Genomic DNA, 57,671 nt, shown 5'->3' on the forward strand with positions numbered 1-57,671 from the left:
GGGGGGGTGAGCGGGAAATGAACGATGGTGGGTGGATAGACTGCCCCACTTTCCTTTTCCTTCCGCCCATGACCGGCACACGTGCCTGGCGCGCGGCGCGGCCGTGCCGCTCGGGGCGCCGGCCGCGCCGCGCCTGTTCACACGGATCGGCCTCGGCCTAGTCGCAGCACGCACACGCGCAGCTGCATTCGGCGCCGTCTTCCGCGGCGTCCTCGATGCCGCTGGTCTCGCAGCAGCCCGAGCCGATCATGTCGTCCGCCATGACCCCTCCTCTCCGTTGGTTTGATAATTCCAAGATTATCGAATCAGATCACCCGGCCGCCGTCAAGGAACGGACGGGCGAGCGGGCTCAGCAGCAGGACGTGTGCGGCTTGGTCACCGACGACTCCGCCTCGGCCATGGGCTCCACGCGCAGATCCAGCTGTCCGAGGATCCGCTCCAGGTCCCGGGTGACCTGGTCACGGCTCTCCCCGGCCAGGATGATTCGCCCGAAGGCGCCACCGCGAGCGTGGTTGACGTCGAGGACCGCCTCGCCCGGCCTGACGTCGATCTCGACGAGGGGATCCACCGGCGACTCCAGCCCCTCGACCGCGCGCAGCGCCTCCTCGCGGTACCACAGCCTCCCCTCCTGTTCGAAGACGATGCTGTGGTAGCGCCCGACGGGCGCCTTCGGCGTCTCCGGCTCCGGCCGGCGGCCCAGGGCGGCCTCCACGGCCACCAGGGTCGGCTCGTAGCCGGTGGTCGCGGCGATCAGCGCGACCCCCTGCCCGCCGGAGACCCGGGGGTTGACCTCCACCACCCTCGGCCCTTCGTCGGTCAGCATGAACTGCAGCAGGGCCACCCAGTCGTCCAGCCCCAGCGCGGCGAGAACGCGGTCGGTGAGGCCGGCGAGGCGCGTGAGCTCTTGCTCCGGAAGCGTGTTGGGGAACCAGCCGCCCAGCTTCACGAACTTCGGCGGTGGTCCCACTTCGCCCTCGAACACGTAGAGAACGTCGGTCTCTCCCCCGACGCGGCGGGCGAACACGCCGATCTCCGGACCGGAGAGATACTCCTCCACCAGCGCGCTGTCACGGCCGCCGTCCAGGATGGCGCCGACGGCGGCGGCGACCTCCTCGGAGGTGGCGCAGTACATCAGGCCCGCCGCGCTGGACGCGTCCCGCGGCTTGACCACGACCGGCAGGCCGATCTCCTTCGCCGCGGTCGTGGCCTCCTCCACGCTGCCGGCCACTTCGTGCCGGGTGACGGCGATGCCGGCCTCCGACAGACACCTGTGCGTGGCCGCCTTGTCGTTGCAGTTCCGCGCCGCCTCGTAGGTGATCCCGGTCGACAGCCCGAGGCGGTCGCGCAGCAGGCCGGCCAGCGGGACCAGCCGGTCCACCTGGCTGACCACCGCGGTGAACGGCCGGAGCGCGTGCACGCGCCCGATCTGCTCGGCCACGCCCTCCCAGTCGTCGAAGTCCACCTCGAACGGGATGTCCACCGCGGCGAACAGTTCGAGCGGGATGAACTCGTCGGCGAAGCCGACCTCGTAGCCGGTGCGTTCCTTCAGCATCGTGACGGTGCGCTGACCGCCGAGCACCAGCACGCGCGCCGGCCCGGCTGCGTGTGGTCCTGTTCCTTCTGACACGTGGTCACCGTTCCTCGTCTGGGGCAGAGATGGGATCTCAGATCTCAGGTGCCGCCGCGGCCGACTCGCAGGCGGAGCCGGTCCAGCGCGTCCCGGTACGCGGGCGCGAGGCCGCTCTCGTCGTCGGCGTAGACGACCACCCGCCCGTACACGCCGCCCTCCGCGTGGTCGACGGGAAAGACCGTCTGACCCGGCTCGACGTCCATGGAGATCACCGGCGCGGGCGCCTCGCCGGCTTCGGAGAGCGCGCCGACGTCGTACTCGACGGCGCCGGCCTCGTCGAAGACGAGGCACCGGTACATGGCGTACCGGGCGACCGGCGCCCGCCGGGTCACCGGCCGGCCGATGGTCACCTCGACGGCCGCCCGCACGAGGTCGACGCCCGAGACGGCCTCGGTCACCTCGCACAGCCGTCCGCCCGGCGGGCGCAGGCTCACGTTGACGACGACCGGGCCTTCGGGACCGAGCCGCACCTGGGTGTGCGCCACTCCGTCGTCCAGGCCCAGCACGCGCAGGGCTTCGGCGACGTGGCCGCCCAGCCGCGCCTCCTCCTCGGGGCCGAGCCCGCTGGGGTGGTCGTACCCGATCTCCAGCGGCCTGGCGCCGGGCGCCGTGTGCTGGGCGAGGATGCCGGCCACCTCGGTGACGCCGCCGGCGGCCACGGTCTGCACCGCGTACTCCGGGCCGTCGACGTACCGTTCGACCAGCAGCCGCGGGTTCGTCGCCGACCACAGCGCGAGCACCGCCGATGGCACCTCGCCAGGGCCGCGGCACACGCGGGTCCCCCTGCCCCCGGCTCCGGAGACCTTCTTGACCAGGACCGGGTAGCCCAGGCGCGCAGCGGCGGACTCGACCTCGCCGGGGTCGGCGACGACCTGGTAGGCGGGGACGGCGAGGCCGCCCCCTTCGAGTGCCAGCCGCAGGCGGAGCTTGCTGTCGCAGCTCAGCACGGCCGGCATCGCCGGTCCCGCGACGTCGAGACGGGCGGCGAGATAGGCGGCCAGGGGCAGCCGGGAGTCGTAGACGCTCAGCACGCCGGTGAAGGGGCGCACGTCGTGCAGCCCGCGGAGCGCGGCTTCGGCGGCCGCCCAGTCGTCGAGGTCGAGGTCCAGCGGCAGGTCCGCGACGCAGGCCAGGTCGAGCGGAGTGGGATCGCCCAGCAGCGCCGTGCGGACGTCCATCTCCGCCAGCACGCTCACCACCCGGCGGCCCTCGACGCAGACGACGCCCGGCCGGCCGTCGTCGATCGCCCCGCGCATCAGCAGCACCTGCTCACGACTTCGAGCCCGTCGGGCGAGGCCTGGGCGCCCAGCTCGAGCCGCCTGCACCACGCGTACAGCAGCGCGGCCTGCCGCCGGTCCGCCGCCTTCATCGCGAGCAACAGGGGGGTGCCCACGGCGCCGTACCGGTGCTTGACGGGCGCGTTGCCCCGGCCCAGGTCCAGCACCCGCGTGCCGCTCCCGATCGCCGCCTCGATGGTGTGCGCGAGCATGGGCCGGTAGGGCCGGAACGTGGCGTACCGCGCCGTGTCCAGCCCCGCGATCCACATCGACCACTCGTCGCCGAACTGCCATCCGCCGAAGGCGGCGACGACACCCTCCTCGTCCGCGGCGACGACCGTCCTCTCGTACGGCCGGAGGCGCCGCTTGAGCGCGCGCAGGTACTCCTCCGGGAACACCTCGGTGGGCGTCCCGTGCGCGAGGAGCAGATCGTGGCTGAGCCGCACCAGCGTGTCGGCGTCCGGCGCGCTCTCGGCGATGGTCAGGCCGGCGGCCTGCCGGCGTTGCTCCTTCCACAGCTTGCGCCGGTGCCGGCCGGGGAAGGCGCGCCAGTACTCCTCGGCGCCCGGGTGGGCGGTGTCGAGCCGGTACGCCGTGGAGACGTGCGCCGTCGCGTACCCCTGACCCATCAGCCTGCCCGCGAAAGCGTCGGCCGGAAGGTTCGCGATCCCCCACGCCCACGCGCCGAGCAGCGCCGCCGCCCGTTCCAGGCCGTCGACCAGCGCCCACGCCGCGGCGTCATGGCCGGGCAGGGCCAGCGGGCCGCCGCGCAGGGCGGCGAGACTGTGCGCCAGGAGGACGGGCCCGGAGTCCCGCAGGCCGGCCTGCGCGCCCATCGAGTACGCGTAGTCCAGCCGGGGGCAGTGGTGGACCAGGTAGGCCGGGCAGACGCCGACCAGCTCATCCCCGTGGTAGGCCAGCAGGTGGGCGGGCTCGAACACCCCGGGCGGCGCCTCCTCGAAGGCCGCCAGCCACTCGTGGCTGTAGAAGATCGTGCCGCCGCTCCTGCGCGCGACGTCGTTCCAGACCTCCCGGTCGACGTCGGCCGCCGCGCGGGCGAGCGTGATCCGGTATCCGCCGGCCGTCTCGGCGATGTCGCGGACGTGCGGCGGCGCGGTCGTCCGGCCCGTCACGGCGGCCTCAGCAGCAGGACTTGAATTCACGGCTGTCCGTTCGCGACGTGGCCAGGTCGTCCGTGGGCGTCACCCGCAGATCCAGGTGTTCCCGTATGCGGCGGGCGCCGTCGGCGACCTCGGCCCCGGTGTCGCCGAAGACGACGATCCGGCCGTACACGCCGCCCCCGGGATGGTCCTTCGGCAGGACGGGCTCGCCGGGCGAGACCTCGACCTCCACGATCGGCGGCACCGGGCCCGGGAAGGCCGATGGGTCGAGGTCCGTCCGGTACGTCACCAGCCCGGCCTCGTCGAAGACGATGCTGCTGTAGAGGGCGTGCGCGGCCCGGGGCCGGCCGGTGGTCACCGGGAGGCCGAGCGCGAGCCGGGTGGCCGCCACGGTCATGTCCACCCCGGACACCGCGGTCGTCATCTCGACCAGCCTGCCGCCGGGGCGGCGCGCGTTGACCTCGACGACGCGGAAGCCTTCCGGGCCGAGGCGCACCTGGGTGTGGCTGATCCAGTCGGTCACGCCGAGCGCGGCCAGGGCGGAGGTGACGACGTCGGCGAGGGCCGCCTCGCCGGCGGCGTCCAGGCCGCTCGGATGCTCGTAGCCGAGCTCCACGAAGACCGGCGGCTCGGTCATGTGCTGGCGGAAGACGCTCAGCAGGCGGGTGCGGCCGGCCTCCGTCAAGGTCTGCACGGCGTACTCCGGCCCGTCCACGTACTCCTCGACCAGGACCCCGGCCCGCGTCCCCGGCCCGGGGTCGGCCAGGATGCCGGCCGCCGCCTCGCGCACCTGCTCCGTGGTGAGACAGCGGCGCACGCCGAAGGCGCCGGCCCCGTCCCTCGGCTTCACCACCACGGGAAGACCGATCCTCTCCGCGACGCGCACGGCGTCCTCCGCGGCGGCGGCGAGGCCGAAACCCGGTACGGGCAGGCCCGCGTCGCGCAGGCGTTCGCGCGTGCGCAGCTTGTCCCGGCAGTTCCACGCCGCCTCGGCGCTGAGCCCGCGCCGCTCGGCGAGCAACTGCTCGGCGAGGTGCGCCATCAGCGGGATCCGCGGCTCCACGTGGGTCAGGACGGCCGCGGGCGCGGCGCCGCCGAGCCGGGCCTTGACGGTGTCGCGCACCTCGTCCCAGTCGTCGACGTCCACGTCGACCGGCACGTCGGCCCAGAAGACGCACTGCATCGGCACCTGGCGGTCCAGGTACAGGATGCGGTAGCCGAGGTCGTGCACGATGGTGAACTCTCGTTCGGCACGGCCGCCGATGAGCACGACGGTGTCCGCCGGAGGATTGCCGCCTTGTGTCATCGGCGCTCCGTTCCCTTCGAGCGAGTGGCGTGTCAGCAGGGCGAACACGGCCGTCAGCAGCAGGTGTTGGCCTTCTTGGCCGGCGCGGCCGCGGCGGCCGGGGCGGGACGCCGCGCCGCGTCCAGTTTCAGGACCTCCACGATGCCGGCGACCTGCGCGATCTCCTCGTTGCCCAGGCCGAGCTGCTTGGCGGTCGCGAGGAAGGAGCGCACGGTCTCCTCCCGGCCCAGCAACAGCGCGGCGGCCAGGGCCACGGCCGCCTTGGCCTTCGGCTCCAGCGCGCCACCGTCGAAGACGGTGTTGAAGAAACTCTGGTATCCGGCGGAGAAGCTCTCGTGGCCGTCCTTGATGTGCGGGGCCAGCTGCATGAGCTGGACCGAGATGCTGGGTGCGGCGGTTGCCATGGTGACTCCTCAGGTATTGACGGAAGTGCTCACTGATCGGGTGCGACGGTCGCCTCCCCGGCGTCCCCGGTCTCCCCCGCGTCCCCGTTCTCCTTGGCGTTCCCGGCTTCGTCGAGCGCCAGGAGCGCGACCGTGACCAGCAGCAGCCGGCCCGCCATGCGCAGGGCGGCGGGGTCGACATGCTCGGGGGAGTCCAGAGGCGAGTGGTAGTGCGCCGCGCCGAGCCCGAGTCCCGCGGCCGGCAGCCCGGCCGAGGCGTACCGCCGGTTGTCGGACGCGACGGGCCCGGCGGCGAGCGGGACGCCGAGCATGCGCCCCGCCCGGTCGAGGGCTTCGCGTATCCCTCGGGAACGCGGACCGAGCTCGACCGCCACGGCGCCGTTGAACTTCGCCGCCATGTCGAGGTTGACCACGTCCGGGCGGGAGCCGGAGGCCACCATGCGTTCCGCGTGGTGCTGGGAGCCGACGGCGCCGACCTCCTCGGCGTCGAGGAGGGCGAAGACGATGGGCCGGGGGGCCAGGAAGCCCTGCGCGGTGATGGTGTGCGCGACGCGGAGAAGCACCGCCGTTCCGCTCGCGTTGTCGCCGGCGCAGGGGAAGTGCCGCCCCGGGTCGGCGCCCACGCCGTCATAGTGCGCGGTGACCAGCACCGGCCGGTCGCGGCGGGCCGGATCGGCGCCCGGCAGGGCGGCGGTCACGTTGACGCCGGTGACGGCCTCGCGCCGCAGGGGGACGAGGGCGCGCACCGTACGGCCCTCGAGCGCGGGCAGGTGCTCCTCGCGGACGGCGATGACGGGCACGTCCACGGGCGCGCCCCCCACGATCCGCTTGGTGAGGAAGCCGGAGGACGCCGGCCGTTGCGGGGTGAGCAGGCCGAGCCCGCCCGCCGCGCGGACGGCGGCGGCCAGATCGGTGAAGGCCCGGCCCTGCGGCACCCGGTCCAGGAGGCACCAGGCGCCGGGACGCGGAGTGCCGTCCCACCGGGCGACCGGGCCTTCGACGGCCGTCTCCATGGCAGCCGATCGGGGGTGCTCGGCGTAGTCCCACCGGTGTTCGAACGTCCGGGACGGCCGCGGGCCCCGCACGGTGAACATGGGCGGCGAGGTGAGCCTGAAGACCTCCGGCACCGGGAAGGCCTGCGTCTCCGGTCGCAGTCCCGCGTCGCGCAGGCGGTCGGCGACCAGTGCCGTGGCGCGGTCGCGGCCGGGGGTGCCCACGGCGCGTCCGGTGAGGGGCTCCGCGCACAGCGACCGCAGGAGCTCTATGGCCTTCGTCTCGTCGAAGGCTCCGGCCAACGCACTGAGCCGTTCCTCCACACCGGGGTGGGCGGTCCTGGACATCCGATGACGAGCCTTTCTCGCTATCACGGGCGTTCGCCGATCGGGCGGCGCCCGGCCTTCGCCTTACTCTCCGCAGCAGCCGCTGCTCGTCTCGCTCGGCTCGCCGCAGCAACCACTGGCACTGTCCTCCAGGCCGAGGTCGACGCGCTCGGCCTCCACCGGGCCCGCGGCGGGCTCGCCGCAGCATCCGGTCGCGCCGGCGTCCACGTCCAGCTCGGGATCGGTGACGAACCCGCCGACGACGCGGTCTTCGGTGTCCTGCTGGCGGTCCATGGCTCACATCCCCTTCCGGGATTCCGACGCTAATTCGATAATTATAAGATCATCGAATCATGTGGGTGTCAATGGCCGATCCGGAGAACTCGATGCGGGTCGCCGGAGACACGGCTCCGGCGACCCACGACATCAGGCGATGGCCAGGTAGACGCCCGCCGCGACGGCGGCGCCCACCGGTGGCGTCAGCAGCCATGCGATCAGCAGGTCGCGCACGGTCTTCTTGTTCAGCCGGGACAGGTCGTTGGCGGCGATGCCGGAGATGGCGCCGGCCGAGACCTGTGTCGTGGACATCGGCAGCCCGAGCGTCGCGCCGAGCCCGACGAGAACCGCGGTGGTGAAGTTCGCGCTGAAGCCCTCCACGTGCGGGATCTTGATGACGGAGTAGGCGAGACGGTCGGCGATGCGCGAGCCGCCCACCAGGCCGCCGACCGCCATGGCCACCGTGACCAGCATGAGCAACGTCGTCGGAGTCATCCCTCCCACCAGCGCGAAGGAGCCGATCGCGACGATCTTCGGCGCGTCGTTCATCCCACGCGCGAAGCTCGCGAGGCCACTGGTCATCCAGTGGCCGACGGTGACCGCCTTCTGCGCCTTGGTGGCCTCCGCCCGCACGTCCACCGACGTGGCGAGCCCGCCGCCCTCCGGCACCCGCTCGGCCGCCCGCGCCCGCTCGGCCGCCCGCGCCTTCTTGGCCGCCGAGGCGGCCACGACCCTGCGGGTGATCAGGCCGAGCACGGCCGAGATCGCGTACGCCACCAGGATGCTGAGCAGCAGCGGCACGACGACCTTGCCCAGCAGGCCGTTCCACTGCACGGCGTCGGCGGCGAACAGGCTGCCCGCGCCGAGAAGCGCCCCCACCAGGGCGTGGGTGGTGGAGACGGGCAGTTTGAGCACCGTGGCGAGGATGACCCAGAAGACCGTGCCGACCAGCACCGCCACCGCGAAGGCCGGTGTCGGGGCGGCGGACACGATGCCCTTGGAGAACAGCTCGGTCATCTTCGACGCCAGGGTCAGCGACACCAGGCACCCCACGGCGGTCGCCACGGTCCCCCATAAGATCGCCGTGCGGATCCGGGTCACTCCCGCGCCGGCGAGCGTGGCGACGCCCTTCGGCACGTCGTTCGCGCCATTGGCGGCGGCGAGGGCGATAACGAGTATCAGAACGAGTACTTCCATTCGGCAACGGCCTCCTACGGTGTTGTGGCCCTGGCGGATGTCTCGGCGTGCCGCGTCGCGGCGGTGACGAAGGCTTCGATGAGCGGGTGGATCAAGCCGGGCGACGAAGAGAGCTCCGGCTGGAAGAGCGTGCCGATGAAGAAGGGGTGGTCGGCGATCTCGATGGCCCGTGGCGCCTTCTCGGCGTCCCACCCGCTGATCACCAGGGAGCTCCGCTCGATGAGATCGACGTAGTCGGGGTTGAGACCGTATTTGCAGTGGAACGTCTCGACGGTCTGCTCGGCGTAGGCGTACACCGACGCGAGCCTGCTGCCGTCGGAGAGGTGGAGGGGAGCCGTCTCCCCCGCCAGCGAGCAGCACAGCGCGGTGATCAGCGGGGTCTCCGCCTCCGGGTCGTACTGGACGTCGTCGGCCTGCGGAAGCCCCAGGACGTTGCGCGCGTACTCGATGAGCGCGTGCTGGAAACCGCCGCACGTCCCCAGATAGGGGATGCCCGTCTCCCGCGCGAGGCGGATGGCGAGCAGGACCCCGTCCTTCGAGGCGTACGGCGACCCGGGGATCACCCACAGCCCGGAGTAGCCGCCGAGGCTGTCCTCGCCCGTGATGGTCCCGGTGGGCACCCAGTCGACGTCGGCGGCCAGTGATGGGACGAACGCGTCCAGGCGCGCGTGGGCGGGGGTCTTGGAACTGCGATCGCCGATCAGGGCGATACGCGGGCGCTCGGTCATCAGAAGATCTCCTCATCATCCCCGGCGAGTCGGCCGATCCACATGTCTGCGCGTCGTCCGGTCACAGCAGTGGCCTGCCGGTCATCGCCGCCCCGGGCGGGCGTCCCAGAAGGGCCAGGATGGTCGGCGCGACGTCCGCGAGGGTGCCGCCGTCCCGCAGACGGCCCGGGTTCGGCGCCTCGGGCGCGGGCACCAGGACCAGCGGGACCGGATTGGTGGTGTGGCCGCCGTACGGGCGCTGTCGCCCGTCGGCGTCGGGACGCGTCATCTGCTCGGCGTTGCCGTGGTCCCCGACGAGGAGCACCCACCGCCCGGCCGCGCGCGCCGCCGGCACCAGCCGGGCCACGGCCGCGTCGGTGTGCTCGGCGGCCAGCACGGTGGCGTCGGCGTCGCCGGTGTGGCCGACGACGTCGATGTTGGCGAGGTTCGCCACGACCAGCGCCACGTCGGCGCGGGCGGCGGCCTCGCTCAGTGCGTCGACCACCGCGGGGAGGTTCATCTCCGGACGGGACCGGTAGTCGGGGGGACCCTCGCCGCTGATCCGGACGTGCTCCTCGACGGAACGCGCCCGGTCGTCGCGGCCGTTCAGGTAGTAGGTGACGTGCTCGAACTTCTCGCGCTCCGCGACGCGGACCGAGCGCAGCCCGTGCCGTTCCAGTTCGTCGGCCAGCCCGCCCGAGGCGTCCGCGCGGTCCACGAGCGGCGGAATGGACGCCCGGGTGTCGTACCGCGCGAGGCTGAGCAGGGTGACGTCCCGCGCGGCCAGGTGGGCCGCCAGGTGGTCGGCGAGCTGCTGGATGCGGTCGCTGCGGAAGTTGGTGAACAGCACCGCGTCGCCCTCGCCGACGGCGCCGGCGGGCGCGCCGTGCTCGTCGACCACGACGCTCGGCACGACCCACTCGTCGCTCTTCTGGCCGGCGAGCGCGTCGCGGGGATGGGTGACCCGTACTCCGATCCCGTCCATCACCGCCTGGGCGGCCGCCGTGGTGAGGTTCAGGTCGCCGCTCTTGTCGAGGGCGTAACCGCGGCCGACCACGCTGGCGACGCGGCCGGCGCCCGTCTCGGCCGTGAACTTGTCGACCTGGTCCAGGTAGGCCGCCGCCGTCCCGTCCCCCACGTCCCGGCCGTCCGTGATCACGTGGATCCACACGTCGGGCACGCCATGGAAGGCCGCCACCCTCAGGAACTCCTTCAGATGGCCGATGTGCGCGTGGATCTGCCCGTCCGAGCAGAGGCCCACGAGGTGCAGGGCCCGCCCGGTCCGGGCGAGCCGCTCGCACGCCGCGACGAGCAGCGGGTTGGCGGCGAGGGCGCCGCTCTCGATCTGCTGTTGCACGAGGAGGCTGTCGTACGGCAACGGCCGGCCGGCGCCGATCACCATGTGACCGATCTCGGAGTTGCCGACGGTGCCCGGCAGCAGGCCGACCGCCTCACCGGACGCCGCGACGAGGGTCGAGGGATACTCGGTCCTCAGCGCGTCGAGGTGGGGCGTCGCCGCCCGGCTGAGGGCGTTGGCCGGTCCTGGGCCGGCGTGCCCCCAGCCGTCCAGCACCAGGAGCATGCCCGGGGTCGCCTGGCTCACAGGGTCGACGCTCCGTCCGGGTGCAGCGTGTCCAGCGTCTCCCAGAACGTCGGATACGACTTGGCCACGCAGCCGGGATCCTTGATCACCACGCCCTCGGCGCGCAGGCCCGCGATGGCGAAGCACATGGCGATCCGGTGATCGTCATAGGTGTCGATGACGGCGCCGGCGGGGGTCCCGCCGGTGATGGTCATCGCGTCCGGGAACTCCTCCACCGTGATGCCCATCTTGCGGAGTTCGGTGGTCACCGCCGCGATGCGGTCGCACTCCTTGACCCGCAGGCTGGCGATGTTGCTGATGTGGGTCCGGCCCTCGGCGAAGGCCGCGACCACCGCGAGCGTCGGCACCACGTCCGGCATGCTCTCCATGTCGATGTCGATGCCGTGCAGCTCTCCGCCTCGAAGGGTGATGCCGCCGCCGTCGAAGGACGCCTCGCACCCCATGCGGGCCAGCGCGTCCACCAGGCCGACGTCGCCCTGGTGGGAGTCGCGGCCGATGCCCGGAATGGTGACCCGTCCGCCGAGGATCGCGGCGGCGGCCAGGAAGTACGACATGCCGGAGGCGTCCGGTTCGACGGTCACGGACCCGCCGCGGAAGGCCTGGCCGGCGGGGACGGTGAACCGGGTGTGGCCGTCGCGCTTGATCTGCACGCCCATCTCGGCGAGCGCCGCGATCGTCATCTCGACGTAGGGCTTGGAGATGAGGTCGTCGACGATCGTGACCTCCACGTCGTTACGGGCGAGCACCGAGTTGATCAGCAGGCTGGAGGTGAACTGACTGCTCACCGCGCCGCTGATCCGCGTGGCGCCGCCGCGGAAGTCGCCGCCGGTCACCCTGATCGGCGGCGACCCGTTCCCGCGCACGCTGACCGCCTCGACGCCCAGCGCCGGCAGGGCGGCGAGCAGGTCACCCATGGGCCGTTCCTGCATTCGCTTGTTGCCGGTGATCGTCGTCACGCCCGGGGCGTGGCCCGCCATGGAGATCATGAAGCGCAGCGGGGTGCCGGCGCCGCCCATGAAGATCTCCTCGTCCGGAGCGCGCATCGCCTGGCCGGTCGGCGTGACGTGAATCGTCTCGTTCTGCTCATCGATGTCCACGCGGACATGACCGAACGCCTCGACGCCGCGGGAGAGGTACACCGTGTCGTCGGAGATCAGCGCGTTCTCCAGCGTGGTCTCCTGGCCGGACAACGACGCGATGGCGAGGTACCTGTTGGTGTAGCTCTTGGAGCCGAGGACCTTGACGTCGGCGTCCATCTTGCCCAGCGGCCGGACGGTGACTTCGGCTGCCTTACGTCGCGGATCAGGGGTGGCTGAGGCCATTGTCTCTCTCCTTGAACCATGGGCGTCGGTCATACTGGCCGTCCCGGGAAATCCGTTCCCGGAGCGGGTTCACCTGTCAGAAACCGTCATTCTTCGAGCATCCAGCCACGTAATGTCGGTGAGCTGCGCAGAGCCCTTTCACATATGCGTATCGCGGCCGCGCGCGCCTGCGCCGGATTCGCACTGCTGTGAAAGAAGGTCAGCTCGATTCGGTCGGGGGTCGCGGAGGAATGCAGGTGCTCCAGGTCATCCGCGGGTGTGGCCGCGGTCCACAGAATGTCGGTGACGAGCTGCGCCGCCAGCCTTCGCCGGACGGCGGCGTCGGTGGCCATCAACGTCACCGATGCCATGTACATGACATTTCCGGGGTGTCGTCACGACGGCATCCGCCCGGCGGCGAAGACCACGCGCGCTCTCCGTACAGGGACCATCACTCGCCCGTTTCCGCCGCCCGGGGTGACCTCACAAGCGGCCATCCCGCATTCCCGCAGCTCACCTCGGCACCGTCGCACGCCCCTACTTTCATGTTCGGCACCGATGCAGGAAAGTGGTCCGGCCAGGCAGCTAGTTGCCGGGCAACTTGGTGCCACCGTCCGGCAAGAAAAGGGCCCAGATCACACGGGGCGGCACGGCGGACACCCCCCATAGCGGGCATGTCCGCCGCGCCTATAAATACCGGCCGCAAATCCCTAATCATCGACGTCGCCGGCACCGGCCAGAAAAGAGGGACGTCACCCTGCGTCACGCACCGAGTTCGGATCGCGGATGTGCGAGGAACGGGTTTCTGAGAGGCGTCGGCGAAGGCCCTGGTCGGTTAACCCGAGCCGATGCCGAACTCGACAGAACTTGATATGGACAGCCTCATCTTCGTGTTATTTAATGACCTCGCCGTGCACAGGTGTTATGGGGGCTGCCGTGCTTGAGCAATGGGGCTTGGACGTTCACGCCGATAGCATCTACCGTCTCGTGTTGACGCGGAAACAGTGGGGCATCGCGCAGATCGCCGCCCACCTCGGCATCTCCGAGACCGAAGTCCACGCCACCATCGACCGGCTGGTGGAGCTCTCGCTCCTGCGCCGGTCGTCCGGAGCGCTACGGGCGGGAAGCCCGAGCGTCGCCTTTCACGATCTGCTGCAGCGGCAGCGAGCCGATCTGTTGCGCCGCCAGGAGGAGTTCGTCGCCACGGAGCACGCCGTCGATCGGCTGATCCAGGAGTACAGCGAGCTGTGCGCGGCCGGCGCGCGTCACGAATGCGACTGCCTTGAGAGCGTCGAGGCGGTGCGTGCCCGCATCGAGACGCTCGCGCACTGGGCGACCTCCGAGTGCCTGTCGTTCATGCCGGGCGGCGCCCAGTCTGCGGAAAGCCTGGAGGCCAGCAGGCCGCTGGACCACGAGATGCTCGAACGCGGCGTGTCCGTCCGCACGATCTACCAGGACAGCGCGTGCAACGACGCGGCGACGCTCGGCTACGCGCGCTGGATGACCGGCCTGGGAGGCGAGGTCCGCAGCACCCCGATCTTGCCGATCCGCATGGTGATGTTCGACCACGATGTCGCGTTGCTGCCTCTCGACCCGACGGCGAGCAGAAAGGGAGCCGTGGAGGTCTGCGGCAAGGGGATCATCACCGCGCTTCTCGCCCTTTTCGAGGAGGTCTGGAAGCACGCCGCGCCCTTGGGCGCCGGGCGGCGATGCTGCGACGGGACCATCACCACGCAGGAGCGCGAGTTGCTCAGACTGCTGGCGCAGGGGCTCACCGACGAGGCGACGAGCAAGAAGCTGGGCATCGGGCTCCGCACACACCGCAGAATGGTGGCCGACCTGATGGACCGGCTCGGGGCGCGCAGCCGCTTCGAGGCCGGCGTCAAGGCGGTGGAGAAGGGCTGGCTGGCGCCCGCGAGCTGAGAGCGATATGCCAGCAACGTCCAGCATTGGCCACCATCGTCCACATGTATCCATTGCCGCTGGTCTAGAGAACTGTCAAAATAGGCATGTGTCGAAACAAGGGGGCGTTCCAGCGGAGATCTGCTGTCCGCCACTTGCCGCGGCGCCGGTCGACGCCGAGCAGGCGGCGGAGGTCGCGGCCGCGTTCAAGGCACTGTCGGACCCGGTACGCGTGCGGCTGCTGTCGCTGATCGCCTCGCACCCCGGCGGCGAGGCCTACGTGAACACGCTCACCGCGGCTTTCGACCTGACCGGCCCCACGATCTCCCATCACCTCAGAGTGCTGCGCCAGGCGGGGCTGCTCGGCTGCGAACGGCGGGGCACCTGGGTGTTCTACTGGGTGATCCCCGCCGCGCTGGAACGGCTGAGCGAAGTGCTGACCGTGCCCGCCGACGTCGCGCCCCGGCGGGTGGGGGCGCCCCTAAGCGGAGACGCCTGCGAGGTCGGCCGCGGCTAGCAGGGCCGAGAGCTGGTGCAGCCGCTCGCGTATCGGCCGGTAGTACACCCACGTGCCGCGACGCTCGTGGTCGACCAGGCCGGCCTCGCGGAGGAGCTTCAGGTGATACGAGATCGTCGGCGCGGCGACGTCGAACAGGTCGGTCATGTCGCAGACGCAGACCTCGCCGTCGGGGTGCGCGGCGATCAGCGACAGCAGCCGCAGCCGGATCGGGTCACCGAGGGCCTTGAACATCTTCGCCATGCTGACGGCGTGCGCGGGATCCAGCGGCACCGACTCCAGCGGAGCACAGCATCCCTTGGCAGGGGAGTCGGCTGCAGGCATGGTCACTCCCGTGTTCGACATGCCTCTATTTTGACACTCGTCTAAGTTCGCTGCAACAGCCGGCGTCGGGGGCGTACCGCGCACAGGGGTCTCGCCGCCCTCGCGGGGGTGCGCCTCGACGACCACGAGGGGGCGATCAGACTACGGCGCCTACCGGGCGAGGCCGACCAGTTCGTAACCGGCCTCGTCCACCGCGGCCTCCAGCGCCGGGTTCTCCACCGGCCGCTCGCTCGTCACCGTGACGGTCGCGGCCTGCAGATCGACCTGGACGTCCGTGACCCCGGGGATCTTCGCGACCTCCGCCGTGACGGCGGAGACGCAGTGCCCGCAGGTCATCCCATTCACGCGATAAGTAGCAGTCGCCATTGCCGGCTTCCCTTCAAGGTTGGAGAGAGTGGGTGCGATGACCGGACTCCCAGGGACGCCGGCCGGACGCGAAGGCCGGGCTCCGACCAGCGGTCGCGCGGCTCCCGCCGATTTGACAGAGGGTCTTCACTCCGGTCATTGACATCCCGTATGCTTAGATGATCATATAATTAAGTAAACCTCGAATCAAGCGCGGTGCGTGGCTCGGGCCACCTTTCGACCGCGCTTCCGGGCATCCGGCCACCTCCGACGGGGCGACGAAGGGATCACCGATGACGGCAGAGGCGTACGTCGACCTGCACGCGAAGATCTACGACGAGTTCTGGAGCTTCTATCCCAGCCGGATCGGCCGGGCGCTGCTGCGCCTCCACCAGACGACGATGCCCGACGCCCCGCGCCGCGTCCTCGACGTCGGCTGCGGCACCGGCATCGTCGCCGCGCGCTTCTACCAGGAGGGGTACCAGGTCACCGGCCTTGACATTTCCAAGGCCATGCTGGAACGGGCCCGGCGGCGCTTCCACGCGGCCGGCGACCGGGCCACGTTCATCCACGGGGACGCGACCGACTTCACCATCCCCGAACCGGTGCCGTTCGCCTTCTCGACCTACGACATCCCGAACCACCTCAGGACCCTGGATCAGGTCGCCTCGTATCTGCGTGCCGTCCACCGTGCCGTCGAACCCGGAGGCATGTTCGCGTTCGACCTCACGACGGCCAAGGGGCTCGAAGCGATGAACCGCATCTGGATCAAGGATGAGAAGTCGGCGATGTTCCTGTTCCGGGGGGCGATGAACCAGGAGGAGGGCTTCGGCTTCTTCCGGATCTCCGGCATGGTGCGCGCCGAGGACGGCCGCTACGACCGGTTCGAGTCCACCATCGTCAACACCGCGCACGCGGTGGCCGACGTGCGGAGACTCGTGGACGAAACCGGCTGGGCGGACTGCCGCGTCGGCACCCCCGACCACCCGCTCCTCCCGGCGGAGCACCCGGAGGACGAGGAGCGCGTCCTGTTCGTCGCCCGCAAGCCCGGCTGACGTCCCGCACCGCGCCGCAAGAGCACCATCCCGGCGCACACGTGAGGGCGGCGCACACGTGACGGTGTACGCGTGACGGCGGGGTACGCGCGCGGTCGGCCACCGACCGGGCGGCCTCAGCGACCCCCGCTCCGGCCAGGGTCCACGCGGAGGCCGGCGAGCCGTGTCGCCACCTCCGCGACGGTGTCACGCGCGGTCCGGCCGACGCCGATCAGCGTGGCCGACGCCGGGCCGGTCCAGTTCCCATATCCCAGCAGATGGAGACGAGGCTCTTCTTCGGCCCGCGTGCCGGCGGTCGCGATCACCCCGTCATGCGTGCGCAGCCTCAGCGGCGCCAGATGCCGCAGCTCGGGCCGGAAGCCGGTGCACCACAGGATGACGTCGCACGCCGACTCGGCGCCGTCCGCCCAGGCGATCCCGTCCGCGGTGATCCGGCCGAACATGGGCTGGGCCTTGAGCACTCCGCGCTCGCGCGCCTCGCGGACGGGCGGCACGGCCACGATGTCCCCCAAACCGCCTCCTCCCCCGGCATCGGCCTCACCCCGCACCCGCCGCGTCGCCATGTCGAACAGCGCCTTGCCGTCCACCTCGTCCGGCAGCAGCCGAGGCGTCCGCCGGGCGACCCAGATCGTCTCCGCGACGGTGGACACCTCGGCGAGAATCTGGGCCGCCGAGTTCCCTCCGCCGACGATGACCACGCGCCGTCCCGCGAACTCGCCGGGCCCGTCGTAGTCGGCGGCGTGCAGCTGCCGCCCGGCGAAGTCGCCCGCCCCGGGGTAGTACGGCACGTACGGCCGCCACCAGGTGCCGGTGGCGCTGATGACCACCTGCGCGATCCACTGCCCGGCGTCGGTGTCGACGAGTAGCCCGCGGTCGGCTCGCCGTACGGCCTCCACCGTCACGGGCCGCCGGACGGGAAGCCCGTAACGATCCTCGTAATCGGCGAGATAACGGACCACGTGCGCCGCGGTCGGATACCCGCCGTCGGAGGTCGACGGCATCATCCGGCCTGGTAGGGAGCTGTACCGCGCGGGCGAGAAGAGCCGTAACGACGGCCACGCGTGCCGCCAGGCGCCTCCCGCCCGCTCCTGGGCGTCCAGGATGACGAAGTCGGCTCCCGCGCGCCGCAGGTAGTACCCGGCGGCCAGCCCCGCCTGCCCGCCGCCCACCACGAGAACCTCGACCTCGGCAGGACTGTCGGATCGACGCTCACTGGCGGGCAGGGGCATGCACGACTCCTGATCAGAGGGATCTCTAACCTACAGCTCACGCCAAGGACACCGGCCACGAGCAGGCTCGCCGGAGGGCGTAGGCCGCACGCGGTCCCCGTTCAGCTGTACCAGCCCGGTTCAGGCGTGCGCGGGACTGTCCTTCCAGGAATGACGGGGGTCGCTCATCATCGGCGATCACCTTTCGGAGGGTCTGCGGCGACCGGGCGGGATGGCGCCCCGTCTCACTGTTCGGCGGGGACGCCCGCGCGGGTGGTGGTGCGACTGCTGAGGGAGCTCACGGCGGCAAGGGGTTTCCTCGCCGCCGTCGTGGTGCCCGGACAGGACCGGCCGGCCGAACCAGCCGTCGCCTTGGCTCGGCACCACATCCTGGCCGGGCACCGGCGGAAGCCAGGTGAGCGGTCCTGGGCAGACACCCAGTGCAACACGCGCGGCGGGCGCGGGCCGGCGAGGTCGAGGACGACGCCGACGTCGTCCTCGGACAGAACGATCATCAGAGCTCCAGGCCAGGGGTATCGGGTGGGCATTGGCCCGGAGAACCCGCGAGAGAGCGGGCTCGGAGAACGGCCGGCAGGTGGGCCGGATGGCGCACCCCGCACGCGGCGCTCGTGGGTGCGGCGGCCCCCTCGCTCACCGCCCTGCTGTCGTCAGATGGTTGGCGCTGCACAGCACGCCGGGAGCGAGGAGGGCGGACGGGTCGTCCAGCACCGCGGAGGTTCGCACGAAGAAGGTGTGTGATCGTCCGGCCGGCAGTGAGACCAGCATGTCGTCCGCCACCGCGTCGGAGGCGACCTTGTCGGCCAGCAGGGCGATATCGCGGGTGAAGGACGCGGCCCGCACCCCGACCCGATAGCCGCCGGGCGTCCTCTCGACGGTCGTGGTGAGCGACGCGGGCTCGTACGCCAGGTCTCGGTCCTCCGCGAACAGGTGACAGACCTGGACAGCGCCGACGGCCATCACCAGCACCTCCCGCTTGGCGTCGGCCGGTTCGAGCAGGTCTCCGGGCAGTTCGACGGACGCCACCGACCGGGGTGGCACAGCGAGGGACAGATCGGCAGTGGCCAACACGTTTCCGGCGAACGTCTGCCGGGTCGCGGCCACCGTCCCCGTCCAGATCTCGTCGTGGTCGTTGACGGCGATCAGAACGGTCCGGCCGTCCCTTGGCTGGACGGTGAGCAGCCGGGGTGCGAAAGCGTGCGCAAGGGCGTAGTAGAGGGGTTTGGGCCGTTCGTCGCCGTCCACGGCCGCCCAGGATGTGACCGGCCAGCAGTCGTTGAGCTGCCACACCAGTGCCCCGGCCGTGCGCGGCCACCAGGAGCGGAAGTGCTCGATGCCGAAGGCGACGGCGCGGGCCTGGTTGAGCTGTGCCGCCCAGTGCCAGTCCTCGAAGGAGGCGGGCACGGACAGGTGCGGTTCCATCCCACGGTCGAGCTTGAGGTTCCCGTTATCGGCCTTCTGGTGGAGCAGGAATCCCGGGGAGGCCGGCGTCATCGGCTCGTCGTGGATCCACCTGGTCAGCGTGCGCCAGGTGGGCGGCCCCTGGAAGCCGAACTCGGCGCAGAACCGCGGGACGCGGTCGCGGTAGTGCGTGTAGTCGACCGAGTTCCAGACGGCCCATTCGTGCCTGGTGCCGTGGTCGTCGCCATTCGGCGGCAGACCGGCGGGGCTGTAAGGGCTGCCGGGCGTGTAGGGCCTGGTGGGGTCGAGTTCGGCCACGATCCCTGGCAGTAGTTCGGTGTAGTAACCGAGCCCCCATGTGCGGCCCTGCAGCGTGTCGCGCCAGCCGGGCCACTCCGCGAAGGCCTCCAGATTCTCGTTGTTGCCGTTCCACAGTGCCAGCGAAGGATGGGAGACCAGGCGGGTGACGTTTTCGCGCGCCTCGGCCTCGACCTCGCTCCGCAGCGGCTCCTCCTCCGCGTAGAAGGCGCAGGCGAAGGGGAAGTCCTGCCACACGAGCACGCCCCGCTCGTCGCAGACGTCGTAGAAGTCGTCACTCTCGTAGATGCCGCCGCCCCAGACGCGCAGCATGTTCATGTTCGCGGCCACGGCCTGATCGACCCTGCGGATGATCCGCTCACGGTCGACGCGGGTGAGGAAGTGGTCGTCGGGAATCCAGTTGGCGCCCTTGGCGAAGACGGGCCTGCCGTTGACGACGAAGGTGAACCCGCTGCCGATGTGGTCGGGCTCGGTCTCAAGAGCGATCGTGCGGAAGCCGACGCGGCGCCGCACGACGTCGACCGGCCGGTCTTCATGGAGGAGCGTGACCGTCAGGTCGTACAACGGCTGGTCACCGTAGCCGGTCGGCCACCACAATCGGACCTGTGGTGCCAGCACGGTGACCGTGGCCGCGCCACCGGATACGGGCACCTGCTCGGAGCGGTCCGCCACGTCGACCGTGATGCTGTAGTGGCCGTCGCCGGCATGGTCGCCGGCATGGTCGCCGGCATGGTCGAGTTGCACATGTACCTCGACGCGGCCGGCGCCGTCCGGGTCGACGGTCACCAGCGGGCGTACGTGGGAGAGCCGGGCAGTGCGCCAGCGCTCCAGCCGCACCGGCTTCCAGATGCCGGCGGTCTGCAGGTCGGGGCCCCAGTCCCAGCCGAATGAGCAGGCCATCTTCCGGATGGCGTTGTAGGGATGGGGGTACGCGCGCTTGCGCGGACCCAGTGTCTCCTCCACCTGCTCGGCATGGTTCAGGGCGGAGTGGATCGCCACCACGAGTTCGTTCGCGCCGTCCCGCAGGATCTCGCCCACATCGAAGCGGTATCCGCGATGCATGTTGGCGGTGCGGCCGAGATGCCTGCCGTTGAGACCTACCGTCGCGACCGTGTCGATGCCGTCGAACACCAGGTCCACCCGCTCCCCGGGCCGCGCGGCACGGGAGTGGAAGGTCGTCGTGTACGTCCAGTCGGCGCGGTGCATCCAGACCAGTTCGGCTTCGTTCCGGTCCAGGTACGGGTCGGGGATGAGGCCTGCCGCCATGAGGTCGAGGTGCGAGCCGCCTGGCACGCGCGCCGGGATGTCGCGGCCGGCGACGGCATCCGGGACGGCCTCACCGGCTGCCCGCAGGCGCCACTCTTCCTGCAACATCTCGCGGATCATTCGCCCTCTTCTCCCATATGCCAGCACAATGATCTCAGGAGTATTTCTTAGGTAAGTTACTGAAGTTAGTCAAGTGCCCTTCAGGCAGAACATGCCGCCGGAACGCCGAGATCGTGAGTCCGGGAGGCCGGTGGCGGCGACCATGCGGACGCGGCCGATCGCGCCCGCGGCCCTGATGGCGTCCAGGACGGCGGGCTTGCCGCTCGCGTGCGGCTTCCACTCTCGCCCGCGCGCCCACCGCCCCGTCCGGCCGTGGATCCGAACGTTCCAGCTCGGTGCGACCGCCAGGAGCCGCGCATCCGGCCCTGCCACCCGCTCTGAAACTTCCACGGCCATTGACTTACTTAAGTGGACGAATAAACAATGCTCAACATCGTTTGAGAGGACCATCTGCTATGTCGATGAAGACCCCATGCGCGGTCGCCCGCGTAGCCGCTGGGCTCGCCGCATGCATAGTCGTCGCCGGTTGTTCCTCGTCCGGAAGTGCACCGGGACAGGCGTCCGGAGCCGCGGGCTCGTCGGGAGCCTCGAAGCCTCTGGTCGTGTACACCGGCGCGACAGGCGACATCCAGCCCATCTTCAACCCCTACCTGCCAGGGGCCCTCGGCGGCGGGGGCATGATCTTCGAGTCGTTGTTCTTCTACAACATCGTCCGCAGCGAGGCGCCCAGGCCCCGGCTCGGCGAGAGCTTCTCCTGGAACGACGACGGCACGAAGCTGTCGATCACGCTGCGCAGCGGCGTCAAATGGTCCGACGGCCGGCCCTTCACCGCCAAGGACGTCGTGTTCACGCTGAACATGATCGCGAAGTACAAGGCCCTGAACGGCACGGGCTACCGGGGCAAGGCGGCCGCCACCGACGACACCCACGTGGTGATCAAGTTCGAGGAGCCGTCCTTCGTGGACGGCCCGCAGATACTCGGCCGGATCTGGATCGTGCCCGAGCATAGGTGGAAGGACATCCCCGACCCCACCAAGGAGCAGCTGCGGGAGCCCGTCGGCACCGGGCCCTACCTGGTCGACGATCTCAAGCCCCAGGCGTTCACGCTGAAGGCGAACCCCGGCTACTGGGGCGGCGAACCCGCCGTGCAGAAAATCCGCTTCCCCTCGCTGTCGGGCAACCAGGCCGGCGCCACCGCCCTCAAGTCCGGCCAGATCGACTGGCAGACCGGACCGGTGCCGGACATCGCGAACGTGGAGCAGAGCTACCCCGGGTACAAGCTGATCATCACCCCGCTGAACCAGATGGTGCTGGACACCTGCGCCAACGCCGACCTGGGGTGCAAGGGCCCGCAGACCGACCCCGCCGTCCGCCAGGCGATGTACTACGCCGTCAACCGGACCCAGTTGAACGCACTGGCCTTCGAGAACACCAGCGCCGAAATTTCGCCGAGCATGGCACTGGTGCAGCGGGACCAGGCCGTCATGTCCGGCCGGCTGCAGAACAGGGTCGCGCCGATGCGGCCGGATCCGGCGAGGGCGCAACAGATTCTCGAAAGCGCGGGCTACGCGAAGGGCGCCGACGGGGTCTACGCCAAGGACGGCAAGCCCGTGAAGCTGACGCTCAAGACGGTCGCCGGATGGACCGACTACATCACCGCGGCCGACACCCTGAGTCAGCAACTGGCGAAGGCCGGCATCAAGGTCACCGCGCAACAGCTGTCGTACAACGAATGGGCCGGCGCGCGGCAGCGCGGCGACTTCCAGCTGATGCTCGACTCGCTGTACCAGGGCCCGGCCGCCGACCCGTTCTACGTCTACAGCTACTTCTACAGCACCGACACCACCGACAAGGTCGGCGGGACGGCCGGCAACAATGTCAGCCGCTTCTCCGATCCCGACGTGGACAAGGCCCTCGCCGAACTCAAGAAGATCGACGTATCGGACACCGCGGCGCGGCAGCCGTACTTCGACATGATCCAGACCCGCATCGAGCAGTCGATGCCCTATGTCCCGCTGCTCACCCAGGGGACGATCAACATCTACAACGCCAGGAAGTTCACCGGCTGGCCGGCCAAGGAGGACCTGTACGCCTTCCCGGCGGCCTGGCAGGCCCCGGACGCCTCGGAGATCTATCTGCGGCTCAAGCCCACGGGCAAGTGAGCCGATGCGGTACTACCTCCGCAAGTTCGGTTTCTACCTGGCCGCCCTGTGGGCGGCGGTCACGCTGAACTTCTTCATCCCCCGGATGATGCCGGGCGACCCCGTGAGCATCCTGATGGCGAAGCTGCAGCAGCGGGGCGGCTCGGTCGGCCCCGAGGCTCGCAGAGCCTACGAGCTGCTGCTCGGCACCGACACCGGTGAGCCGTTGGCCAAGCAGTACCTGTCCTATCTCGGCAACATGCTGCGCGGCGACTTCGGAATCTCGGTCAGCGCCTACCCGGTGCCCGTCTCGGAGGTCATCGCGACCTCCCTGCCCTGGACGATCGTGCTGGTGGGCATCGCGACCGTGCTGTCGGTCCTGGTCGGCGCCGGGCTGGGCATGGTGGCGGGATGGCGGCGGGGCACCTGGCTCGACGCGCTGGTGCCCGCCACCACGGTGCTGGCGGCGGTGCCGTACTTCTGGCTGGCGCTCGTCCTCGTCGCCGTTCTCGGGTCAGCGCTGGGCTGGTTCCCGCTCATCGGCGGCTACGACGTCGACTTCACCCCCGGATGGAACCTCGACTTCCTCGGCTCGGCCGTCCATTACGGCGTGCTGCCCGCGCTGACGATCGTGATCTCTTCGGTGGGCGGCTGGCTGCTCGGAATGCGCAACATGATGGTGTCCACGTTGTCCGAGGACCATGTGCTCACCGCCACCGCGAAAGGGCTGCCGAACAGGCGCGTGATGATCTGGTACGCCGCCCGCAACGCGGCACTGCCGTCGATCGCCGGGTTCGCCATCTCCCTCGGATTCGTGGTGGCCGGTTCCATCGTGACCGAACAGGTGTTCTCCTACCCCGGCATCGGCTCGAAGCTGCTGGAGGCCGTGCAGAACAACGACTACGCGCTCATGCAGGGCATCTTCCTGGTCACGACCGTGGCGGTGCTCGGAGCCAACCTTGTGGTCGACCTGCTCTACAGCGTCATCGACCCACGAACCCGCGCGGGAGCGAACGCATGACCGATCTCGGTCCGGATTCCCCGGCGCCCCGGCGCACCGTGCTGCCCCGGTCGTCGCCCAAGCTGGTCACCGGGCTCGCCCTGATCACCGCGATCATCCTCGTCGGCGTCGTCGGCCCGATCTTCGCCGGCGAGCCGGACGCGATCAACGACATCGGACTGACTTCGCCCGGCGGAGGCCACATCCTCGGCACCACGCAGATGGGCCAGGATGTGCTGACCCAGATCGCGTACGCGACCAGGGGATCGCTCTACATCGGCCTGCTCGTCGGCGTGATGGCCACGGGCCTGTCGGCGCTGTTCGGCATCATGGGCGGCTATGCCGGCGGCGTGGTGGACGAGGCGTTCTCACTGTTCACCAACGTGATGCTGGTGATCCCCGGCCTCCCGCTGGTCATCGTCATCTCCGCGTTCGTGCCGCCCGAGCAGCGGGGGCTGTGGACCATCGCGGTGGTGCTCGCGATCACCGGCTGGGCCGGGGCGGCCCGGGTGCTTCGCGCGCAGACGCTGACGCTGCGCAACCGGGAGTACGTCCTGGCCGCCCGCGTGGCGGGGGAGCCGGCGTGGCGGATCATCACCGTCGAGATTCTGCCGAACCTCCTGCCGCTGCTGGCCTCTCAGTTCGTGTTCTCGGTGATCGCGGCGATCCTTTCCGAGGCGGGCCTGTCGTTCCTCGGGCTCGGCGCCTCGAATTCCTCCACCCTCGGCACGATGCTCTACTACGCCCAGAACGGCTTCGCGCTGCAACGCGGCGCGTGGTGGTGGTTCGTACCGCCAGGCCTGATCATCGCCCTGTTCGGCTGCGGTCTCGCACTGATCAACTTCAGCATCGACGAGATCATCGACCCGAAGCTGCGCGCCGTACCGCGCCGGATCCGGTACCGGCGGCGTGACCCGGCGCCGGTGGAACGGCCCTCGCACGACACCGCGGTGAGCGTGCGGAACCTTTCGGTGACCTACGGGAACACGGTGGCGGTCAAGGACGTGTCGCTGGAGGTACGGCGGTGCGAGATTCTGGGCCTGGCGGGTGAGTCGGGCAGCGGGAAGACGACGCTCGCGTACGCGATCAACCGCCTGCACCGGCCGCCGGCGGAGATCACCGCCGGGTCGGTCACCTTCCACGACCGCGACGGCGAGGACGTGGACGTGCTCGCCCTGCCGCCCGGCGAACTGCGGGCCTTCCGGTGGTCCCAGCTGTCGGTGGTGTTCCAGGGAGCGATGAACTCGCTGAACCCTGTCATGACGATCCGAGCGCAGCTGGAGGACGTACTCACCACGCACCGCCCCCACCTGTCGCGGAGCGATCGCCGGGCCCGCTGTGCCAGGGCGCTGGAACTGGTGGGGGTGGACCCGGTACGGCTGCGCTCCTACCCTCACGAGCTGTCCGGAGGCATGCGACAGCGCGTCATGATCGCGATGGCCATGCTGCTCGACCCGCAGGTCATGATCATGGACGAGCCGACCAGCGCCCTGGACGTGGTAGTGCAACGAGGCATCCTCCGCGAGATCCTGCGCCTGCGCGACGAACTGGGCTTCGCCATCGTGCTCATCACCCACGACCTGCCCCTCCTCCTGGAGGTCAGCGACCGCATCGCCGTGATGCTGGGCGGGGAGATCGTCGAGTGCGCGGCGACCGAGGAGATCCTCGCCGGACCCCGCCATCCCTACACCCGGCGCCTGCTCGAATCGTTTCCCAGCCTCACAGGAGAGCGCGGCGCGTTCGTCCGCTCCGGTGAGGCCACCGGAGGTGCACGGTGACCACGCTCGACGTGACGGACCTCGTCAAGGATTTCCGCATCCGAGGTGGCCTGCGCGGACGACGGCTGCGGGCCGTGGACCACGTCTCGTTCACGCTCACACCCGGCCGTACGGTCGCCCTGGTCGGGGAGTCGGGTTCGGGCAAGTCCACGATCGCCAGGATCATCGCCCGGCTCGAACGGCCCACCGCCGGACAGGTCGTCATCAAGGACGAGGACGGCGGCCGAGTGCCCGACCGGGCCTATCGCGACCATGTGCAGATGGTCTTCCAGGACCCGTTCTCCTCACTGAACCCCTTCCACACCATCGAGCACCATCTGATCCGCCCGCTGCTGCTGCACGGGCAGGCCCGTACCGGCGCCGATGCCCGCAAGAAGGTCGCCGACCTGCTGGAACGGGTCAACCTGCCCGCACGCGACATCGCCCACCGCCGCCCGCACGAGCTGTCCGGCGGCCAGCGGCAGCGAGTCGCCATCGCTCGCGCGCTCGCGCCGGGGGCGAAGGTGATCGTGGCCGACGAGCCCGTGTCCATGCTGGACGTCTCCATCAGGCTGGGCGTGCTGAACCTGCTGGCGCGCCTGCAACGCGAGGAGAACCTGGCCGTCCTCTACATCACACACGACCTGGCCACCGCACGGCACTTCTCCGACGACATCCTCGTGCTCTACCGAGGCCGGGTCGTGGAGCGCGGCCCGGCCGACGCGGTCATCCTCGACCCACGGCACCCCTACACCCGGCTCCTGGCCGCCGCCTCGCCCGACCCGAAGGCGCGTGGCCGTCCTCTCGACATCGATGCGGCGGCTGTCGCGGCAGCCGGCGAGGCCCCCGCCTACGACCATCGGATCCAGTCGTGAGGTGGCAGATACCCGGATCCACCAGGTAGAAGGAGGAGATCCATGAAACATCGCGTCGCGTTAGCGGCGGCGGCCGTCGGCCTTGCGGCCGTGTCCGCCGCGCTCATGAGCCCGCCGGCCTCCGCCGCCGGCAGCGGCTGCTCCGTGAAGTACAAGGTCGCCGGTGAGTGGCAGGGCGGCTTCCAGGGTGACGTCTCGATCACCAATCTGGGCGATCCGCTGACCGGCTGGACGCTGGAGTTCGACTTCCCCAACGCCGGTCAGCGGGTGAGCAACGGCTGGAGCGCCGACTGGTCGCAGTCCGGCGCGCACGTCACCGCCCGGAACCTGAGCTGGAACGGCGCCCTGGCCGGCAACGCCTCGGTGTCCATCGGCTTCATCGGCGCGTGGAGCGGAGCCAACCCGGCGCCCACCGCGTTCAAGGTCAACGGGGTCGCGTGCGGCGGCGGCACGCCGACCCCGACCTCCACGCCGACCCCCACGCCGACCCCGACCCCGACTCCCACCCCCACTCCGACGCCTCCGACCGGTCCCGCGCCGCAGTTGCGGGTGTCCGGCAACAAGATCGTCACTGCGGAGGGCAAGGCGTACCGGCTGCTCGGCGTCAGCCGCTCCGCCGGTGAGTACGCCTGCGTCCAGGGCAAGGGCACCTGGGACTTCGGTCCGGTGGACCAGGCCTCGGTGGACGCGATGAAGAATTGGAACATCCACGCCGTCCGCATCCCGCTCAACGAGGAGTGCTGGCTCGGCACCAACGGCACGCCCAGCGGCGCCGCCTACCAGCAGGACGTCAAGAACTATGCGAACCTGCTGGTCGTCAACGGCATCACGCCGATCATCGACCTGCACTGGAACTGGGGACAGTTCAGCGGCCCCTCGTGGGCGTGCACGGACACCACCGCGACCTGCCAGAAGCCGATGCCCGACGCCAAGTACGCCCCGCAGTTCTGGACCGGCGTGGCGAACACCTTCAAGGGCAACAACGCGGTCGTCTTCGACCTGTTCAACGAGCCGTGGCCGGAGTACGGCACCGGCGACACCACCTCGGGCTGGAAGTGCCTGCGCGACGGCGGCGCCTGCCCCGGCTTCACCTACGAGGTCGCGGGCATGCAGAGCCTGGTCAACGCCGTCCGGGCGACGGGGGCGACCAACATCGTGATGGTCGGCGGCCTCGCCTGGAGCAACGACCTGAGCCAGTGGCCGCAGTACAAGCCGAACGACCCGACCGGCAATCTGGTCGCCTCCTGGCACTCCTACAGCTTCAACTACTGCTCCAACGAAGCCTGCTGGGACAGCCAGATCGCTCCGCTCGCCGCGAAGATCCCCGTGGTGACCGGTGAGTTCGGCGCGGACAACTGCGGCTACGACTACATGGACCGGCTCACCAAATGGGCCGACAAGAACGGCGTGTCGTACCTGGCCTGGACCTGGAGCCCGTGGGGCTGCAGCAGCGGCGCGGTGCTGATCAAGGACTACAACGGCACCCCCGAGCCGGGCATCGGTGAGGGCTACAAGGCGCACCTGCTCACCCAGAACCCGTAGGCGTGACCATCTGTCCCGACCGCAGGTGACCGCGCCGGGCCCGGCCACCGGACCATGGTGGCCGGGCCCCTCTGGCGAATGCCGTCACAGAACCCGCGCTCAGCAAGGCGAAGGCCCTGGCCTCGCCCGGTTCTTCCGGCGGGGCGGTGACGCCGGAGCGGACGGCGCGGATGGGCTGCCGGTGAGGGACCCCGCCGATGTCAGGCTCGGGCGTCCAGTTGCAGAGAGGCCAGCTCGCTCTGCAGGACGAGTACGGCACCGCCGATCGCGGCCGCGTCCGACCCGCTGACCGAGGTGACCACCCGCACCGGGTGCGCCCGCCGGGCGAAGGTGCGCCGTTGTACCTCTTCTTCGATCACCGACTGGTAGATCGGTCCGGCCGTGGCGAAACTGGGCCCGGCGAGCACGATCAGATCAAGGTCGAACAGGCTGGTCATGGTGACGGCGGCGGTGCCAAGATGGCGGGCGGAGCGCTCGATGAGGGCCCGTGCCGTAGGGTCTCCGGCGATGGCGGCGGTCGCGATGCGGGCGAACCCGGTCAGGATGTCGGTGGCGGCGGGGCTGAGCCCCAGTTGCCGGCTGAGGCTCGGCTCTTCCATCGCCTGGTTGATCACGGCAGCTGGCTCCGCGTAGTTCGCAAGGCAGCCGTAGTTGCCGCAGGCGCAGGGTTCTCCGTTGAAGTCGATGGTGATGTGGCCGATCTCGACGCCGTTGGAGGAGACGCCGCGGTACACCTCGCCGTCGACGACCACGCCCCCACCGAGTCCGCTCGCCATGTAGAGGCACCCGAAGGTGTCCTGCTCCACCGCGCCCAGCCAGTGCTCTCCGATCGCCGCGGCCGCCGCGTCGTTGTCGAGCAGCACCGGCTGGCCGAGGATCTCGGACAGGCGCGGCGCGACCGGGTATCCGAACCATTCCGCGGTCGGCTGGTGGGTGAGCAGCACGCCCGCTTCCCGGTCTTGAGGTCCGTAGGTCGCCAGCCCCACTCCGAGCACCTTGCCCCGGTCGACTCCGGCGGTGTCGAGCAGGGCGTCCACTCGCGAGGCCATCAGAGAGAGCGCCTGCTCGGGAGGCAGCAACGCCGTACCGGGAAAGGAGGTCCTCGCCACCTGCCGCCCCGTCAGATCGACGACGACGATGACGCAGATGTTGCGTTCGAATAAGATGCCCACGGCGTACCGCGCATGCGGATTGAGCTGCAGCAGCGTCGGAGGTTTACCGCCGGTCGACGCGCCGCGCCCTACCTCGAGGACCAGCCCCAGATCCATGAGCTCCCGGACGACCTGGGTGATGGTCGCCGCCGTGACTCCGGTACTGGCGGCGAGCTCGACCCGGCTGATGGTGCGCGCCTTCCGAATGCTGTTGAGCACGGTGCCGCGGGTCTTCGGCCTCCCGGCCCCGATGGGGCTGGCCGCCATTGGGCCTCCTTGCAGCCACCGACCGACCACAGCTTGTGAGGGTGGTGGAGACGTGTCTCATGTGATGCAGCGACAACGGTTCATTGATCGATCAATAAACTATCCTCCCATCGCGCGCGTGGTTTTGTGGTGTCCAGTCACGCCACTGACGGTGGCGACCACCCTGGGACCGACGTCCAACGGCCGACGCGTGCGCGGGGAGCACCCCGGCGCAGTACAGGGCGTCGCACCTGCTCCGGGGCCATCCCCGCGTGCACGGGGAGCACTGGACCTTTATGGACCGGCATGTACGTGGATTACCGCCCGTATTCACCAGCCAGTCCCTCACGTTTGACCAGCCGGCCCCAGCGTGCTGATCTGGCAAACCGGGCTGCGATCGCCTTGCCGGATGGGAGAGCGCCATCAGAGGTTCGGTAGCCCACTTTCGGCCTCGGGATTGTAAAACCGGAGAGTTCCGGGCTGGGTGTGGGAGGCGGCTCGAGGTGTCGCGTTACACCTCGTACGCCTCGCCATCGGTGCTGGCGACTACGACCGTGTAGCCGTCGGGGTCCTTGAGCCAGATCTCGCGGTGGCCCGGGCCGTTGCCTTGGCCCTGCGGGGGGTTGCGGTGCGGCGGTCGGACCACCTTGGCTTTGAGGTCGGCTGCGCGTTGGAGTACGCCGTCGAAGTCGCTGACTTCCCCGAACCACACCAGGACGCCGTTGCCGACGTCGCTGCCGACGTCGGTGAACAGGCCGTGGTGGTGCTCGACATGCCGCTGGTGGAGCTGGAGCGCCAGGACGCCGTCGGCGAGCAGGCGCTCGTACTCCGGCCCGCCGTGGTCGCTGCGCAGGCCGAGAAGCTGCTGGTACCAGCGGCTGGATGCCTCGACGTCGCTGACGCCGAGCATCGTCTGGGCCTGGGCGGTGCGGGCCGGCGCGACGACGCCGATGCGGTTGCCCGCGGGGTCGTCGATCTCAGCCAGCCAGCGCTCGCCGCCGTCCGGCTGAGGGCGGCCGCGAACCCGGCCACCGGCGGCCTCCACCCGTTGCAGCGCGGGATACAACTGGTCGACCCAGACCCAGACGACCGGCCCGGCCTCGCGGGCCGGCGTCAGATCGGTGGTCCACTGGCCGATGAACCCGGGTGCTGTGAAGTCGCCGTGCTCGCCGTCGGCGGACCAGCCGAAGGCCGCCTGGTAGAAGGCCGCGGAGCGGGCCACGTCGGTGGCGGGCAGTTGCAGGTAGGCGATGCCGCCCTCGGGCGGGTGCTGCCCCCCGGCGGGGGTGGGTCGGCTCACGTCGTTCTCCTTCGGTGGTGGACGGATCCGGGGGTGTCGTCGATGAGCAGCCGGCCGGCGGAGCGGGCGAACCAGTCCTGATAGCGCTCGACCGTCCAGCCACGGCGACGGACCAGCCGGTCGAACAGCGCGGGGTCCATCCACCGCCGGCAGCGCCGCGATGGTCAGCGTGACAGGGATGGTGTAGCCGAGTCCCGCGCCGCCGGCCGGCGTGAGCACCAGCACTATGGCCTCGGGACCGTACGCCACCGGACGCCATCGCGTCCAAGGACAGCGCGGCCGGCCCGCCGACGACGGACAGCTGATGCCGTTCGCCGGTATCAGCGGGCCCTTGGGGTATGGCGCGGATTTTCACAACCAACGTAGAGAATACCGCTCGGCGAGGGATTTCAGGCATATGTTGCACCCCGTCAGAGCCCACCTAGAACCATCCACACGCATTCCTGGCGCGTAACGCACAAATAGCTACGTGAACGTACGGCCAGGTCAGCAAATTGCGGTAGCAACAGGCAGTGGCGGAGTGAGGCAGCTACGGCGGACGTCGTCGATCAGCTGGATACGCGTTCAACTCCGGCGCCCACGGCCGCCGAACGAGAGCCTGGGGCAGCACAGCGTAGGGATAGTGTCAATGTTTGCCCCTCAGCCGTATGAAACCCGTCAAGATCGGCAAAACCGCTTATAACTTGCGATTTGCTGGATTTATGGCCGCCTGTCCGGCGGTCGAGGCGACATGTCACGGATTTGAGGAGTGGGGATGACCGACGTCATCTTCGTGGGCCTGACGATCGCGATGTTCGTGATCCTCGGGCTCGTCGTGAAGGTAGTGGAGCGGCTGTGAGCGCTGTCAACGCCACCGGCCTGATCGTGGTCGCCGCCTTGGTGATCTTCATGGTCGTGGCCCTGCTGTTCCCGGAGCGCTTCTGATGTCCTCGACCACGGCCGGGATCCTGTTCATCGCATCCCTGCTCGTCGCCCTGGCCGTCTGCTACCGGCCACTGGGCGACTACATGTACCGCGCCTACACGGCCACCCGGCATTCCCGCGTCGAGCTGGTGATCTACCGGCTCGTCGGCGTCAAGCCGGACGGCGAGCAGCGTTGGGCCGTCTACGCGCGCTCCGTGCTCGCGTTCTCCGTCCTGTCGATCCTGTTCCTGTACGGCCTGCAACGCGTACAGAGCCATCTGTTCCTCAGCCTGGGCATGGGATCGGTGGCGCCGGACCTCGCCTGGAACACCGCGGTCAGCTTCGTCACCAACACCGACTGGCAGGCGTACTCGGGAGAGTCCGCGATGGGCCACGTCGTGCAGACCGCCGGCCTTGCTGTGCAGAACTTCGTCTCCGCGGCCGTCGGCATGGCGGTGGCGGTCGCGCTGATGCGCGGCTTCGCCCGACACAGAGCCGACACTCTGGGCAACTTCTGGGTGGACCTGGTGCGCGGAACCGTCTGGATCCTGCTGCCGATCGCCTTCGTGGCCGCTCTGCTGCTGGTGGCGGGAGGTGTGATCCAGACCTTCGGCGACCACTTCACGTGGGCCACACTGACGGGCGGCGAGCAGACGTTCACGCCGGCGGCCGCGGCGAGCCAGGAGGCGATCAAGGACCTGGGCACCAACGGCGGCGGCATCTTCAACGTCAACTCCGCCCACCCGTTCGAGAACCCCACGTCGTGGACGAACTGGATCGAGATCTTTCTGCTGCTGGTGATCGCGACGAGCATGCCCCGTACGTTCGGCCGGATGGTCGGCGACAACCGTCAGGGTTACGCGATCGTCTCGGTCATGGCGGTCATCGCCGTGATCAGCATCGGGGTGACCAATTGGGCGGAGCTGAGCGCGGGCGGCACCGTGCCACAGGCCATCGGCCACGCGATGGAGGGGCGGGACACCCGCTTCGGCGTGTCGAACTCCGGCATGTTCGCCAGCGCCACCACGCTCACATCCACCGGCTCGGTGGATTCCTTCCACGACTCCTACACCGCGCTCGGCGGCGGCATGCTGCTCTTCAACATGCTGCTCGGCGAGGTCGCTCCCGGGGGCGTCGGCGCGGGTCTGTACGGCATCCTGATCCTGGCCCTGATAACCGTGTTCGTGGCGGGCCTGATGGTGGGCCGCACGCCGGAGTACCTCGGCAAGAAGATCGGCGCTCGCGAGATCAAGCTCGCCTCGTTGTACTTCCTGGCCACCCCCGTTCTGGTGCTGGCCGGCACGGCTGTGGCGATGGGCACCGCGACAGGCCGAGCGGCCATGCTGAACTCCGGTCCGCACGGGCTGTCGGAGATCCTCTACGCCTACACGAGCGCGTCGAACAACAACGGCTCGGCGTTCGCCGGGGTCAGCGTGAACACCCCCTTCTACAACACCACGCTCGGCCTGTGCATGGCCTTCGGACGGTTCCTGCCGATCGTGCTGGTCCTGGCACTGGCGGGATCGTTGGCCGGGCAGGCTCCGGCCCCCGCCTCGGCGGGCACGCTACCGACTCACCGCCCGCAGTTCGTCGGCATGGTCGTCGGTGTCACCGTCATCCTGGTCGCCCTGACCTTCCTCCCGGCGCTGGCTCTCGGCCCACTCGCAGAAGGACTCCTCTGATGTCGACCTCATCGCTGCCGGCGCCGGCCCGTAGGCCCAAAAGGGCGGTCAGTCGTGTCGGCGGTGGTCTGATGGACCCCCGGCAGTTGCTCCGGTCACTGCCCGACGCGCTGAGAAAGCTCAACCCCGCCACGATGTGGCGCAACCCGGTCATGCTCATCGTGGAGATCGGCGCCGCCTTCACCACGGTGCTGGCCGTGCTCACACCGTCGCTCTTCGCCTGGGCCATCGTGGTGTGGCTGTGGCTGACCGTCGTGTTCGCCAACCTGGCCGAGGCGGTGGCGGAGGGGCGTGGCAAGGCGCAGGCCGCCACGCTGCGCGCGGCCAAGCGCGACACCACCGCGCGCCGGCTGCGGAGCCGCACCTCCGCGGAGTGGGATACGGTCGGCGCGGCCGAGCTCAGGCAGGGCGACTTCGTCGTCGTCGAGGCCGGCGAGATCATCCCCGGTGACGGCGACGTGGTCGAGGGCATCGCCTCCGTGGACGAGTCGGCCATCACCGGCGAATCGGCCCCGGTGATCCGGGAGTCCGGCGGCGACCGGTCCGCGGTGACGGGTGGCACGAAGGTGCTGTCGGACCGGATCGTCGTCGAGATCACCCAGAAGCCCGGCGAGAGCTTCGTGGACCGGATGATCGCCCTGGTGGAGGGTGCGAACCGGCAGAAGACGCCCAACGAGATCGCGCTGAACATCCTGCTCGCCGCGCTGACGATCATCTTCCTGGTCGCCACCGCCACCATGCAGCCGCTGGCGATCTACTCCAAGTCCGTCAACCCCGGCGTCCCCGACTCGCCGGCGCTCACCTCCGACGGCGTCAGCGGGATCGTGCTCGTCTCCCTGATCGTCTGCCTCATCCCCACCACGATCGGGGCGCTGCTGTCGGCCATCGGCATCGCGGGCATGGACCGGCTCGTGCAGCGCAACGTCCTGGCGATGTCCGGCCGCGCCGTTGAGGCCGCGGGCGACGTCTCGACCCTGCTACTGGACAAGACCGGCACGATCACGCTGGGCAACCGGCAGGCCGGCGAGTTCGTGCCGATCCGCGGCGTCACCGAGGAGGAACTCGCCAAGGCGGCGCAGTTGTCCAGCCTGGCCGACGAGACACCCGAGGGCCGCTCCATCGTCGTCTACGCCAAGGAGAGGTACGGCCTGCGTGAGCGGAAGCCGGGCGAGCTGGCGCACGCCGAGTGGGTGCCGTTCACGGCGCAGACCCGCATGTCGGGTGTGAACCTGGACGGCCGCGAGATCCGCAAGGGCGCCGCCACGGCGGTCATGAAGTGGGCGCGCGACCACGGCGGCCACCCCACCGACGAGGTGGGCCACCTGGTCGACGGCATCTCCGCCGGCGGTGGCACGCCACTGGTCGTGGCCGAGAAGGGCCGCGTGCTCGGCGTCGTCCACCTCAAGGACGTCGTGAAGCAGGGCATGCGTGAGCGCTTCGACGAGATGCGCCGCATGGGCATCCGCACCGTAATGATCACTGGCGACAACCGGCTGACCGCCAAGGCCATCGCGGACGAGGCCGGGGTGGACGACTTCCTGGCCGAGGCCACGCCCGAGGACAAGCTCGCCCTGATCAAGCGGGAGCAGGAAGGCGGCCGGCTGGTCGCCATGACCGGTGACGGCACCAACGACGCGCCGGCCCTGGCCCAGGCGGACGTGGGCGTGGCCATGAACACCGGCACCTCCGCCGCCAAGGAGGCGGGAAACATGGTGGACCTCGACTCCAACCCGACCAAGCTCATCGAGATCGTGGAGATCGGCAAGCAGTTGCTCATCACCCGGGGCGCGCTCACCACGTTCTCCATCGCCAACGACGTGGCCAAGTACTTCGCGATCATCCCGGCCATGTTCGCGGCGGTCTACCCGGGCCTGGACGCGTTGAACATCATGCGCCTGGCCAGCCCTCAGTCGGCGATCCTGTCCGCGGTCGTCTTCAACGCCCTGGTGATCATCGCGTTGGTCCCGCTCGCGCTGCGCGGCGTCCGCTACCGGCCGTCCAGCGCGTCCAAGCTGCTCAGCCGCAACCTGTACGTCTACGGCATGGGCGGCATCGTGATGCCGTTCGTCGGCATCAAGCTCATCGACCTGCTGATTCATTTCCTTCCCGGGATGTCGTGATGGACCGCATGCCAAGCTGGATCCGCCAGCACCTCGCCGCGCTGCGCGCGCTACTCGCCCTCACGGTGGTGACCGGCGTCATCTATCCGCTGGTGATCACGGGCATCGCTCAGACCGTCTTCAACCGCCAGGCCAACGGCTCGCTCGTCGCCGCGAAGGACGGCGAGACCACCGGCAGCGCGCTCATCGGGCAGCGCTTCACCGACAAGGACGGCAACCCGGTCAGGAAGTACTTCCAGTCCCGCCCCTCCGCGGCCGGCGACGGCTACGACACGCTGTCCACCGCGGCCGGCAACCTCGGCCCCGAGGACGTGCTCGACACACTCCCGCACCCGAACGGCTCCGACGGCAAGGCCGAGGAGGGCAGGCAGTCCCTGCTCACCCAGGTGTGCGCGCGTTCGGCGGCCGTCGGCGAACTGGAAGGGGTCAGCGGCGCCCGGCCGTACTGCACGCCGGACGGTGTCGGCGCGGTGCTGAAGGTCTTCCCCACGGTCGGCAGGCCGTCCAGAGTGGTCAGCGTCAACCAGGCATGCCCCGCTCAGCCGTTCATCTCCACCTACCAGGGGGTGCGGGTCGAATGCGGCAGGCCGGGCGAGGACTACTCTGCGGGCCGGACCGTCCCGGTCAGGGGGAACGTGACCGACGTCCGGGTCCCCGCGGACGCCGTCACCGCCAGTGGCTCCGGTCTCGACCCGCACATCTCACTCGCTTACGCCGAGCTCCAGGCGCCGCGCGTGGCCAGGGAACGCGGCCTTGCCCTGCCCCAGGTCCAGGCCCTGATCAGGCGGTATGCCACCGGCCGCACCCTCGGGTTCATGGGCGAGCCGGCAGTGAACGTCCTTCAGCTCAACCTGGCCCTCGACAAAGGGTGATCCGGATGCCACGTGGACGACTGCGGGTCTACCTCGGCGCCGCGCCCGGCGTCGGCAAGACCTATGCGATGCTCGCAGAGGGCCGCAGAGCACGTGAACGTGGCAAGGACGTGGTCGTGGGATTCGTCGAGACCCACGGCCGCGCCCGCACCGCCGAACTCCTGAGCGGCATGGAGATCGTCCCCCGCCGGACGCCGATCTACCGAGGCGCCGCGTTCACCGAGCTCGACGTGGACGCCGTCATCTCGCGCGCACCGAAGACGGCCCTGATCGACGAGCTGGCCCACACCAACGTTCCCGGCTCGCGCAACGCCAAGCGTTGGCAGGACGTCGAGGAGATCCTCGACGCCGGCATCGACGTGATCTCCACGGTCAACATCCAGCACCTGGAGTCGCTCAATGACGTCGTCGAGCAGATCACCGGCATCGTGCAGCGGGAGACCGTACCCGACGAGGTGGTGCGCCGCGCCGACCAGATCGAGCTGATCGACATGTCGCCCGAGGCGCTGCGCCGCCGGATGGCCCACGGCAACGTCTACGCGCCCGAGAAGGTGGACGCCGCGCTGTCCAACTATTTCCGGGTCGGCAACCTGACCGCGCTCCGGGAGCTGGCGCTGCTATGGGCGGCGGGCAAGGTGGACGAGCAGCTCGACCGCTACCGCGCCGACCACGGCATCGAGGGCACCTGGGAAGCTCGCGAACGCGTCGTGGTCGCCCTGACCGGCGGCCCCGAGGGCGACACCCTGGTCCGGCGGGCGGCCCGGATCGCCGGCCGTACCAAGGGCGCCGATCTGCTGGCCGTCCACGTGACCCGCTCCGACGGCCTGACCGGAGGCGACCCGGCCACCCTGGCCCGCCAGCGCACACTGGTCGAGAGCATGGGCGGCACCTACCACCAGGTCGTCGGCGAAGACGTTCCCCGCGCCCTGCTCGACTTCGCCCGCGGCGTCAACGCCACCCAGCTCGTGCTCGGGGCCTCCCGCCGCCGCAGGTTCGCGCGGATCCTGTCGCGCGGCGTGGGGGTGGAGACCACCGCCCTGTCCGGGCCCATCGACGTGCACATGATCACCCATGAGGAGGCCGGGCAGGGTCGTACGCGTCCCGAACGCTCCCGTGCCGCACTCACCCGAAGACGCAGGCTGATCGGGTGGGCGGTCGCAGTGCTGGGCATGCCGCTGCTGACCGCCGCGCTGTCCCCCTTGCGGGACGTCCTGTCGCTGCCGAGCGAGATCCTGCTGTTCCTGTGCCTGGTCATCGGAGTCGCCCTCATCGGAGGGACGTGGCCGGCGGTCACCACGGCGGTAGGCAGCTCGCTGCTGCTCAACTGGTTCTTCACGCGCCCGCTCGGACGGCTGACCATCGCCGCCCCGGAGAACCTTCTCGCACTCATCGTCTTCGTCCTGGTCGCGGCCGCGGTAAGCGCGATCGTGGATCTGGCGGCTCTGCGTACCCGGGAAGCGGCGCACGCCAAAGCCGATGCCGAGGTGCTCTCCACACTGGCCGGGCACGTACTGCGCGGCGAGGCCGCGCTGCCGTCACTGCTGGGACGGCTGCGTGAGATCTTCGGGCTGGCCTCCGTCACGCTGCTCGAACGCGTCGGCGAGCCGGGCCCCGACGACCGGTCGGATCCGGAATCGTGGCGGATCCTGGCCTCGTCCGGCGGGACACCGTGCACGAATCCGGGTGCGGCCGACACCGATGTGGTGATCGACGAACAACTGGTGCTGGCGGCGCGCGGGCGGCTGCTCGACGCCAGTGACCGGAGGGTGCTGGAGGCGTTCGCCGCCGAAGCCGCGGTCGCGCTGCGCCAGGAACGTCTCCGGGAGGAGGCCGAGCAGGCCAGGCCCCTCGCCGAGGCGGACAGGATGCGCACCGCTTTGCTGGCGGCTGTCAGCCACGACCTGCGCACGCCGCTCGCCGCCGCCAAGGCCGCCGTGGAGAGCCTGCGCAGCAGCGACGTCGACTGGTCCACCGAAGACCACGCCGAACTGCTCGCCACCGCGGACGAGTCCCTTGTCAGGTTGGGCCGGCTGGTGGACAACCTTCTCGACATGAGCCGCCTGCAGGCGGGGGCGCTCGGGCTGTCCATGCAGGCGGTGGGGCTCGACGAGGTCGTGCCCCGGGCCATAGACGACCTCGGACCGCTGCGCGACCAGGTGGAGGACGACATCTCCACCGAACTTCCCGACATCGTGGTGGACCCCGCGCTGCTCGAACGGGTGCTGGTCAATCTGATGACCAACGCCGTCCGATACAGCCCGCCTGGTGAGAAGGTGCTTCTCGCCGCGAGCCGGCACGGCGAGCATGTCGAGGTACGCGTGATCGATCGTGGCCCGGGCATCCCTGCCGAGGCGGTCGAGAAGGTGTTCGTGCCGTTCCAGCGGCTGGGTGATCGTGACAACCACACAGGGGTCGGTCTCGGCCTGGCGCTGTCGAGAGGACTGACCGAGGCGATGGGCGGCACCCTCACACTGGAAGAGACACCAGGGGGAGGCCTCACCATGATCGTCAGCATGCCCATCTCATCCCGCACGACGACGGCATGACCAGGATTCTCGTCGTGGACGACGAACCTCAGCTTCTGCGGGCGCTGCGCATCAACCTGTCCGCCCGCCACTACGAGGTCGAAGTCGCCTCCGACGGCGCCTCCGCCCTGCGCCGGGCGGCCGAATGGCGTCCCGATCTCGTCGTCCTCGACCTCGGCCTGCCCGACATCGATGGCATCGACGTCATCCACGGCCTGCGCGGCTGGACCAAGATCCCCATCGTCGTCCTCTCCGGCCGGTCCGGGAGCCAGGACAAGATCGAGGCCCTGGACGCGGGCGCCGACGACTACGTCACCAAGCCGTTCGGCATCGAAGAGTTCCTGGCCCGGATCCGGGCGGTCTCGCGCCGGACCGCCGTCCAGGAGGCGGAATCCGCTTGCGTGCAGGTCGGAGAGCACATGGTCGATCTGACCCGGAAGAGCATCTCGAACGGGGTACGGCTGACCCCGACCGAATGGCAAATTTTGGAGATCCTGCTGCGCAACCCCGGAAAGCTGATCCTCCAGCGCTACCTGCTGACCGAGGTGTGGGGCAGCAAGCATGTCAATGAGACCCACTACCTGCGCCAGTACATGGCCCAGCTCCGCAAGAAGCTTGAACGCGACCCCGCCCACCCGGCCCACCTGATCACCGAACCAGGCATGGGATACCGCTTCACCCCATGAACCGCGCGGCTGATGCGTGCCCCGGCTCGTGCCACCACACACGCGGGTTCGGGGGTTGCGCAGCGCTGGGGGCAGATCGGGAAGCAGATGTGCCGTCTGGCTTACGTAGCTTCGTCGGCACCGCGTATCGGCCTGTGCGGTTCTGATTGACCAGGGCTGACTGACAGGTCCGGAGCCCTGGGGCAAGATGCGCATAGGCAACGGAAGGCGGCGCTCATGTGGCGACTGCGCGGTTGTGGCTTCTGGTAATCGCAGCAGCAGGAAGCGCGGTCGTCTCCTCCCTTGCCTCGTCTATGCCCGTTCTCGTCGGTTCTGTGCTGGTGGGCGCCGTCAGCTCGGTGGCCGGTGTCCTGACCGTCCGGGCCGAACGCGTGATCGACCGCAACACCGCTCCACGACTCTATGCCGGACGGCGCGGCAAGCCGCCTAGAGTGAGCGACCTCGACGACCCTCTCGACCTTGGCGTACACCTGGCGCCGCCGCTGACGATGCCGGACGGCAGTGTGGACAGGTCACCGCCTTTCGTGAGGAGAGACAGAAGCGCGGAGTTGGAGGAGGCGCTTGGCGCGAGCCGGTTCGTGCTGGTGACCGGAGAGTCGACGGCGGGCAAATCCAGGGCCGCCTACGAGGCGATGCGCAGGTGCCTGCCTGAACACCGGTTCATCCGTCCGGCGGGCAAGCAGGACCTGGTGGAAGCGCTGCCCCTGGCCAAGCGGCAGCGGCGGTGCGTCGTATGGCTGGACGAACTCGATCGATATCTCGGCGTGGACGGGCTGACGGCGGACATGCTCACCACACTCTTCGCCGAGGCCGGTCATCACCGGGTCGTGCTGGCCACCATGCGCTCGTACGAACGGGCGCGATACAGCCCCCGGCATGGCTCGGGCCTGAGCGGCGGGGAGCTGCAGGCGTATCGGCTGGCGGGAGATGTGCTCAAGCTGGCCCGGGAGATCAGATTCGAGCGGCTGTGGTCGCCGGAGGAACAGGCACGAGCCGCTGCTGAGGTGGAGGACTGGCGGATTCACCGCGCCTTGGACCATGCCGACCGGTACGGCGTAGGCCAGTTCCTCGCCGCGGGCCCGCAGCTGTTCCAGGACTGGCAGGACGCCCGCGGATCATGGCCCGAGGGCAGGCCGCGGGGCGCCGCCCTGGTGAACGCCGCGGTGGATCTGCGCAGAGCAGGGGTCCAGGGGCCGGTGCCGATCTCGTTCCTTCGTGAGCTGCATGGGTTCTATCTGCCGGCGGCCGTGCGCACGGAGTCATGGGAAGAGGCACTGGATTGGGCGACCCAGCCGCTACATTCGACGAGCAGTCTGTTGATGCTCGTCGAGCGGGATCGCTATCTGGCGTTCGACTATCTGGCGGACGCGCTCGACGAGGCTCTCGGCCGGCCTGCCATGCCGGATGGTTTGTGGGAAGCCGTCATCGGCTTCGTCAGTCCGGCTGACTCGGTCGAGGTCGCTTGGTCGGCATATTTCCGCAACGAGCCGCGCTTCGCGGAGAGCGCCCTGCGCCGGGCACTCGACGCAGGACACTTCGATGCGGCGCTCGACTTCGCGGCCATGATGCACTCGATGCGCCGATCGCAGGAGGTGATCGGCCGACTGGAACAGGCCATCTCCAGAGCGGAGCATGCTGGGGCGACGCCGGAGGAGACGATAACGCTCAAAGACCGGCTGGCATGGTGGATCGGTGCACGCTTGCACGCGTCCGGCGATCCGGCCAAAGCCCTCGAACTGTCCCAAGCGACGATCGAGGAGAGCGAGCGCCGTCTCGGCGCCGACCACGAGCTGACGTGGGGTTGTCGCATTACGCTGGCGCGACAATGCGGTGCGCTCGGCAGGACGGACGAAGCGCTGGCCATGGCCGAGGGGATCGTCGAGGCAGGAACCCGTCTCTTCGGGGTAGACCACGCCATCGTGTTCTCTGGACGCTTCGAGGTGGCGGTGTGGACACGACGGGGTGGCGATCCACGCCAGGCGATCACTCTGTGGCAGGCGCTCTTGGGCGACGAACTTCGCACTCACGGCCGGCTCGGAGACTCGCTGGACAACATCGAGGCCACCCTTGAGGAGATCGGTGACCCGGCACTCGACGCGACTTTGACCGCCTGGCTTCATGAGTTGATCGACCAGACCCTGATCATGGCGTGCTTGGACGACAGTACGGCCGTGCGCTTGATGTGCACCTTGGCCTGGTGGGTGGGTGGGCGGGAAGAGGGCGCCGGGGATCACGGGCGGGCGCGGGAGATGGCTCAGGAGGTCGTGGACGTGGGGAGAAGGGCGCTGGGCACGGGCGCCGTCGAAGTGCTACGGGCGCGGGCGGTGCTGGCACACCAGATCGGCAGATCAGGTGATCCGGAGAAGGCAAGGCGCATGGTTGAGCAGACGGCCGAGGACGCGGTCCGAACTTACGGAGAGCTACACGAGGTGACCTCTTTCGCTCGGTCACTACTGGTCCGATGGCGGAGCCTGGAGCGCTGACCGGATCGAATGGGGGTCGCGTTCTTGTTCGCGTCCTGGCGTAGCCCAGCGACAGCCGCTTCCTAGTACAGGTCTCGCGGTCGGGGTCGTCGACGCCTCCGGTGACGGCGCGGAGGAGGTTGCGTTCAGCGCGGCAGGCGCTAGGCCAGGCAGAGGATGCAGAACTCGTGGCCCTCCGGGTCGGTCAGGCACGTCCATGGGACGTTGCCCTGGCCGAGGTCGAGGTTGGTGGCGCCCAGGGACCGCAGCCGGGCGACCTCCGCCGCTTCGTCGTCACCGGGATATGGCAGCAGGTCGAGATGGACGCGGTCTGGCGCGGTCTTCACGCCGGGCGTGCGGAGAAACTCCAGATACGGGCCGACACCCTTGGCGGAGCGGAACACTGCTTGATCGTCGGTCACCTCGTGCAGGGTCCAGTCCAGCGCCTGCCCCCAGAACCCGGCCATGGCCCGCGGATCCGCGCAGTCGACGACCACCGCGGCGATCGGCCCGGTGTCACGGTAGGTCTCCCGAGGTTCCAGCACGCAGAACTCGTTGCCCTCGGGGTCGGCGAGGACCGTCCAGGGCACTTCGCCCTGGCCCACGTGGGCGGGCGTCGCACCGAGAGCCTGGAGGCGCGTGACCAATTCCGCCTGATGGGCCGCAGAGGTGGTGGCGAGATCGAGGTGCACGCGGTTCTTCGTTGTCGTCTTGGGTTCCGGGACGGGAACGACATCGATGCCGACGACGACCGGGTCCGGCCAGACGAGTCCGCCGACGGGTCCGACGTAGGTGGTCACGCCGGGGCTGTAAGCACTCCAGCCGAGCGCCTCCGCCCAGAACCGGCCGACCGCCGAGTGATCAAGAGCCTTGATGTTCACCTGAACGGGTCGTAGCGCCATGCCGGCGATCCTATGCAGACGGCGAGGAGTGGAACGGGAGTGTGAGCCGGACGACCGCCCAGGCGGTTTCGCCGGGCGCGGAAGGCATCGCGGTGTGGGCTCGTCGGGCCGTTCAATGGGGTGGCGGCCGCAGGCGGCCGGCGGAAGGGGGAAGGTGGCAGCCGGCAGGCTGGAGGGGCGGAAGGTGGCAGGCAGCAGGCGGCAGGCGGGCGGTGGTCGGGTGGGGCTTCGCTGTGGTCAGGGACTGGACGTGAGGACGGAAGGGCGGGCGAGGGGATGGCGGTGACGGCGGCGTATGACGAGATCGCTGACTGGTACGAGCGGGAGTTCCTCGGCGCGCAGCAGGCCCCGGCGGGGGACGGCAATCCCCTGGGCCTGGGCCGGCTGCTCGACGACCTGCTCGGCGAGGGCGAGGGCGTCTGCCTGGAGGTCGGCTGCGGCACCGGCGTCCACGCCGCCCGCGTACGCGAGCTCGGCTGGACGCCGGTCGGCGTCGACCTGTCCGGCCGGATGCTGCACTACGCCCGCGGCCGGCTGCCGATCGCGCGGGCCGACGCCGAACGTCTGCCGTTGCGCGACGGCTCGGTCCCGGCCGCCATCGCGGTGATGGTGCACAGCGACATGCCCGGCTACCCGGCGGTCCTGCGCGAGGTGGCCCGAGTGCTGCGTCCGGGCGGGGTGTTCGTGCACATCGGCATCCACCCGTGCTTCTGCGGCGCCTTCGCCGACCGCGGCGATCCGCAGGCGGTGGTGATCAGCCCCGGTTACCTCGACAGCCACTGGACCAAGAAGTCCTGGAACGACCATGGCCTCCGGGTCAGGGTCGGCGCCGCTCACTGGCCGCTGCCCGAGCTGCTCAACAACTTCCTGGACGCCGGCCTGGCCCTCGAACGATTCGCCGAGAGCGGCTCCTCCCCCACCCCGATCGTGCTGGCCGTCAAAGCCCGCAAGCAGGGGTGAAGGAAAGCAAGAGCTAAGGGCATGTCCGCGAGTTGGCCGGCGCGCCGTCAGGCGCGAGGGGCGTACATGATCATCAGGACGCCGGCCATGCACACGATCGCACCGGTCACGTCCCACCGGTCGGGGCGGAAGCCGTCCACCACCATGCCCCAGGCCAGCGAACCCACGATGAACACACCACCGTAGGCGGCGAGGATGCGGCCGAAGTTCGCGTCGGGCTGGAACGTGGCGACCAGCCCGTACAGGCCCAGCGCGATGACCCCGGCGGCGATCCACAGCTGACCGCGCTGTTCCCGCACTCCTTGCCACACCAACCAGGCCCCGCCGATCTCGGCGATCGCCGCCAGCAGGAACAGAACAAGGGATCGCGCGACAGTCACAAGTTCAACTCTAGGTCGCGGGCTCCGGTGCCAGGACGAGCTCGCTTCTTCCTGTGTGCGCTGATTGTCAGCGGAGGCGGAGACCGGTGGGCGCGATTTCCGGGCTCTTGGCCGCGTCTCCGCTCAGGGCGCTTTCGTGCAGATCGGCGCGCCGGATGAGCGTGAACGCGAGCACCGCGCCAATGGCCGCGACGATGGAACAGAATCCGACTATTTCCGTCATGCTGTTGACGAACGCGGAGCGGGCGGCCAGGGTGGCCGATTCGAGCAATGCGGGCGGCACGAGTCCGGTCAGATCCGTTCCCGCGTCGGCGGCGATCGCGTGGCCCACCGCATCGGCCTGATCGCCCAGTTGCCTTCCCGCCGGCGACTGCACGAAGTCGATCACCACACATCGCTGGAACAGGGCGCCGAAGGCGGAGACGCCGATGGCGACGCCGGCCTGCTGGAAGGTCTGTCCCATCCCCGAGGCCATGCCGGCCCTGGCCGGCGGGACGACACCGACGGTCACGGCGGCGCGCGGCGGGTTGAACATGCCCATCCCGAGTCCCGTCACGATCATGCTCGGTAGCAGCGCCGTCCAGTCGCTGTCGACCTGGACGAGCGTCACCAGACGCAGACCTACGGCTATCAACGCGATGGCCAGCCCGAGGAGGATTCCGGGGGAGACGCGACTCGCCAGGCGACCGGTGAGCGTCGCGCAGACGAACAAGGTGAGGGTCAAGGGCATGAAACGCAGCCCGGTCTCCCAGGGGGAGTAGCCCAGGACGTTCCGCATGTAGGAGATCAGCAGGAAGACGGTCGACAGGGCGGCGGCGTTGCACAGGAAGGTGCCCCACGCGACGCCGTTGAACGATCGGATCCGGAACAGGGAGACGTCCAGCATGGCCGCGTCGCCCTTGGACTTCTGCAGCAGCGCGAATCCGGCCAGGAGCGCGATGCCGAAGCCGAATGCGAACAGTACGGGCGGGCAGTCCCACCCCTGAGAGTTGCCCGCCATGAAGCCGAACAGCAGCAGAGCGAGCCCCGTACCGAACATGGCCATGCCGGCCCAGTCGATGGGACGGGCATGCGGATCGCGGGACTCCCGCAGGCGCGCCGTCGTGGCGACCAGGGCGAGCACCCCGATCGGCACGTTGACCAGGAAGATCCATCGCCAGCTCAGCGCGTCGGTGAGAAAGCCGCCGATCAACGGACCGAACGCGAACGCGAGACCACCGACTCCGCCCCACACGCCGAACGCGATCCCGCGGTCGCGTGCTCCCCGGAACTCCTGGCTGATGAGCGCCAGGCCGACGGCGAAGAGCACCGCGGAGCCGAAACCCTGAACACCGCGCGCCAGGTTCAGCATCAGCGGCGTCAGCGCCAGGCCGGCGGCCAGGGACGACAGTGTGAACACCGCGAGCCCCACGGCGAAGACCCGCCTGCGGCCGAGTTGATCGGCCAGCGAACCCCCGGTGAGCAGGAACGCCGCCATGGTGAGGGTGTAGGCGGCGATGACCCACTGCAGGTCGGTGAAGCCGGCGCCCAGTGACTCCCGCAGGCTCGGCAGCCCGACGTTGACCACGGTGACGTCGAGCAGCAGCATGAACGTCGCCACGCATACGATGACCAACGTCCAGCCGCGGACGTGCGCGGAGGCGCCGTCGCCTCCCACCGCGTCGTGGTCGACGGTCGATTCGGCTGCCATCTGCTTCTCCCTTCAGCGGCCGGCGGACATGGGGCGTTCACCGGCCGCCCGGTGCCGCCGCGTGCGCGGGCGCGGCCCCGCCCTGCACCCGGTCAGGTCCTCTCCGGCACGTCAAGCCGCACGTGATGGAGTGTGGTGGTTGAAGTCGGCTTCAAGTCAAGGGCGCTCGTGATCGGCCGGTCGCGGATCGTTCGCATCGTGGGAAGGCGACGCGGGTGAACCGGCGCGGCCGGCCGCGTTCACGGACACGGCCGGCCGCGCTCGGGTCGGGTCAGGCGCGTCCCTGGCTCGGCTCGGGCTGCTGTTCCGTGACCGGGGACGAGCAACCACAGTCCGGCGAGCCGGTCGCGTCCTCGCCGGCGGGGCCGTGGTCGCGGGATGCCGCTTCGGTCGCGAGGGCCACCGGCTGGTCCGCCGCTCGCGTATCGGTCGTCGAACCACAGGCCGGGCCGCAGCCGCACTCCTCCGGCTCAATGGTCGCGAGGACCGGCATGACGGTCACCGCCTCCGTGGCCGGGCCGCAGGACGGGCCGCAACCGCAGGCATCGTCGGCGGCGGAGGCAGCGGCTCCAGCGGCTCCAGCGGGCGCCGGCGCGGATGCCACGCCCGGCCGGTCGGCCTTCGCGGCGGTGTGGAGCGTGGAGTGGGTGCGCAGCAGCCGCAGCCCGTTGCCGATGATCACCAGGGCCCAGGCTTCGTTGATGAGCACGCCCTGCGTGAGGGTGAACAGCCCGGTGACCGCGGCGATGACCAGCGCCGCGATGGCCACCAGGGACAGCACCACGTTCTGCGCGATGACGCGGCGCGATCGCCGGGCCAGCGCCACCGTATAGGGCAGCTTGGTGAGATCGTCGGCCATGAGGGCCACGTCCGCGGTCTCCAGTGCCACGTCGGTCCCCGCGGCGCCCATGACGATCGCGACGTCGGCCGTGGCCAGCGCCGGGGCGTCGTTGACACCGTCGCCGACCATCGCCGTCGTCCCCACCTGCCGCTTGATGGCGGTGATGGAGGCGCTCTTCTCCTCGGGCATGAGCCTGGCGCGCACGCTCTCGATGCCCAGTCGTCCGGCGATGGCCTCGGCGACCCGTTCACGGTCGCCCGTGAGCATCGTGGTGTGCGTCACCCCCAGCGCCCGCAGCCCCTCGACGGCGGCCAGGGCGTCCGGGCGTAGCTCGTCGGCGACTCCGAGCAGCCCGATGAGGTGCCCGTCGGCGGCGATGCCGACCGGAGTGGCTCCGGCGTCCTCGATCACGGCGAGCGCCTGACGCGCGGTCTCGTCCCTGCTCAGGTCGCCGACCCTGCCGACCGCGATCAGCCGGCCGTCCACGGTGGCCTCCGCGCCCACGCCGGGAACGACGCGTACGTCGGCGGCGGGGCGCACGGGGATGCCGCGGTCACGGGCCGCGTGGACGATCGCCTCGGCGATGGGGTGCGTCGCGCCCGCTTCCACGGCGGCGGACAGGCGCAGGAGCTCGTTCTCGTCACAGCCGTTGAGCGGGTGGTTCCGCACCAGGACGGGGCGGCCGAGGGTGAGGGTGCCCGTCTTGTCGAAGGCCACGGCCTGGAGCTTGGCGAGCTGCTCCAGGTAGACGCCGCCCTTGATCAGCACGCCGTCCCGGGCGGCGCGCGCGACGGCGGAAACGACGCTCACCGGAACCGACAGGACCAGCGAGCACGAACACGAGACGATCAGTACGACGAGCGCCCTGTACAGGGCGTCCGTGAACGGGATGCCGAACGCCGACGGGCCGAGCGCGACCATGAGGACCGCGACCGCGATCATGGCCGGGGTGTACACCGTCGCGAACCTGTCGGCGAAGCGCTGCGCGCGACCCCGGTTCTGCTGGGCCTCCTCGACCTCCCGGATCACGCGGGCGAGCACCGTGTCCTGGAAGGGCTTGGCGACCTCGACCCGGAGCGCCGCGTGTCCGTTGAGCGTGCCGCCGTAGACGTCCGTGCCCGGGACGACCTCCACCGGCATGGACTCGCCCGTGATGGCCGAGGCGTCGATCCATGAGCTTCCCGCCGTGACCGCGCCGTCGGTGGGCAGCCGGGTGCCCGGCCTGACCAGCACGACGTCCCCGACGCGCAGTTGCTCCACCGGCACGTTCTCGGTCGCCCCGTCGGCGGTGAAGCGCTCGGCCACCGGCGGGCTCAGGTCCATCAGCTTCTGTATCGACTTGCGTGCCCGGTCGGCGACGTAGCTCTCCAGGACCACGCCCAGGGAGAAGATGACGACCACGCATGCCGCCTCGGTCACCTTGCCGAGCGGTATCGCGCCGGCGACGGCCACGACCAGGAGCAGGTTGATGGAGACGCGCTTGTTGCGCAGCATCATCAGCGCGGTACGCAGCGGGAAGACGATGCCCACCGCGACGGACAGGTACGCGAACACCGTCGCGATCGTCTGACCGGAGGCGTAGCATCCGGCTATCTCGACGACGACCAGGAGCAGCGCGGCGATCTCGAGGAAGACCATCTCGGGGCGCAGCCACCAACGGGAGCGCTGCTTCGGCCGATCCGCGGCCGCTTCCGTGATGGGCTGCGCGGGCTCCAGCGTGAGCCCGGACGCGCCGGCGGTCCGCAGAAGCACCGCGTCATCGAGCGAGTTCGGTACCTCGATCGCCAGCGTGCCGGTCGCGGACAGCATTCGCACATCTCGCACTCCAGGAATGCGGCGAAGCGGAGTCAAGTCGCTCGCGCACTCGACACAGCCCGAGATCACCCGGTAGCGACGTATCTCGACATCGGCCTCTGGAGGGGCGGCCGCATTGTCGACGCTGGTGGCGACGAACTCATTCATCCTGGTCACCCGCCTGTCAATAAGGAACGAGCAGCTGGCAGGTCGAGACTAGAGCTTGGAGTCGACACCAAGGTCAAGCCCCAATGCCTGCATATCGGGTCGGGAATTTCATAAATTGGCGTACCTCCTCGATGAGTTGACTTAAAGCCGACTTCAACCGCGACACTTCAGGCACATCAGGGGACTTCTCTGTCATTCCGCCCAAGGGCGCCTGGCCGAGACAGGTGGAGCACCAGCGCTGCCTTCGTCAGCCAAGTGAACGACGACACCGATGCAACGACGCTCGCGGCAGATTCCTGACTCCGGAAAGGCACAAGGATGAGTGACCGGACGAGACAGGCGGTGCACAGCGCCATCGAAACGCTGATGCTCAGGGCCGAGGCGGGCATCCCACCACACGAACGCCGGGGACTGCTCTCCGACGGCCTCGCCGACCTGCTGGCCGCGATCACCGACCAGCCTCCCACGGCGATCCCCCGGCACCGGGCGATGCCCGTCGAGTCGCTGCAGGCCGCGCATCTGCAGGCCGTGCTCGACGCGGCCCTCGGCATGAGCCTTCCCCTCGCCGATCTCGTCGGCGGGGTCAGCCTGCCCGATCTCACCGAACGGCTCCTCGCCCACATCGCGACCGCACCGAGCGTCACGTCGTTCGACGTGCCGGCCGAACCTGACGCACGGTTCGACCCGTTCGACCTGACCGACGTCCAGCAGGCTTACCTGTTCGGCAGGGACCATGCCCACGAGCTGGGCAACGTCGATGCCGCCTTCTACGTCGAGCTCGGCACGACCGACCTGGACGTGGACAGGTTCGAACAGGCGCTGCGCGCCGCGATCGCCCGCCATGACATGCTGCGCGCGGTCGTGCTCGACGACGGCCGGCAACAGGTGCTGGCCGACGTGCCCGAGTACAACGTCATCAGGGACGACCTCACCGCCGTGCCCGCCGCGGAACAGGACTCGTGGCTGGAGGCGCTGCGGACCGAGTTGACGAGCAGGCGGCGCGATGTCGGGAAGTGGCCGCTGTTCGACGTCCGGGCGACCAGGCTGGACGATCGGCGGGGGCTGCTGCACATCGGCGTCGACCTGCTCATCTGCGACGGGGCCTCGTTCGCGCGGCTGCTGGAGGAGCTCGCCGGCCGCTACGCGGACCCTGATCGGCAGTGGCCCGAACTGCGGCTCACCTTCCGCGACTACCAGAACGCGGTCGAGCGGGCCGAGCAGGGAACGCGCCGCGAACGCGCCAGGAAGTACTGGATGGACCGGCTGGCGGACCTGCCTCCCGCGCCCGAACTCCCGCTCGCCGCACCGTTGTCGGCCATCCGCGCCCCGCGGTTCCATCGCCGGCACCACGTTCTCCGGCCGTCGGCCTGGCGAGCGTTCAAGAGCCATGCCGCGAACCGGGAGGTGACCCCCTCGACGGCGTTGGCCACGGCGTACGCCGAGGTACTCGCCCGCTGGTCGCGGTCCGCGGAGTTCACGCTCAACCTCACGGTGAACAACCGCCGGCCCGTGCACGAGCAGGTGCGCGAGGTGATCGGCGACTTCACGACCTTGACGCTGCTCGAAGTGAAGTCCACGGCCGGCCCGTTCACAGAGCAGGCCAGGAAGGTGCAGCGCCAGTTGTGGCAGGACCTCGATCACCGTGAGTACAGCGCGGTCCGCGTGATGCGCGAGCTGGCGCGCAAGACCGGCCCGGCGGCCGCCGTCGTACCGGTGGTGTTCTCGACCTTCGTCGGCGCCGGCTTCAGCGACGACTTCGCTCCCGAGTGGCTCACCGGCATCGACTACACCCTCGCCCAGGCGCCTCAACTGTCCTTGGAGTGTCTCGTCCTCGAACATCGCGGCGCTCTGCACATCACCTGGGACACGGTGGACGAGGCCTTCGCGCCCGGTGTGCTCGACGAGATGTTCACCGCCTACTGCGACCTGGTCGAGCGGCTGGCGGGTGAGGCTCCGGCGTGGGATTCGCCCGCGGCGGTGCCGCTCCCCCCGGGTCAGGCGGCGGTTCGCGAGCAGGTCAACCGAACCGGCGGCCCGGCTCCCCACGCGCTCCTGCATCGCCTCGGCCCGTCCCTGACCGAGCGGCGATCCGACCCTGCGGTGATCAGCGGCGACCGGACCCTCACCTACGCCGACCTCGACCGGCTCGCGTGCCGGATCGGCCGGCGCCTGCGCGGTTCCGGCGCCGCCGTCGACCGCCTGGTGGCGGTGGTCATGGACAAGGGCTGGGAGCAGGTCGCCGCCGCGCTCGGGATCCTCTACGCGGGTGCGGCCTACCTGCCCATCGACGCGTCGCTTCCCCCGGAACGCGTTCGCCGGCTGCTCGACCTCGGCGGAGCCGGCCTCGTGCTCACCCAGGAGGCCGTGCTCGACCGGTTCGACTGGCCCCGGCACATCACGGCCCTGGCCGTCGACGACCCTCGCCCGTGGGCGGCCGTGGACGACTCTCCGCTCGATGACGTGCAGAGCGACACGGATCTGGCCTACGTGATCTTCACCTCCGGCTCCACCGGCGAACCCAAGGGCGTGATGATCGACCACCGTGGCGCGGCCAACACGATCGCCGACATCAACACCCGGTTCGGCGTCGGGCGAGACGATCGCGTACTGGGGCTGTCGTCCCTGAGCTTCGATTTGTCGGTGTGGGACATCTTCGGGATTCTCGCCGCCGGTGGAACGCTGGTCCTGCCCCCGCCTGACGCCGGCCGCGACCCCGAGCGCTGGACGCGGCTGGTCCGTGATCACGACATCACGATCTGGAACTCCGTTCCCGCTCTCATGCAGATGTACGTCACCTACGGCGAGGCGTGGCCCGCCCTGCGCGCACTGGCGCCGCTGCGGCTCGTGCTGATGTCCGGCGACTGGATCGAGGTGACGCTTCCCGAGCGCATCAGAGCGCTGAAACACGACCATATCGAGATCATCAGCCTCGGCGGTGCGACGGAGGCGTCCATCTGGTCCATCCACCACCCGATCAAGGCGCCTGACCCCTCCTGGAAGTCGATCCCGTACGGCACGCCCCTCACCAACCAGACGTTCCACGTCCTGGACGACGAGTTACGACCGCGCCCTGACTGGGCGACCGGCCGGCTCTTCATCGGAGGCATCGGCGTCGCCCGCGGCTACTGGGGAGACGCGGCCCAGACCGGCCGGCGGTTCATCGTCCATCCGCACACCGGCGAACGCCTGTACGACACCGGAGACCTCGGCCGGTACCACCCGGACGGGCTCATCGAGTTCCTCGGCCGGGAGGACGGCCAGGTCAAGCTCAACGGATATCGCGTCGAACTCGGCGAGATCGAGCACGCGCTCACCAGCCATCCCGAAGTCGACCGCGCGGTCGCCGTCACCGAAGGCAACCGGCTCGTGTCCTTCGTCACCGTGCGTCCGAACCGGGACGACGACCGCGACGCGACGGCGCGGGCGCAGGTCACGGAGTGGCGGGAGGTGTTCGACTCGCTGCGCACCGGCTCCGCCACGGACACCGCGGGCTGGACGGACAGCTTCACCGGCCGGCCGATCAGCGAGCAGGACATGCGCTCGTGGGCCGAGGTCACCGTGCGGCGCGTGCTCGCGCACCAGCCCCGCCGCGTCCTGGAGATAGGGTGCGGCGCCGGACTGATCGCGACCGGGCTGCTGTCCGAGTGCGTCGAATACCTGGGCACGGATCTGTCCGAGCGGACCCTGGCCGACCTTCGCGGACGCGTCGACCGCATGGGGACGAACGCGCGGGTGACGCTGCTCCCCCGCGAAGCGACCGACTTCTCGGACATCCCGCAGGAGCATTTCGACTGCGTCGTCATCAACTCGGTGCTCCAGTACTTCCCCTCCACCTCCTACCTGCTGGACGTCGTAAGAGGAGCACTCGCCGCCGTACGGCCCGGCGGGCTGGTGTACATCGGAGACGTACGGGACCTGCGCCTGCTGCGGGCCTTCCACACCGCGGTCGAACGACGGCGCGCCGAGGCGGACGACCGGATGCGGGATGTGAGCCGGCGGGTGGAGCAGCGGAACTTCACCGAGAACGAGCTCGTCGTCGATCCGCGGCTCTTCTGGGGCTGTCTGGACCGCGGGACGGCGGTGCTGCCGCGGCCGGGTCGCGATCGCACCGAAATGGCGGACTACCGGTACGACGTCCTGCTGTTCCGCGAGGCCACGGAGCCGATCGCCTTCTCTGCGACGGTCGCCTGGTCAGGGCTCGACAAGACGATGACGGAGCTCGACCGGGCCCTGTCCGGCGGGCCGCGGACGGTCTGTGTGCGCGACGTGCCGAACCGGCGGCTCCGGTGGGACGGCGCCTGGGCCGGCCTGCTGGGCGATCCCGAGGCCGCGGCCATGTCGCTGCCGGAATGCGCCGAACTCATCCGGCGGGACCGGCATCCGGTGGACGGCGTGTCTCCTGCGGAACTGCTCAAGATCGCACAGGACCACGGCTACGAGTGCGACTTCTTCTACCGTCCCGACGCGCGGGCCGGCGACTTCGACGCCGTGTTCACCGCGTCGCGACATGACAGAGCGGCCGCGGCGCGCACCTACGCCTCCGTCGCGCCCGCACCCGCCGACCCGGCGCGGTTCGTCAACGACCCTCTGGCCGCTCGGCGCGTCGCCGCCCTGCCGCACGCGCTGCGCCGGCACGTCGGCGAGATCCTGCCCGCGTACATGGTGCCCGCCGAGGTGGTCGTGCTGGCGAGCCTTCCGCTCACCGGCAACGGCAAGATCGACCTGACCCGGCTGCGCGCCGTCGCGACGCGCGGACATGGCCGTGCGCCGGCGCAGGACGACGCCGGACCGCGTGACACGGTCGAGAAGGCGCTCGCCGTCGCCTGGCGGCAGGTGCTGGGCGTCGTCCCGTCATCCGTGCACGACGACTTCTTCACCTCGGGCGGGGACTCCCTGCTCGCGGTGCGCATGGTGCGGGCGGCCGCCGGAACCGGGCTCACCCTGACCGTCGACGAGGTGTTCGCCCATCCCACGATCGCGGAGCTGGCGGACCTCGCCCGTGGCCGGCGGCCGTCCGGGAGCACCGGGGAGCCCGGGGAGCCCGGGGAGCGCGGGGAGCCCGCCGCCGGGCTTCCCGTCGTCGTGCCCGCGCCAGAGGACCGTTACGCCCCATTCCCGCTGACCGACCTCCAGCAGGCCTACCTGCTGGGGCGGAACGGCTTCTTCGACCTCGGCAACGTGGCCGCGTCCTTCTATGTCGAGCTGAACGCCGACGAACTGGACGACGCCCGGCTGACCGCGGCACTGCGCGACATGATCGGCCGCCATGACATGCTGCGCGCCACTGTCGGGCCTGACGGGAAGTGGCACGTGCTCCCGGGCGCGCCCGCGTACACCGTCGAGGTCGCCGACCTGCGCCACCTCGACCGGGCGCGGGCCGAGGCCGAGCTCGACCGGGTCCGCCGCGAGACGAGCGGCCGGATGTTCGATCCCACCCAGTGGCCGCTGTTCACCGTCCGGGTCAGCCGCCTGCGCGGCTTCAGCCGGCTCCACGTCAGCCTGGACCTCCTCATCGCCGACGGCGGCACCGTCGCGGCCTTCTTCGCCGAGCTGAGCGAGCGGTACTCGGCGCCCGGCCGCCACCGGCCCGAACTGGAGCTGACCTTCCGCGACTACCAGCACGCGATGGCCGGCATCGAGGGCACGCCCCGCTACCAGCGGGCTCGCGACTACTGGACGGCCCGCATACCGGATCTGCCGCCGGCGCCCCGGCTGACCCTCGCCGCCGACCCGGCGGAGGTCGCGGAACCGCACTTCGCCCGGCGGACGCACCGCCTCGGCTCGGCGGCGTGGCGGCGGCTACGGGCGGCGGCGGCACGGCATGGGGTGACCCCTTCGGTCGCGCTCGCGACCGCGTACGCCGAGGTGCTCGCCGCCTGGTCGGCCGCCACGTCCTTCACGTTGAACGTCACGATCAACAACCGGCTCCCCGTTCATCCCCAAGCGGCGGAGGTCATCGGCGACTTCACCACGGTGACCCTGCTGCAGGTGGACCAGCGGCCGGAGGATCCGTTCGCCGAACGCGCGAGAGCGTTGCAGCGGCGGCTCGCGCGCGATCTCGATCACAGTGAATTCAGCGGCATCCGGGTGATGCGAGAGATCGCCCGGTCGCACGGCCCCGCGCGGGCGAGCATGCCCGTGGTGTTCACGAGCGCTCTCGACTCGGCCGGCGTCGATTTCGACGCGGCGGTGGCCGGGCTCGGCGAGATGGTGGCCGGAATCGTGCACACCCCGCAGGTCCACATCGATCACCAGGTGTTCGAGTACGCCGGCGAGCTCGTGCTGAACTGGGACTTCGTCGAGGAGCTGTTCCCCGAGGGGGACGTCGACGCGATGTTCAAGGCGTACGTCCATGTGGTGGAGGGGCTCGGCACGGACCCGCCGTCGGAGTGGGAGCGCTCCGTGGTCGCGCCGGACAGGCGCCCGTCCTCGGCCGTCGCGTCGTCCTCGGCCGTCGCACCGTCCGCGATGTCGCGCGCGCCCGGCGAGGAGGCTCTCCCTGAGCGGAACGCCGGGAACGAAGCGATCCTGGCCGCGATCTGGTCCGAGGTGCTGGGGACGGAGCAGGTCGACACCGGCACGGAGTTCACCGCGCTCGGCGGTGACTCGCTGCTGGCGTTGCAGGTCATCGCCAAGGCCGCCGCGGCCGGGTTGCGCATCTCACCCAGGGATTTCTTCGCCAACCAGACCATCGGCGCACTCGCCGCGATCGCCCGCCCCGAAGTACCCGCCGGCCCACCCAGCGGAGACGGTGAACCGTCACTGCTCCCACGGCAGATGGCACTGCTGTCCGAGTGGGAACACCCGGAGCGGCACAACTACGTCCTGCTCTTCGACCTGCCCGAGCCGCTGGACCAGACGGCGCTGCGCGTCGCACTGCGTACCGTCCTGCGTCACCACGACGGGCTTCGGCTGTCCTTCGGCGGCGGCCCGCCCGGCTGGACGGGCGCGGTCAGCCCGGCGGACGAACTGGCGGCCCCGCTCACCTGGGTGGACCTCACCGACGTGCCCGGCGCGGACGCCTCGCGGGTCGTGGCCGAGACGTGCCTGCGTCTGCAGTCCTCGATCAGGCTCGACGCGCCACCCCTGTTCCAGGTCGCCTGTTTCCAGACGACCGCGCGACAGCAGTTGCTCATCGTCGCCAATCAGCTGATCATGGACAACTACTCGTGCAGGGTGTTCTGCGAAGACCTGCTGTCGGCCCACCGCCAGGTCCTCGCGACCGGGGAAGCCGTACTGGCCCCCTCAGGCTCGATCGTGAGCTGGGCCGACCACGTGCGCTCGCTGGCCACCGCTGACGACGTGCGCGCCGAGCTGCCGTACTGGCGCGGGCTCGCCGAGCGCGACACCCCGCTGACGTGCTTTGACGGTCAGACGCGCGGCACCGCGATGATCGCGCTGGATCGTCGTGCGACGAGCCGGTTGCTGGCGACGAACTCGGTGGTCGACCACCTGCTCACCGCGATCGCCCGCGCCGTCGGCCGGCGCACCGGCCAGGACGGCGTCCGCGTCGACCTCGACGCGCACGGCCGGGACCTGGACTCCCCGGCGCTCGACCCCGCCCGGATCATCGGCCGTCTGTCCACCCGGTGGCCGCTGGACGTCCCTGCCCTGCTCGACCTGCCCGCCGGCGACGCGGTCCAGGTCGTGGCCAAGGCGCGCGCGAGCGTCCCGGCCGCGGGCCGGCACTACGAGACTCTCGCCTGGTTCGCCGACCCCGAGGTACGGGCCGCCCCGGCGCCCGTGCTCGTGAACTACCTGGGGCACGCGGACGCCCTCTGGACGCCGCTCGGGCTGTCACTCAGCGCCGACCATCCAGGCCTCGCGCCGGACGGCGAGGCGCACAGTGGACGGCTCGAAATCCTGGCGGGCGTCGTCGATGGACGGCTGCTCGTCGCCTGCACCCCGTGCGCGGCCGATCTGCCGCACGAGATCGGCCACGTGATCGCTGCCGAGATCCTCGGTGAACCGGCCTCGCTGGCCGTACCGCCTGGGGCCGAGGTTCTGCGGCAGTGGCTCGGACATGGATGACAAGGGTGATCATGTTATGAGGACGCAGCTCTCGCTCATCGACCAGCTCGCCGCCCAGCCCGCGGACCGCCATCTCATCTACCTCGACGACGAGCTCCGGCCCACCCGCGTCACGCTCGCCGAGCTTCGGGAGCGTGCCGAGCGGGTGGCCTCGACGATCCACCACCGTTTCGGCGTCGGCCCGGGTACCCGGGTCGTCGTGCTCGGCCGCACGTCGGTCGACATCATCGTCACGATCTTCGGTATCTGGCGGGCGGGCGCCGCGGTCACGGTCCTGCCGGCTGCGTCCCGGGGCGACCGGGACGACCTGTCGCTCGCTCTGGCCCGCCGCGTCGAGGCGGCGCACGCCGGCCTGGTGGTCACCGATCCCTCGACAGCGGCCGCGCTGGCGGACGCGTCCTCCGTCCCGGTGGTGGACTTCCCATCGCTGGCCGATGGCTCGCCCGGCGCGCTCCCTCCAGTGCCCGGACCGGACGAGCCCGCGCTGCTGCAGTTCACCTCGGGCACCACGGCCGTGCCCAGAGCCGTTTCGGTCAGCCACGGGCAACTCGTCGCCAATTCCCACGCCATCTTCGCCACCGGCGACCTGGCGCCCGGCGAGCGCTTCGTCACCTGGGCGCCGCTCTTCCACGACATGGGCATCATCTTCCTCACCGGCGCCATCGTCCATGGGCTGACCGCCTGCGTGATGGACACGCAGACGTTCAGGGCGCGGCCCGGCGCGTGGCTTGAGGCGATCTCCACTTATCGGGGCGCCGCCACCGTGGCGCCGAACTTCGCGTTCGGACTGGCCGGTTACTACCTGTCGCTCGGCCGCGGCCGCTACGACCTGTCGTCCCTGCGCATCGCGTGGAACGGCGCCGAGCCCATCGACCCGGTGGTGCTCGACCAGTTCATGACGTCAGCGGCCAAGTACGGGCTGGCTCCGACCGCGATGGCCCCGTCCTACGGCCTGGCGGAGGCCACGCTCGCCGTCACCCTGGGCCGGCACGACGAGTGCTATCGCACGGTCACGGTGGACCGACTCGCCCTGGAGGACGGACTGGCCCAGGCGGTTGACCCGGAACTGCCGGGACGCACGTTCGTCG

Annotated in this window: 43 protein-coding genes (1 of these 43 running past the window's edge); 18 read left to right on the forward strand and 25 right to left on the reverse strand. The window is 70.1% G+C overall.

Annotation, left to right across the window (positions count from 1 at the left end; translation table 11 throughout):
- Window positions 1-349 precede the first annotated feature (349 nt).
- The 12 genes from ACZ6QO_RS07700 to ACZ6QO_RS07755 all read right to left on the reverse strand — a co-directional run bounded on the left by ACZ6QO_RS07700 (window position 350) and on the right by ACZ6QO_RS07755 (window position 12,512).
- A complete protein-coding gene (locus tag ACZ6QO_RS07700; RefSeq protein ID WP_465848680.1) occupies window positions 350-1,627 on the reverse strand; it encodes an ATP-grasp domain-containing protein in 1,278 nt (425 codons plus the stop codon).
- A gap of 44 nt (window positions 1,628-1,671) precedes the next feature.
- A complete protein-coding gene (locus ACZ6QO_RS07705; RefSeq protein WP_465848682.1) occupies window positions 1,672-2,886 on the reverse strand; it encodes an ATP-grasp domain-containing protein in 1,215 nt (404 codons plus the stop codon).
- A complete protein-coding gene (locus ACZ6QO_RS07710) occupies window positions 2,886-4,040 on the reverse strand; it encodes a GNAT family N-acetyltransferase (protein ID WP_465848683.1) in 1,155 nt (384 codons plus the stop codon). Before ACZ6QO_RS07710 ends, ACZ6QO_RS07705 begins: the two co-directional genes overlap by 1 nt.
- Before the next feature lie 7 nt (window positions 4,041-4,047).
- The gene (locus ACZ6QO_RS07715; protein WP_465848685.1) at window positions 4,048-5,334 is read right to left on the reverse strand and encodes an ATP-grasp domain-containing protein; all 1,287 of its coding nucleotides are present in this window, start codon (window positions 5,332-5,334) and stop codon (window positions 4,048-4,050) included.
- 53 nt (window positions 5,335-5,387) lie between these two features.
- Window positions 5,388-5,738, reverse strand: coding sequence for a carboxymuconolactone decarboxylase family protein (locus tag ACZ6QO_RS07720; protein ID WP_465848687.1), 351 nt, complete (start codon window positions 5,736-5,738; stop codon window positions 5,388-5,390).
- A 29-nt stretch (window positions 5,739-5,767) separates the two neighbouring features.
- Window positions 5,768-7,078: a M28 family metallopeptidase gene (locus ACZ6QO_RS07725; RefSeq protein WP_465848689.1), complete on the reverse strand. Its 1,311-nt coding sequence runs from the start codon at window positions 7,076-7,078 to the stop codon at window positions 5,768-5,770.
- A gap of 63 nt (window positions 7,079-7,141) precedes the next feature.
- Window positions 7,142-7,351 (reverse strand): hypothetical protein, encoded by a 210-nt coding sequence (locus tag ACZ6QO_RS07730; RefSeq protein WP_465848690.1) that lies wholly within the window; start codon window positions 7,349-7,351, stop codon window positions 7,142-7,144.
- A gap of 132 nt (window positions 7,352-7,483) precedes the next feature.
- Window positions 7,484-8,530 (reverse strand): inorganic phosphate transporter, encoded by a 1,047-nt coding sequence (locus ACZ6QO_RS07735; protein WP_465848691.1) that lies wholly within the window; start codon window positions 8,528-8,530, stop codon window positions 7,484-7,486.
- A 14-nt stretch (window positions 8,531-8,544) separates the two neighbouring features.
- On the reverse strand, window positions 8,545-9,258 hold the full coding sequence (locus ACZ6QO_RS07740; protein ID WP_465848692.1) for a CTP synthase C-terminal region-related (seleno)protein: 714 nt from the start codon (window positions 9,256-9,258) through the stop codon (window positions 8,545-8,547).
- A 61-nt stretch (window positions 9,259-9,319) separates the two neighbouring features.
- Window positions 9,320-10,840, reverse strand: coding sequence for a 2,3-bisphosphoglycerate-independent phosphoglycerate mutase (gpmI, locus tag ACZ6QO_RS07745; protein ID WP_465848694.1), 1,521 nt, complete (start codon window positions 10,838-10,840; stop codon window positions 9,320-9,322).
- A complete protein-coding gene (gene aroA, locus ACZ6QO_RS07750) occupies window positions 10,837-12,162 on the reverse strand; it encodes a 3-phosphoshikimate 1-carboxyvinyltransferase (RefSeq protein ID WP_465848696.1) in 1,326 nt (441 codons plus the stop codon). Before aroA ends, gpmI begins: the two co-directional genes overlap by 4 nt.
- Window positions 12,163-12,248: 86 nt before the next feature.
- Entirely contained in the window at window positions 12,249-12,512 is a 264-nt protein-coding gene (locus ACZ6QO_RS07755; RefSeq protein ID WP_465848698.1) for a hypothetical protein, read from the reverse strand.
- A 619-nt stretch (window positions 12,513-13,131) separates the two neighbouring features.
- Here ACZ6QO_RS07755 and ACZ6QO_RS07760 point away from each other — a divergent pair.
- Together ACZ6QO_RS07760 and ACZ6QO_RS07765 are read left to right on the forward strand one after the other, a co-directional pair.
- Window positions 13,132-14,064, forward strand: a complete 933-nt coding sequence (locus ACZ6QO_RS07760) for a LuxR family transcriptional regulator (RefSeq protein WP_465848700.1) — start codon at window positions 13,132-13,134, stop codon at window positions 14,062-14,064.
- 88 nt (window positions 14,065-14,152) lie between these two features.
- Window positions 14,153-14,560, forward strand: coding sequence for an ArsR/SmtB family transcription factor (locus ACZ6QO_RS07765; protein WP_465848702.1), 408 nt, complete (start codon window positions 14,153-14,155; stop codon window positions 14,558-14,560).
- Here ACZ6QO_RS07765 and ACZ6QO_RS07770 read toward each other — a convergent pair.
- Entirely contained in the window at window positions 14,525-14,884 is a 360-nt protein-coding gene (locus ACZ6QO_RS07770) for an ArsR/SmtB family transcription factor (protein ID WP_465848703.1), read from the reverse strand. The two genes, ACZ6QO_RS07765 and ACZ6QO_RS07770, sit on opposite strands and share 36 nt — an antisense overlap.
- Before the next feature lie 150 nt (window positions 14,885-15,034).
- Window positions 15,035-15,250, reverse strand: coding sequence for a heavy-metal-associated domain-containing protein (locus tag ACZ6QO_RS07775; protein ID WP_465848705.1), 216 nt, complete (start codon window positions 15,248-15,250; stop codon window positions 15,035-15,037).
- A gap of 272 nt (window positions 15,251-15,522) precedes the next feature.
- Between ACZ6QO_RS07775 and ACZ6QO_RS07780 the strand changes: the two genes are divergently transcribed.
- The gene (locus tag ACZ6QO_RS07780; RefSeq protein ID WP_465848706.1) at window positions 15,523-16,284 is read left to right on the forward strand and encodes a class I SAM-dependent methyltransferase; all 762 of its coding nucleotides are present in this window, start codon (window positions 15,523-15,525) and stop codon (window positions 16,282-16,284) included.
- Between the two features lie 116 nt (window positions 16,285-16,400).
- Here the strand turns inward: ACZ6QO_RS07780 and ACZ6QO_RS07785 are convergent, their stop codons facing one another.
- The 4 genes from ACZ6QO_RS07785 to ACZ6QO_RS07800 form a co-directional block, all read right to left on the reverse strand.
- Entirely contained in the window at window positions 16,401-17,513 is a 1,113-nt protein-coding gene (locus ACZ6QO_RS07785; RefSeq protein ID WP_465848707.1) for an ArsO family NAD(P)H-dependent flavin-containing monooxygenase, read from the reverse strand.
- 224 nt (window positions 17,514-17,737) lie between these two features.
- Window positions 17,738-18,007 (reverse strand): hypothetical protein, encoded by a 270-nt coding sequence (locus ACZ6QO_RS07790; protein ID WP_465848708.1) that lies wholly within the window; start codon window positions 18,005-18,007, stop codon window positions 17,738-17,740.
- A gap of 136 nt (window positions 18,008-18,143) precedes the next feature.
- Window positions 18,144-20,615 carry a glycoside hydrolase family 2 protein gene (locus ACZ6QO_RS07795; protein ID WP_465848710.1) on the reverse strand — a complete coding sequence of 824 codons (2,472 nt, stop codon included), beginning with the start codon at window positions 20,613-20,615 and terminating at the stop codon, window positions 18,144-18,146.
- A 69-nt stretch (window positions 20,616-20,684) separates the two neighbouring features.
- Entirely contained in the window at window positions 20,685-20,951 is a 267-nt protein-coding gene (locus tag ACZ6QO_RS07800; RefSeq protein WP_465848711.1) for a hypothetical protein, read from the reverse strand.
- Window positions 20,952-21,157: 206 nt separating this feature from the next.
- Between ACZ6QO_RS07800 and ACZ6QO_RS07805 the strand changes: the two genes are divergently transcribed.
- Genes ACZ6QO_RS07805 through ACZ6QO_RS07825 form a run of 5 tightly spaced genes read left to right on the forward strand, consistent with a single transcriptional unit; the run spans window position 21,158 to window position 27,870 of the window.
- Entirely contained in the window at window positions 21,158-22,717 is a 1,560-nt protein-coding gene (locus ACZ6QO_RS07805; protein ID WP_465848712.1) for an ABC transporter substrate-binding protein, read from the forward strand.
- 4 nt (window positions 22,718-22,721) lie between these two features.
- Window positions 22,722-23,717, forward strand: coding sequence for an ABC transporter permease (locus ACZ6QO_RS07810; RefSeq protein ID WP_465848714.1), 996 nt, complete (start codon window positions 22,722-22,724; stop codon window positions 23,715-23,717).
- On the forward strand, window positions 23,714-25,474 hold the full coding sequence (locus tag ACZ6QO_RS07815) for a dipeptide/oligopeptide/nickel ABC transporter permease/ATP-binding protein (RefSeq protein ID WP_465848716.1): 1,761 nt from the start codon (window positions 23,714-23,716) through the stop codon (window positions 25,472-25,474). The genes ACZ6QO_RS07810 and ACZ6QO_RS07815 overlap by 4 nt, the downstream gene beginning before the upstream one ends.
- Window positions 25,471-26,328, forward strand: coding sequence for an ABC transporter ATP-binding protein (locus tag ACZ6QO_RS07820; protein WP_465848717.1), 858 nt, complete (start codon window positions 25,471-25,473; stop codon window positions 26,326-26,328). The genes ACZ6QO_RS07815 and ACZ6QO_RS07820 overlap by 4 nt, the downstream gene beginning before the upstream one ends.
- A gap of 42 nt (window positions 26,329-26,370) precedes the next feature.
- Window positions 26,371-27,870: a cellulase family glycosylhydrolase gene (locus ACZ6QO_RS07825; protein WP_465848719.1), complete on the forward strand. Its 1,500-nt coding sequence runs from the start codon at window positions 26,371-26,373 to the stop codon at window positions 27,868-27,870.
- Window positions 27,871-28,070: 200 nt separating this feature from the next.
- Here ACZ6QO_RS07825 and ACZ6QO_RS07830 read toward each other — a convergent pair whose 3' ends face one another.
- The 3 genes from ACZ6QO_RS07830 to ACZ6QO_RS07840 all read right to left on the reverse strand — a co-directional run bounded on the left by ACZ6QO_RS07830 (window position 28,071) and on the right by ACZ6QO_RS07840 (window position 30,707).
- Window positions 28,071-29,288 carry an ROK family transcriptional regulator gene (locus tag ACZ6QO_RS07830; RefSeq protein WP_465848721.1) on the reverse strand — a complete coding sequence of 406 codons (1,218 nt, stop codon included), beginning with the start codon at window positions 29,286-29,288 and terminating at the stop codon, window positions 28,071-28,073.
- A gap of 490 nt (window positions 29,289-29,778) precedes the next feature.
- The gene (locus tag ACZ6QO_RS07835) at window positions 29,779-30,567 is read right to left on the reverse strand and encodes a VOC family protein (protein WP_465848722.1); all 789 of its coding nucleotides are present in this window, start codon (window positions 30,565-30,567) and stop codon (window positions 29,779-29,781) included.
- The gene (locus ACZ6QO_RS07840) at window positions 30,564-30,707 is read right to left on the reverse strand and encodes a hypothetical protein (RefSeq protein WP_465848724.1); all 144 of its coding nucleotides are present in this window, start codon (window positions 30,705-30,707) and stop codon (window positions 30,564-30,566) included. Before ACZ6QO_RS07840 ends, ACZ6QO_RS07835 begins: the two co-directional genes overlap by 4 nt.
- 694 nt (window positions 30,708-31,401) lie before the next feature.
- Between ACZ6QO_RS07840 and kdpF the strand changes: the two genes are divergently transcribed.
- From kdpF to ACZ6QO_RS07875, 7 genes are all read left to right on the forward strand, one after another.
- Window positions 31,402-31,491 (forward strand): K(+)-transporting ATPase subunit F, encoded by a 90-nt coding sequence (gene kdpF, locus ACZ6QO_RS07845; RefSeq protein WP_465848726.1) that lies wholly within the window; start codon window positions 31,402-31,404, stop codon window positions 31,489-31,491.
- On the forward strand, window positions 31,491-33,152 hold the full coding sequence (gene kdpA, locus ACZ6QO_RS07850) for a potassium-transporting ATPase subunit KdpA (protein WP_465848727.1): 1,662 nt from the start codon (window positions 31,491-31,493) through the stop codon (window positions 33,150-33,152). Before kdpF ends, kdpA begins: the two co-directional genes overlap by 1 nt.
- Window positions 33,153-33,223: 71 nt before the next feature.
- Window positions 33,224-35,272, forward strand: a complete 2,049-nt coding sequence (gene kdpB / locus ACZ6QO_RS07855; RefSeq protein WP_465848729.1) for a potassium-transporting ATPase subunit KdpB — start codon at window positions 33,224-33,226, stop codon at window positions 35,270-35,272.
- A complete protein-coding gene (locus ACZ6QO_RS07860) occupies window positions 35,272-36,144 on the forward strand; it encodes a potassium-transporting ATPase subunit C (RefSeq protein WP_465848731.1) in 873 nt (290 codons plus the stop codon). The genes kdpB and ACZ6QO_RS07860 overlap by 1 nt, the downstream gene beginning before the upstream one ends.
- Window positions 36,145-36,149: 5 nt before the next feature.
- The gene (locus ACZ6QO_RS07865; RefSeq protein ID WP_465848732.1) at window positions 36,150-38,690 is read left to right on the forward strand and encodes an ATP-binding protein; all 2,541 of its coding nucleotides are present in this window, start codon (window positions 36,150-36,152) and stop codon (window positions 38,688-38,690) included.
- On the forward strand, window positions 38,687-39,355 hold the full coding sequence (locus ACZ6QO_RS07870) for a response regulator (protein ID WP_465848734.1): 669 nt from the start codon (window positions 38,687-38,689) through the stop codon (window positions 39,353-39,355). The genes ACZ6QO_RS07865 and ACZ6QO_RS07870 overlap by 4 nt, the downstream gene beginning before the upstream one ends.
- Before the next feature lie 314 nt (window positions 39,356-39,669).
- On the forward strand, window positions 39,670-41,838 hold the full coding sequence (locus ACZ6QO_RS07875; RefSeq protein ID WP_465848735.1) for a hypothetical protein: 2,169 nt from the start codon (window positions 39,670-39,672) through the stop codon (window positions 41,836-41,838).
- Between the two features lie 140 nt (window positions 41,839-41,978).
- Here ACZ6QO_RS07875 and ACZ6QO_RS07880 read toward each other — a convergent pair whose 3' ends face one another.
- On the reverse strand, window positions 41,979-42,719 hold the full coding sequence (locus tag ACZ6QO_RS07880) for a VOC family protein (protein ID WP_465848737.1): 741 nt from the start codon (window positions 42,717-42,719) through the stop codon (window positions 41,979-41,981).
- A 282-nt stretch (window positions 42,720-43,001) separates the two neighbouring features.
- Here ACZ6QO_RS07880 and ACZ6QO_RS07885 point away from each other — a divergent pair, with 282 nt between their 5' ends.
- Window positions 43,002-43,679 carry a class I SAM-dependent methyltransferase gene (locus tag ACZ6QO_RS07885; RefSeq protein WP_465848739.1) on the forward strand — a complete coding sequence of 226 codons (678 nt, stop codon included), beginning with the start codon at window positions 43,002-43,004 and terminating at the stop codon, window positions 43,677-43,679.
- A gap of 47 nt (window positions 43,680-43,726) precedes the next feature.
- Here ACZ6QO_RS07885 and ACZ6QO_RS07890 read toward each other — a convergent pair whose 3' ends face one another.
- The 3 genes from ACZ6QO_RS07890 to ACZ6QO_RS07900 form a co-directional block, all read right to left on the reverse strand.
- Window positions 43,727-44,059: a YnfA family protein gene (locus ACZ6QO_RS07890; protein WP_465848740.1), complete on the reverse strand. Its 333-nt coding sequence runs from the start codon at window positions 44,057-44,059 to the stop codon at window positions 43,727-43,729.
- Window positions 44,060-44,126: 67 nt separating this feature from the next.
- The gene (locus tag ACZ6QO_RS07895) at window positions 44,127-45,749 is read right to left on the reverse strand and encodes an MFS transporter (RefSeq protein WP_465848741.1); all 1,623 of its coding nucleotides are present in this window, start codon (window positions 45,747-45,749) and stop codon (window positions 44,127-44,129) included.
- Between the two features lie 271 nt (window positions 45,750-46,020).
- Window positions 46,021-48,552, reverse strand: coding sequence for a heavy metal translocating P-type ATPase (locus ACZ6QO_RS07900; protein WP_465849172.1), 2,532 nt, complete (start codon window positions 48,550-48,552; stop codon window positions 46,021-46,023).
- A 318-nt stretch (window positions 48,553-48,870) separates the two neighbouring features.
- Between ACZ6QO_RS07900 and ACZ6QO_RS07905 the strand changes: the two genes are divergently transcribed.
- Window positions 48,871-56,583 (forward strand): amino acid adenylation domain-containing protein, encoded by a 7,713-nt coding sequence (locus ACZ6QO_RS07905; protein WP_465848742.1) that lies wholly within the window; start codon window positions 48,871-48,873, stop codon window positions 56,581-56,583.
- Window positions 56,584-56,599: 16 nt separating this feature from the next.
- Window positions 56,600-57,671 carry the 5' portion of an AMP-binding protein gene (locus ACZ6QO_RS07910; RefSeq protein WP_465848744.1) on the forward strand. 581 nt of this gene lie beyond the right edge of the window, so 1,072 of the gene's 1,653 nt are visible here — the first part of the coding sequence; the start codon lies at window positions 56,600-56,602; its stop codon lies off the right edge, out of view.

This window comes from Sphaerisporangium sp. NPDC049457 (genome assembly GCF_055586705.1).

Coding starts and splice junctions, on each gene's coding strand:
- ACZ6QO_RS07825 (WP_465848719.1), top strand. CDS start 26,371: ATGAAACATCGCGTCGCGTTAGCGGCGGCGGCCGTCGGCCTTGCGGCC.
- ACZ6QO_RS07725 (WP_465848689.1), bottom strand. CDS start 7,078: ATGTCCAGGACCGCCCACCCCGGTGTGGAGGAACGGCTCAGTGCGTTG.
- ACZ6QO_RS07780 (WP_465848706.1), top strand. CDS start 15,523: ATGACGGCAGAGGCGTACGTCGACCTGCACGCGAAGATCTACGACGAG.
- ACZ6QO_RS07865 (WP_465848732.1), top strand. CDS start 36,150: ATGCCACGTGGACGACTGCGGGTCTACCTCGGCGCCGCGCCCGGCGTC.
- ACZ6QO_RS07785 (WP_465848707.1), bottom strand. CDS start 17,513: ATGCCCCTGCCCGCCAGTGAGCGTCGATCCGACAGTCCTGCCGAGGTC.
- ACZ6QO_RS07755 (WP_465848698.1), bottom strand. CDS start 12,512: ATGGCATCGGTGACGTTGATGGCCACCGACGCCGCCGTCCGGCGAAGG.
- ACZ6QO_RS07735 (WP_465848691.1), bottom strand. CDS start 8,530: ATGGAAGTACTCGTTCTGATACTCGTTATCGCCCTCGCCGCCGCCAAT.
- kdpB (WP_465848729.1), top strand. CDS start 33,224: ATGGACCCCCGGCAGTTGCTCCGGTCACTGCCCGACGCGCTGAGAAAG.
- kdpA (WP_465848727.1), top strand. CDS start 31,491: ATGTCCTCGACCACGGCCGGGATCCTGTTCATCGCATCCCTGCTCGTC.
- ACZ6QO_RS07775 (WP_465848705.1), bottom strand. CDS start 15,250: ATGGCGACTGCTACTTATCGCGTGAATGGGATGACCTGCGGGCACTGC.
- ACZ6QO_RS07740 (WP_465848692.1), bottom strand. CDS start 9,258: ATGACCGAGCGCCCGCGTATCGCCCTGATCGGCGATCGCAGTTCCAAG.
- ACZ6QO_RS07895 (WP_465848741.1), bottom strand. CDS start 45,749: ATGGCAGCCGAATCGACCGTCGACCACGACGCGGTGGGAGGCGACGGC.
- ACZ6QO_RS07830 (WP_465848721.1), bottom strand. CDS start 29,288: ATGGCGGCCAGCCCCATCGGGGCCGGGAGGCCGAAGACCCGCGGCACC.
- ACZ6QO_RS07905 (WP_465848742.1), top strand. CDS start 48,871: ATGAGTGACCGGACGAGACAGGCGGTGCACAGCGCCATCGAAACGCTG.
- ACZ6QO_RS07705 (WP_465848682.1), bottom strand. CDS start 2,886: ATGCGCGGGGCGATCGACGACGGCCGGCCGGGCGTCGTCTGCGTCGAG.
- ACZ6QO_RS07815 (WP_465848716.1), top strand. CDS start 23,714: ATGACCGATCTCGGTCCGGATTCCCCGGCGCCCCGGCGCACCGTGCTG.
- ACZ6QO_RS07720 (WP_465848687.1), bottom strand. CDS start 5,738: ATGGCAACCGCCGCACCCAGCATCTCGGTCCAGCTCATGCAGCTGGCC.
- ACZ6QO_RS07840 (WP_465848724.1), bottom strand. CDS start 30,707: ATGGACCCCGCGCTGTTCGACCGGCTGGTCCGTCGCCGTGGCTGGACG.
- ACZ6QO_RS07860 (WP_465848731.1), top strand. CDS start 35,272: ATGGACCGCATGCCAAGCTGGATCCGCCAGCACCTCGCCGCGCTGCGC.
- ACZ6QO_RS07770 (WP_465848703.1), bottom strand. CDS start 14,884: ATGCCTGCAGCCGACTCCCCTGCCAAGGGATGCTGTGCTCCGCTGGAG.
- ACZ6QO_RS07795 (WP_465848710.1), bottom strand. CDS start 20,615: ATGATCCGCGAGATGTTGCAGGAAGAGTGGCGCCTGCGGGCAGCCGGT.
- ACZ6QO_RS07730 (WP_465848690.1), bottom strand. CDS start 7,351: ATGGACCGCCAGCAGGACACCGAAGACCGCGTCGTCGGCGGGTTCGTC.
- ACZ6QO_RS07800 (WP_465848711.1), bottom strand. CDS start 20,951: ATGGCCGTGGAAGTTTCAGAGCGGGTGGCAGGGCCGGATGCGCGGCTC.
- ACZ6QO_RS07790 (WP_465848708.1), bottom strand. CDS start 18,007: ATGATCGTTCTGTCCGAGGACGACGTCGGCGTCGTCCTCGACCTCGCC.
- ACZ6QO_RS07900 (WP_465849172.1), bottom strand. CDS start 48,552: ATGAATGAGTTCGTCGCCACCAGCGTCGACAATGCGGCCGCCCCTCCA.
- aroA (WP_465848696.1), bottom strand. CDS start 12,162: ATGGCCTCAGCCACCCCTGATCCGCGACGTAAGGCAGCCGAAGTCACC.
- ACZ6QO_RS07870 (WP_465848734.1), top strand. CDS start 38,687: ATGACCAGGATTCTCGTCGTGGACGACGAACCTCAGCTTCTGCGGGCG.
- ACZ6QO_RS07880 (WP_465848737.1), bottom strand. CDS start 42,719: ATGGCGCTACGACCCGTTCAGGTGAACATCAAGGCTCTTGATCACTCG.
- ACZ6QO_RS07715 (WP_465848685.1), bottom strand. CDS start 5,334: ATGACACAAGGCGGCAATCCTCCGGCGGACACCGTCGTGCTCATCGGC.
- ACZ6QO_RS07810 (WP_465848714.1), top strand. CDS start 22,722: ATGCGGTACTACCTCCGCAAGTTCGGTTTCTACCTGGCCGCCCTGTGG.